Annotated in this window: 59 protein-coding genes, 1 tRNA gene and 1 pseudogene (1 of these 61 only partly in view); 46 read left to right on the top strand and 15 right to left on the bottom strand. The window is 68.9% G+C overall.

Annotated elements, in window-relative coordinates:
- The 6 genes from cbiQ to ACIBVN_RS43040 form a co-directional block, all read left to right on the top strand.
- A protein-coding gene (cbiQ, locus tag ACIBVN_RS43065; RefSeq protein WP_397146081.1) for a cobalt ECF transporter T component CbiQ crosses the window boundary here: on the top strand, nt 1-315 show its end. The gene continues 441 nt to the left of window position 1, outside the view; the window shows 315 of its 756 coding nt (coding positions 442-756); its start codon lies off the left edge, out of view; it ends in the stop codon at nt 313-315.
- Complete coding sequence (locus ACIBVN_RS43060; RefSeq protein ID WP_397146080.1) at nt 309-1,046, top strand: energy-coupling factor ABC transporter ATP-binding protein; 738 nt, start codon at nt 309-311, stop codon at nt 1,044-1,046. Before cbiQ ends, ACIBVN_RS43060 begins: the two co-directional genes overlap by 7 nt.
- A 95-nt stretch (nt 1,047-1,141) precedes the next feature.
- Complete coding sequence (locus ACIBVN_RS43055) at nt 1,142-1,480, top strand: STAS domain-containing protein (RefSeq protein ID WP_091080528.1); 339 nt, start codon at nt 1,142-1,144, stop codon at nt 1,478-1,480.
- A 49-nt stretch (nt 1,481-1,529) separates the two neighbouring features.
- A complete protein-coding gene (locus ACIBVN_RS43050) occupies nt 1,530-2,303 on the top strand; it encodes an SDR family NAD(P)-dependent oxidoreductase (RefSeq protein WP_397146079.1) in 774 nt (257 codons plus the stop codon).
- A gap of 7 nt (nt 2,304-2,310) precedes the next feature.
- Nucleotides 2,311-3,075, top strand: a complete 765-nt coding sequence (locus tag ACIBVN_RS43045) for a crotonase/enoyl-CoA hydratase family protein (RefSeq protein WP_397146078.1) — start codon at nt 2,311-2,313, stop codon at nt 3,073-3,075.
- 159 nt (nt 3,076-3,234) lie between these two features.
- Nucleotides 3,235-3,855, top strand: a complete 621-nt coding sequence (locus ACIBVN_RS43040) for a rhomboid family intramembrane serine protease (RefSeq protein WP_397146077.1) — start codon at nt 3,235-3,237, stop codon at nt 3,853-3,855.
- A 4-nt stretch (nt 3,856-3,859) separates the two neighbouring features.
- Here ACIBVN_RS43040 and ACIBVN_RS43035 read toward each other — a convergent pair whose 3' ends face one another.
- Nucleotides 3,860-4,162, bottom strand: a complete 303-nt coding sequence (locus ACIBVN_RS43035) for a trypco2 family protein (protein WP_397146076.1) — start codon at nt 4,160-4,162, stop codon at nt 3,860-3,862.
- Nucleotides 4,163-4,222: 60 nt separating this feature from the next.
- On the opposite strand from ACIBVN_RS43035, the gene ACIBVN_RS43030 reads away from it, so the two are divergent.
- Both ACIBVN_RS43030 and ACIBVN_RS43025 read left to right on the top strand, forming a co-directional pair.
- Nucleotides 4,223-7,450 (top strand): trypsin-like peptidase domain-containing protein, encoded by a 3,228-nt coding sequence (locus tag ACIBVN_RS43030; RefSeq protein ID WP_397146075.1) that lies wholly within the window; start codon nt 4,223-4,225, stop codon nt 7,448-7,450.
- Nucleotides 7,451-7,647: 197 nt separating this feature from the next.
- Complete coding sequence (locus ACIBVN_RS43025; RefSeq protein ID WP_397146074.1) at nt 7,648-8,136, top strand: hypothetical protein; 489 nt, start codon at nt 7,648-7,650, stop codon at nt 8,134-8,136.
- On the opposite strand, the gene ACIBVN_RS43020 is transcribed toward ACIBVN_RS43025, so the two are convergent.
- Nucleotides 8,133-8,717, bottom strand: coding sequence for a TIGR00645 family protein (locus tag ACIBVN_RS43020; RefSeq protein ID WP_397146073.1), 585 nt, complete (start codon nt 8,715-8,717; stop codon nt 8,133-8,135). The two genes, ACIBVN_RS43025 and ACIBVN_RS43020, sit on opposite strands and share 4 nt — an antisense overlap.
- A gap of 28 nt (nt 8,718-8,745) precedes the next feature.
- Here ACIBVN_RS43020 and ACIBVN_RS43015 point away from each other — a divergent pair, with 28 nt between their 5' ends.
- Complete coding sequence (locus ACIBVN_RS43015; RefSeq protein WP_397146072.1) at nt 8,746-8,916, top strand: hypothetical protein; 171 nt, start codon at nt 8,746-8,748, stop codon at nt 8,914-8,916.
- Here the strand turns inward: ACIBVN_RS43015 and serC are convergent.
- Nucleotides 8,892-10,004, bottom strand: coding sequence for a phosphoserine transaminase (gene serC / locus ACIBVN_RS43010; RefSeq protein ID WP_397146071.1), 1,113 nt, complete (start codon nt 10,002-10,004; stop codon nt 8,892-8,894). The genes ACIBVN_RS43015 and serC overlap by 25 nt on opposite strands.
- A gap of 136 nt (nt 10,005-10,140) precedes the next feature.
- The gene (locus ACIBVN_RS43005; protein WP_397146070.1) at nt 10,141-11,247 is read right to left on the bottom strand and encodes a citrate synthase 2; all 1,107 of its coding nucleotides are present in this window, start codon (nt 11,245-11,247) and stop codon (nt 10,141-10,143) included.
- Nucleotides 11,248-11,427: 180 nt separating this feature from the next.
- On the opposite strand from ACIBVN_RS43005, the gene pdxH reads away from it, so the two are divergent.
- Both pdxH and ACIBVN_RS42995 read left to right on the top strand, forming a co-directional pair.
- Nucleotides 11,428-12,081, top strand: a complete 654-nt coding sequence (gene pdxH, locus ACIBVN_RS43000; protein ID WP_397146069.1) for a pyridoxamine 5'-phosphate oxidase — start codon at nt 11,428-11,430, stop codon at nt 12,079-12,081.
- A 10-nt stretch (nt 12,082-12,091) separates the two neighbouring features.
- Nucleotides 12,092-13,366: an MFS transporter gene (locus ACIBVN_RS42995; protein WP_397146068.1), complete on the top strand. Its 1,275-nt coding sequence runs from the start codon at nt 12,092-12,094 to the stop codon at nt 13,364-13,366.
- Between the two features lie 55 nt (nt 13,367-13,421).
- On the opposite strand, the gene ACIBVN_RS42990 is transcribed toward ACIBVN_RS42995, so the two are convergent.
- Nucleotides 13,422-14,039: a UdgX family uracil-DNA binding protein gene (locus ACIBVN_RS42990; RefSeq protein ID WP_397146067.1), complete on the bottom strand. Its 618-nt coding sequence runs from the start codon at nt 14,037-14,039 to the stop codon at nt 13,422-13,424.
- Nucleotides 14,040-14,140: 101 nt separating this feature from the next.
- Between ACIBVN_RS42990 and ACIBVN_RS42985 the strand changes: the two genes are divergently transcribed.
- The 3 genes from ACIBVN_RS42985 (at nt 14,141) to ACIBVN_RS42975 (ending at nt 17,957) form a co-directional block, all read left to right on the top strand.
- Complete coding sequence (locus tag ACIBVN_RS42985) at nt 14,141-14,845, top strand: metal-dependent transcriptional regulator (protein ID WP_397146066.1); 705 nt, start codon at nt 14,141-14,143, stop codon at nt 14,843-14,845.
- Between the two features lie 123 nt (nt 14,846-14,968).
- Nucleotides 14,969-17,188, top strand: coding sequence for a SpoIIE family protein phosphatase (locus ACIBVN_RS42980; RefSeq protein ID WP_397146065.1), 2,220 nt, complete (start codon nt 14,969-14,971; stop codon nt 17,186-17,188).
- A 16-nt stretch (nt 17,189-17,204) separates the two neighbouring features.
- Nucleotides 17,205-17,957, top strand: coding sequence for an alpha/beta fold hydrolase (locus ACIBVN_RS42975; protein ID WP_397146064.1), 753 nt, complete (start codon nt 17,205-17,207; stop codon nt 17,955-17,957).
- On the opposite strand, the gene ACIBVN_RS42970 is transcribed toward ACIBVN_RS42975, so the two are convergent.
- On the bottom strand, nt 17,947-18,297 hold the full coding sequence (locus ACIBVN_RS42970) for a MarR family winged helix-turn-helix transcriptional regulator (RefSeq protein ID WP_397146063.1): 351 nt from the start codon (nt 18,295-18,297) through the stop codon (nt 17,947-17,949). The two genes, ACIBVN_RS42975 and ACIBVN_RS42970, sit on opposite strands and share 11 nt — an antisense overlap.
- 20 nt (nt 18,298-18,317) lie before the next feature.
- Between ACIBVN_RS42970 and ACIBVN_RS42965 the strand changes: the two genes are divergently transcribed.
- Nucleotides 18,318-18,746, top strand: a complete 429-nt coding sequence (locus tag ACIBVN_RS42965; RefSeq protein ID WP_397146062.1) for a MarR family winged helix-turn-helix transcriptional regulator — start codon at nt 18,318-18,320, stop codon at nt 18,744-18,746.
- On the opposite strand, the gene ACIBVN_RS42960 is transcribed toward ACIBVN_RS42965, so the two are convergent.
- Both ACIBVN_RS42960 and ACIBVN_RS42955 read right to left on the bottom strand, forming a co-directional pair.
- Entirely contained in the window at nt 18,743-18,904 is a 162-nt protein-coding gene (locus ACIBVN_RS42960; RefSeq protein WP_349446638.1) for a hypothetical protein, read from the bottom strand. The genes ACIBVN_RS42965 and ACIBVN_RS42960 overlap by 4 nt on opposite strands.
- 38 nt (nt 18,905-18,942) lie before the next feature.
- On the bottom strand, nt 18,943-20,088 hold the full coding sequence (locus ACIBVN_RS42955; RefSeq protein WP_397146061.1) for an acyl-CoA dehydrogenase family protein: 1,146 nt from the start codon (nt 20,086-20,088) through the stop codon (nt 18,943-18,945).
- 185 nt (nt 20,089-20,273) lie between these two features.
- Between ACIBVN_RS42955 and ACIBVN_RS42950 the strand changes: the two genes are divergently transcribed.
- The 8 genes from ACIBVN_RS42950 to ACIBVN_RS42915 all read left to right on the top strand — a co-directional run bounded on the left by ACIBVN_RS42950 (nt 20,274) and on the right by ACIBVN_RS42915 (nt 27,659).
- Nucleotides 20,274-21,665, top strand: a complete 1,392-nt coding sequence (locus ACIBVN_RS42950; RefSeq protein WP_397146060.1) for a hypothetical protein — start codon at nt 20,274-20,276, stop codon at nt 21,663-21,665.
- Entirely contained in the window at nt 21,662-22,441 is a 780-nt protein-coding gene (locus tag ACIBVN_RS42945; RefSeq protein WP_397146059.1) for a class F sortase, read from the top strand. Before ACIBVN_RS42950 ends, ACIBVN_RS42945 begins: the two co-directional genes overlap by 4 nt.
- A 140-nt stretch (nt 22,442-22,581) precedes the next feature.
- Nucleotides 22,582-23,895, top strand: coding sequence for a hypothetical protein (locus tag ACIBVN_RS42940; protein ID WP_397146058.1), 1,314 nt, complete (start codon nt 22,582-22,584; stop codon nt 23,893-23,895).
- Between the two features lie 5 nt (nt 23,896-23,900).
- Nucleotides 23,901-24,668 carry a class F sortase gene (locus ACIBVN_RS42935; protein ID WP_397146057.1) on the top strand — a complete coding sequence of 256 codons (768 nt, stop codon included), beginning with the start codon at nt 23,901-23,903 and terminating at the stop codon, nt 24,666-24,668.
- Between the two features lie 43 nt (nt 24,669-24,711).
- Nucleotides 24,712-25,380: a hypothetical protein gene (locus ACIBVN_RS42930; protein WP_397146056.1), complete on the top strand. Its 669-nt coding sequence runs from the start codon at nt 24,712-24,714 to the stop codon at nt 25,378-25,380.
- A gap of 65 nt (nt 25,381-25,445) precedes the next feature.
- Nucleotides 25,446-26,591, top strand: coding sequence for an acetyl-CoA C-acetyltransferase (locus ACIBVN_RS42925; protein WP_397146055.1), 1,146 nt, complete (start codon nt 25,446-25,448; stop codon nt 26,589-26,591).
- Between the two features lie 229 nt (nt 26,592-26,820).
- On the top strand, nt 26,821-27,237 hold the full coding sequence (locus ACIBVN_RS42920; RefSeq protein ID WP_397146054.1) for a prevent-host-death protein: 417 nt from the start codon (nt 26,821-26,823) through the stop codon (nt 27,235-27,237).
- 218 nt (nt 27,238-27,455) lie between these two features.
- A complete protein-coding gene (locus ACIBVN_RS42915; RefSeq protein WP_397146053.1) occupies nt 27,456-27,659 on the top strand; it encodes a hypothetical protein in 204 nt (67 codons plus the stop codon).
- A gap of 69 nt (nt 27,660-27,728) precedes the next feature.
- Here ACIBVN_RS42915 and ACIBVN_RS42910 read toward each other — a convergent pair whose 3' ends face one another.
- Nucleotides 27,729-28,082: a MerR family transcriptional regulator gene (locus ACIBVN_RS42910; protein ID WP_397146052.1), complete on the bottom strand. Its 354-nt coding sequence runs from the start codon at nt 28,080-28,082 to the stop codon at nt 27,729-27,731.
- A 68-nt stretch (nt 28,083-28,150) separates the two neighbouring features.
- On the opposite strand from ACIBVN_RS42910, the gene ACIBVN_RS42905 reads away from it, so the two are divergent.
- The gene (locus tag ACIBVN_RS42905; RefSeq protein ID WP_397146051.1) at nt 28,151-29,410 is read left to right on the top strand and encodes an MFS transporter; all 1,260 of its coding nucleotides are present in this window, start codon (nt 28,151-28,153) and stop codon (nt 29,408-29,410) included.
- Between the two features lie 299 nt (nt 29,411-29,709).
- Here the strand turns inward: ACIBVN_RS42905 and ACIBVN_RS42900 are convergent.
- Nucleotides 29,710-30,630: pseudogene (locus tag ACIBVN_RS42900) on the bottom strand (serine hydrolase domain-containing protein); the annotation flags it as partial.
- 129 nt (nt 30,631-30,759) lie between these two features.
- Nucleotides 30,760-31,215, bottom strand: a complete 456-nt coding sequence (locus ACIBVN_RS42895) for an Lrp/AsnC family transcriptional regulator (RefSeq protein ID WP_349446656.1) — start codon at nt 31,213-31,215, stop codon at nt 30,760-30,762.
- An 81-nt stretch (nt 31,216-31,296) separates the two neighbouring features.
- Between ACIBVN_RS42895 and ACIBVN_RS42890 the strand changes: the two genes are divergently transcribed.
- The 5 genes from ACIBVN_RS42890 (at nt 31,297) to ACIBVN_RS42870 (ending at nt 37,774) form a co-directional block, all read left to right on the top strand.
- Nucleotides 31,297-32,526 carry an APC family permease gene (locus ACIBVN_RS42890; RefSeq protein WP_397146050.1) on the top strand — a complete coding sequence of 410 codons (1,230 nt, stop codon included), beginning with the start codon at nt 31,297-31,299 and terminating at the stop codon, nt 32,524-32,526.
- A gap of 65 nt (nt 32,527-32,591) precedes the next feature.
- On the top strand, nt 32,592-34,463 hold the full coding sequence (locus ACIBVN_RS42885) for an acyl-CoA dehydrogenase family protein (RefSeq protein ID WP_397146049.1): 1,872 nt from the start codon (nt 32,592-32,594) through the stop codon (nt 34,461-34,463).
- A gap of 207 nt (nt 34,464-34,670) precedes the next feature.
- On the top strand, nt 34,671-35,939 hold the full coding sequence (locus ACIBVN_RS42880; RefSeq protein WP_397146137.1) for an extracellular solute-binding protein: 1,269 nt from the start codon (nt 34,671-34,673) through the stop codon (nt 35,937-35,939).
- Between the two features lie 66 nt (nt 35,940-36,005).
- Nucleotides 36,006-36,890 (top strand): carbohydrate ABC transporter permease, encoded by an 885-nt coding sequence (locus ACIBVN_RS42875; protein WP_397146048.1) that lies wholly within the window; start codon nt 36,006-36,008, stop codon nt 36,888-36,890.
- Complete coding sequence (locus ACIBVN_RS42870) at nt 36,890-37,774, top strand: carbohydrate ABC transporter permease (protein ID WP_397146047.1); 885 nt, start codon at nt 36,890-36,892, stop codon at nt 37,772-37,774. The genes ACIBVN_RS42875 and ACIBVN_RS42870 overlap by 1 nt, the downstream gene beginning before the upstream one ends.
- Here the strand turns inward: ACIBVN_RS42870 and ACIBVN_RS42865 are convergent.
- Entirely contained in the window at nt 37,767-38,510 is a 744-nt protein-coding gene (locus tag ACIBVN_RS42865) for a class I SAM-dependent methyltransferase (protein ID WP_397146046.1), read from the bottom strand. The genes ACIBVN_RS42870 and ACIBVN_RS42865 overlap by 8 nt on opposite strands.
- Nucleotides 38,511-38,634: 124 nt before the next feature.
- Here ACIBVN_RS42865 and ACIBVN_RS42860 point away from each other — a divergent pair, with 124 nt between their 5' ends.
- Nucleotides 38,635-39,174, top strand: coding sequence for an RNA polymerase sigma factor (locus tag ACIBVN_RS42860; protein ID WP_397146045.1), 540 nt, complete (start codon nt 38,635-38,637; stop codon nt 39,172-39,174).
- Entirely contained in the window at nt 39,161-40,114 is a 954-nt protein-coding gene (locus ACIBVN_RS42855; protein WP_397146044.1) for a hypothetical protein, read from the top strand. Before ACIBVN_RS42860 ends, ACIBVN_RS42855 begins: the two co-directional genes overlap by 14 nt.
- Here the strand turns inward: ACIBVN_RS42855 and ACIBVN_RS42850 are convergent.
- A complete protein-coding gene (locus ACIBVN_RS42850) occupies nt 40,103-41,125 on the bottom strand; it encodes an adenosine deaminase (RefSeq protein WP_397146043.1) in 1,023 nt (340 codons plus the stop codon). The two genes, ACIBVN_RS42855 and ACIBVN_RS42850, sit on opposite strands and share 12 nt — an antisense overlap.
- Before the next feature lie 115 nt (nt 41,126-41,240).
- On the opposite strand from ACIBVN_RS42850, the gene ACIBVN_RS42845 reads away from it, so the two are divergent.
- Both ACIBVN_RS42845 and ACIBVN_RS42840 read left to right on the top strand, forming a co-directional pair.
- Nucleotides 41,241-41,789: a hypothetical protein gene (locus tag ACIBVN_RS42845; RefSeq protein ID WP_397146042.1), complete on the top strand. Its 549-nt coding sequence runs from the start codon at nt 41,241-41,243 to the stop codon at nt 41,787-41,789.
- A gap of 31 nt (nt 41,790-41,820) precedes the next feature.
- Nucleotides 41,821-42,327, top strand: a complete 507-nt coding sequence (locus ACIBVN_RS42840; protein ID WP_397146041.1) for a hypothetical protein — start codon at nt 41,821-41,823, stop codon at nt 42,325-42,327.
- A gap of 12 nt (nt 42,328-42,339) precedes the next feature.
- Here the strand turns inward: ACIBVN_RS42840 and ACIBVN_RS42835 are convergent, their stop codons facing one another.
- Entirely contained in the window at nt 42,340-43,548 is a 1,209-nt protein-coding gene (locus tag ACIBVN_RS42835) for a pyridoxal phosphate-dependent aminotransferase (RefSeq protein WP_397146040.1), read from the bottom strand.
- A 171-nt stretch (nt 43,549-43,719) separates the two neighbouring features.
- Here ACIBVN_RS42835 and ACIBVN_RS42830 point away from each other — a divergent pair.
- The 9 genes from ACIBVN_RS42830 (at nt 43,720) to ACIBVN_RS42790 (ending at nt 50,720) form a co-directional block, all read left to right on the top strand.
- Nucleotides 43,720-43,792 (top strand) — tRNA-Trp (locus ACIBVN_RS42830).
- A gap of 79 nt (nt 43,793-43,871) precedes the next feature.
- The gene (secE, locus tag ACIBVN_RS42825) at nt 43,872-44,117 is read left to right on the top strand and encodes a preprotein translocase subunit SecE (protein ID WP_397146039.1); all 246 of its coding nucleotides are present in this window, start codon (nt 43,872-43,874) and stop codon (nt 44,115-44,117) included.
- Nucleotides 44,118-44,201: 84 nt separating this feature from the next.
- Nucleotides 44,202-44,987: a transcription termination/antitermination protein NusG gene (gene nusG, locus ACIBVN_RS42820; RefSeq protein WP_397146038.1), complete on the top strand. Its 786-nt coding sequence runs from the start codon at nt 44,202-44,204 to the stop codon at nt 44,985-44,987.
- 121 nt (nt 44,988-45,108) lie between these two features.
- Complete coding sequence (gene rplK / locus ACIBVN_RS42815) at nt 45,109-45,540, top strand: 50S ribosomal protein L11 (RefSeq protein ID WP_397146037.1); 432 nt, start codon at nt 45,109-45,111, stop codon at nt 45,538-45,540.
- A 57-nt stretch (nt 45,541-45,597) separates the two neighbouring features.
- A complete protein-coding gene (rplA, locus tag ACIBVN_RS42810) occupies nt 45,598-46,317 on the top strand; it encodes a 50S ribosomal protein L1 (RefSeq protein WP_397146036.1) in 720 nt (239 codons plus the stop codon).
- 249 nt (nt 46,318-46,566) lie between these two features.
- A complete protein-coding gene (locus ACIBVN_RS42805; RefSeq protein WP_397146035.1) occupies nt 46,567-47,388 on the top strand; it encodes an LppX_LprAFG lipoprotein in 822 nt (273 codons plus the stop codon).
- Nucleotides 47,389-47,625: 237 nt separating this feature from the next.
- Nucleotides 47,626-48,150, top strand: coding sequence for a 50S ribosomal protein L10 (rplJ, locus tag ACIBVN_RS42800; protein WP_397146034.1), 525 nt, complete (start codon nt 47,626-47,628; stop codon nt 48,148-48,150).
- A 71-nt stretch (nt 48,151-48,221) separates the two neighbouring features.
- Nucleotides 48,222-48,614 (top strand): 50S ribosomal protein L7/L12, encoded by a 393-nt coding sequence (rplL, locus tag ACIBVN_RS42795; RefSeq protein ID WP_397146033.1) that lies wholly within the window; start codon nt 48,222-48,224, stop codon nt 48,612-48,614.
- Nucleotides 48,615-48,770: 156 nt separating this feature from the next.
- Nucleotides 48,771-50,720, top strand: a complete 1,950-nt coding sequence (locus ACIBVN_RS42790; protein WP_397146032.1) for a glycosyltransferase family 39 protein — start codon at nt 48,771-48,773, stop codon at nt 50,718-50,720.
- 46 nt (nt 50,721-50,766) lie between these two features.
- Here ACIBVN_RS42790 and ACIBVN_RS42785 read toward each other — a convergent pair whose 3' ends face one another.
- Nucleotides 50,767-51,162 (bottom strand): nuclear transport factor 2 family protein, encoded by a 396-nt coding sequence (locus ACIBVN_RS42785; RefSeq protein ID WP_397146031.1) that lies wholly within the window; start codon nt 51,160-51,162, stop codon nt 50,767-50,769.
- Between the two features lie 90 nt (nt 51,163-51,252).
- Between ACIBVN_RS42785 and ACIBVN_RS42780 the strand changes: the two genes are divergently transcribed.
- From ACIBVN_RS42780 to ACIBVN_RS42765, 4 genes are all read left to right on the top strand, one after another.
- Complete coding sequence (locus ACIBVN_RS42780) at nt 51,253-51,819, top strand: TetR family transcriptional regulator (protein ID WP_397146030.1); 567 nt, start codon at nt 51,253-51,255, stop codon at nt 51,817-51,819.
- Between the two features lie 144 nt (nt 51,820-51,963).
- Nucleotides 51,964-52,965, top strand: a complete 1,002-nt coding sequence (locus tag ACIBVN_RS42775; protein ID WP_397146029.1) for an ABC transporter ATP-binding protein — start codon at nt 51,964-51,966, stop codon at nt 52,963-52,965.
- A 272-nt stretch (nt 52,966-53,237) separates the two neighbouring features.
- Nucleotides 53,238-53,738 carry a hypothetical protein gene (locus ACIBVN_RS42770; RefSeq protein ID WP_397146028.1) on the top strand — a complete coding sequence of 167 codons (501 nt, stop codon included), beginning with the start codon at nt 53,238-53,240 and terminating at the stop codon, nt 53,736-53,738.
- A complete protein-coding gene (locus tag ACIBVN_RS42765) occupies nt 53,735-54,232 on the top strand; it encodes a hypothetical protein (RefSeq protein ID WP_397146027.1) in 498 nt (165 codons plus the stop codon). Before ACIBVN_RS42770 ends, ACIBVN_RS42765 begins: the two co-directional genes overlap by 4 nt.
- Nucleotides 54,233-54,795 lie beyond the last annotated feature (563 nt).

The raw sequence follows: 54,795 nt of genomic DNA, 5'->3' as shown, positions 1-54,795 counted from the left end.
CTGGTGCAGATCGCCATGTTCATGCTGAGGTATATGGACGTGATCGTGGAGGAGATGCGGCGGATGCGGGTGGCTCGGGAGTCCCGGGGGTTCGAGGCGCGCAACTTCCGGCAGATCCCGGTGATCGCCCGGTCCGCCGGGGCGCTGTTCATCCGGTCGTACGAGCGGGGCGAGCGCGTTCATCTCGCGATGCTCAGCCGGGGATACTCGGGGCGGATGCCGATTATTCAAGATATTTCGGCATCGGCCCGCCAATGGGGCATTGCTCTCGCCCTCCCGGCCATGGCCCTCGCAGTATGGGGACTCTCATGGTGAACTCTCTCGAAGTCAGGCAGCTCGCCTACGCCTATCCCGACGGCACGCAGGCGTTGTTCGGCGTGGACCTGTCGATCGGTCGCGGCGAGCGCGTGGCCCTGCTCGGCCCGAACGGCGCCGGCAAGACCACCCTCGTCATGCACCTCAACGGCATTCTCACCCCCGGTCACGGAAGCGTCACCGTGGCAGGCACCCCGGTGCGCAAGGACACGCTCAAGGAGGTCAGGCAGCGCGTCGGCCTGGTCTTCCAGGATCCGGACGACCAGCTCTTCATGCCCACGGTCCGGGACGACGTCGCCTTCGGTCCGGCCAACGCGGGCGTGCGCGGCGAGGACCTCGACCGCGTCGTCAAGGACGCGCTGGAGCGGGTCGGCATGCTGGAGGCCATCGACCGGCCGCCGCACCATCTGTCGTTCGGCCAGCGGCGCAGGGTGGCGGTGGCGACGGTGCTGGCCATGTCGCCGGAGATCCTGGTGCTCGACGAGCCCTCGTCCAACCTGGACCCGGCCGCCCGCAGGGAGCTGGCCGAGATCCTGCGCTCCCTCGACGTGACGGTGCTCATGGTCACGCACGACCTGCCGTACGCGCTGGAATTGTGTGGACGCTCGCTGATCCTCTCCGGTGGCGTTATCGCCGCCGACGGCCCCACGCGTGACCTGCTCGCGGACACAGAATTGCTGGCCGAACACCGGTTGGAGCTTCCGTACGGGTTCGCGATCCCTGCGGTATGAGGCTGGTTTCTGGCATCTCGTCCGCATCTTCGTAGTTTGTGCATGCCCAGTACCCGGGGATGTCGAAGTACAGTGGCTCATCGAGGAGGGGCCAAATGAAGCTGCGGCTTGCGCGACACGCTCTTGGCGATGCCGTGGTGGTGGCCGTTGAGGGCGAGCTCGATCTGTTCACCGCACCGTTCCTGCGCGACGAGGTGCGTGACGCCATCAAGCAGGACAGCGCCAAGCTCGTGCTCGATCTGCAGCAGTTGTCGTTCATGGACTCCAGCGGGCTGTCGGTGCTGATCGAGGCCTGGCGGCTGGCGACGGGCGAGGGCGGAGGCGTGTCCCTGGCGGCTCCCCAGGCGCCCGTGGCGCGTATTCTGCGCACGACGGGTCTCGACCGGCGCATCAAGGTGTACTCCGACGTCGACAGCGCCGTGGGCGAGATTTGACCGCACCCCGAGTAGAACTTCATTCGGTCTGCGGGTTAGGGTCCGGGATATGGACGTGAACGGATCTGCAGCAATCATCTCCGGCGGTGCCAGCGGCCTCGGTGAGGCCACGTCGCGCGAGCTGGCCCGCGCGGGCGCCACCGTGGTCGTCGCCGACCTCAACGAGGAGCGCGGCAAGGCCGTCGCCGACGAGATCGGCGGGGTGTTCGTCAAGACCGACGTGTCGGACGACGACCAGGTGCAGGCGGCCGTGGACGCCGCCGTGGCCACCGGCAAGCCGCTGCGCGTGGTGGTCAACAGCGCCGGCATCGGCTGGGCCGAGCGCACGGTCAACCGCGACGGCAACCCGCACAATCCGGCCTCCTACCGCAAGGTCATCGAGATCAACCTGATCGGCACGTTCAACCTCATGCGCATCGCCGCCGCCGCGATCGCCAAGACCGAGCCGGCCGACGAGGACGGGCAGCGGGGCGTCGTGATCAACACGGCCTCCGTGGCGGCGCTGGAGGGCCAGACGGGGCAGCTCGCGTACTCGGCCTCCAAGGGCGGCATCGTGGGCATGACGGTGCCCGCGGCGCGCGACCTGGCCGCGATCGGCGTACGGGTGAACACGATCTGCCCGGGCATCATCGACACCCCGATCTACGGCTTCTCGGACAACGCGGAGGAGTTCAAGGCCAAGCTGGTGGCGCCGGTGGTGTTCCCCAAGCGCATGGGGCGGCCCGACGAGTTCGCGCACCTGGTGCGGTCGTTGATCGAGAACGACTACATGAACGCCGAGGTCGTCCGCTTCGACGGCGGCATCCGCTTCCAGCCCAAGTGAGGTCTCGTTGTCTGACGAAGTGCTCGTCGAGGAGTCCGAGAACGTCGCCGTTATCACGATAAATCGCCCAAAAGCTCGTAATGCTGTGAACGGGGCGGTGGCGCGGGGGATCGCCGAGGCGCTGGACACGCTGGACGCTCGTCCCGACATTTCCGCTTATGTCCTTACCGGGGCCGGTGGCACCTTCTCCGCGGGCATGGACCTCAAGGGGTTCCTGTCCGGCGACTTCCCGGTGGTCGAGGGGCGCGGCTTCGGCGGGCTGACCGAGTCGCCGCCGAAGAAGCCGCTGGTGGCCGCCGTGGAGGGGTACGCGCTCGCGGGCGGTTTCGAGCTGGCGCTGTCGTGCGACGTCATCGTGGCCTCGTCGGAGGCCACGTTCGGCCTGCCCGAGCCCAAGCGCGGCCTGGTGGCGGGCGCGGGCGGCATCATGCGGCTGCCGCGCCGGATCCCGTACCACGTGGCCATGGAGATCGCCCTGACCGGCGACCACTACCCGGCCTTGCGCCTGTACGAGCTGGGCCTGGTCAACCGGATCACGTCGCCGGGTGAGGCGCTCGAGGGGGCGTTGGAGCTGGCCCGCAAGATCGCCGCCAACGCGCCGCTGGCCCTCGCCGCCACGAAGAAGGTGATCATCGAGTCCGCGGACTGGTCGCTGGAGGAGATGTTCGCCAAGCAGAGCGCGATCGTCGGGCCGGTCTTCGGCTCCAAGGACGCCATGGAGGGCGCCGCGGCCTTCGCCGAGAAGCGCCCGCCCAAGTGGAAGGGCGAATAACCGGGGGAGGGCGCGCCACCCGCGCCCTCCCCGCTGCCCGTCTCTGGGGCGGCTCCCCGCACCGGTTCGCGTGCGGCGCAACAGCGGACGCCTTTAGCGCGCGCATAAGCGTTCCTGGCTACGGTAAAGAAAGAGAAAGCGACGTACCAGGAGAGGCGCATGAGCGACTATTCGGGTTCCAGGTTCGAGTCGGCCAAGCGCGGCGCCGGGGCCCTCCTCTCCGGTGCCCTGAGCGCCCTCATCGTCGTGGTCGCCATGCTCGCCGTCATGTGGGTCGTGGAGGGCGTCGACTTCTTCCTCAACGGCACGCTCGACCGGGAGTTCGGCATCATCGGGTGGGAGCCCGACGGCCTGATCGGCATCCTGTTCGCCCCGTTCCTGCACGGCGGCTTCGGCCACCTCATGGCCAACTCGTTGCCGCTGCTGATCCTGGGCTTCCTGGCCGGGCTGCGCGACCTGCGCAAGTTCCTGTGGGCCAGCGTGCTGATCATCCTCATCGGCGGCTTCGGCACCTGGCTGACCAGCCCCGGCGTCTACACGGTCGGCGCGAGCGGCCTGGTCTTCGGCTACTTCGGCTTCATCCTGGCCCGCGGCCTGTTCGACCGCAGGCTGCTCGACATCGTCATCGCCGTCGGCGTGGGGATCGCGTACTGGGGGATCCTGGCCGGCCTGCTGCCCAACCAGCAGGGCATCTCCTGGCAGGGCCACCTGTTCGGGCTCATCGGCGGCGTGGTGGCCGGCTGGGTGCTGCGACGCAAGCGCCAGATCCCCGCCTACTAGCCGACTACCAGTCGTCCTCGTCGCCGACGTCCACCGACTCCCCGGTGCTCGTCCGCGGCGTCATCTTGATCGTCACCTTGTGCGTGACGTTCTTGGCCACCGTCCCCTTGGCGCCCACGGAGACGACCCCGAAGCGCACTCCCGCGTTGCCCGACCCCTCCTTCCGGACCTCCATGCCGAACTCGACGGTCACCTCGCCGAGCGCGAACTTCAGGTCCTCGTCCGCACCCCGCTTGCGTGCCTCCTCGAGCTGCCTCCGTAACGCGGTGATCGCGTCGTCCAGCTCCACCCATTCGGAATCGCTCACGGCGACCTCCCATCGCGGCCCACGTTTCTGGGAAAGCTAGATCGTACGTGGAGGTGGGGCGTGGTCGCTGAGTCCGCGAGAGCTGTGTACGTGCGCGCCCGGGCGGGCGACGGCCGCAAGGCGTTCGGCAGCGGCTTCCTCGTCGCCCCGTCGCTGGTGCTGACCTCGGCCCACGTGGTCGAGGACGTGGGCCAAGAGGTCATCGTCGGGCGGACCGGGCAGGAGTCGGCGGGCATCGTGGTGTGGCGGCGCCGCTCCGGAGCCGTGGACGCGGCGCTGATCCGGTTACCCGGCGCGGACGAGGGGCCCGGCAGGCGTCCGGTGCGGTGGGGGCGGCTCACCGGCACCAGACCGGGCGTCCCCTGCCAGGCCACCGGCTACCCGAGGGCGCAGCGCGAGGAGAGCGGACGGTGGGAGGAGCAGCTGTCCGGTCACGTCAATCCGGGCACCGCCGCCTCCGCCGGCCGTTACGAGATCCACGTGGACGACTCGCTGCCCAGGCCAGGGGCGCCGGGCGAGTCCCCGTGGGCGGGCATGTCCGGTGCGGCCGTCTTGTCCGCCGACGGCCGGCTCGTGATCGGCGTCGTCTCACAAGATCGCATGGCCTACGGCGGCCGTCTGGCCGCCACCCGCGCTCAGGACCTCCTGGCCGACCCGGACTTTCACGTCCTGATCAGGGAAGCGACCGGCTGCGTACCGCTGCTGGAGTCGGTGGAACTGGCCGGACTGCTGGACCCGCCCCAGGTCCGGACCGATCTCCGCTCGCCCGCCTTCCTGCTGCGCGCCGACGCCGAGGTGGTCGCCTTCCGCGGCCGGCAGGAGCTGCTGGAGGAGCTGACCGCCTGGTGCGAAGGCGGCGGGGTCTCCGTGCGCCTGCTGGCCGGCCCCGGTGGGCAGGGTAAGACCAGGCTGTCGCGGCGGCTGTTGAACAACCTGTACGAGCGCGGTTTCGTCGGCGGCCACCTGCTGTCCCGGCGCGTGGACCCGGCCGCCTACGCCGCCTTCGCGCAGACGACGGTACCGCTCATCGTCGTCGTGGACTACGCCGAGAGCCGGCATGACCAGGTGGTGCACCTGCTGGAGCAGGTGCTGCACGGCGGCGACGGGCCGGCCGTACGGATCCTGCTGCTGGCCCGCACCGCCGGGGAGTGGTGGACGCAGCTCCGCACCGGCCACCCCGACCTGGAGGCGGCGCTGTCCGGGACCGTCGTGCACACCCTCCAGCCGCTCGAACCCGACGAGGGCGGCCGCCGTGCCGCCTTCGGCGACGCCTTACGCGACCTCGCCGGCCACCTCGAACGCATCCCCGGCTTCGGCGGCCACGCATGGGCCTCGGCGGCCACGGCCATCGATCCGCCCGCCTGGCTGCGCGCCGACGCCCGCGCGTCCATCCTGACCATCCAGATGGCCGCACTCGTGGAGTTGCTGCAGTCGGGCGATCATCCGGTCGAGGTGGCGGGATCGGACGCGGTCGAGGACGTCCTGCTCAACCACGAACGCCGCTATTGGCAGCGTACGGCGGCCGCGGCGGGCCTGACGTTCAACCCCAAGTCGCTCGAACGGGCGATCGCCGCGGCCGCGCTGTGCGGTGCCGACGACGCGGCGCAGGCGGGGGCCACGCTGGAGGCGGTGCCGGGCTGGGCCGACACCGACGCCGACCGGCGGGAGGCGGCGGCACGCTGGATCCACGGCCTCTACCCGGCCCCGGCGGAAGAGTATTGGGGCGCCCTCCAGCCGGACCGGATCGGCGAGCACCTGGTCGCGACCGTCACCAGGGACACCCCCGAGCTGCTGAACGTGCTCCTGCCCGCCGCGACCGTCGAGCAGCGTCAGCGGGCGCTGGAGGTGCTGGCCCGAGCCTCGGCCCGCGAACAGGAACATTTCCGCTCGATCTTCCGCTCGCTGCTCGGCATCAGGCACTGGCACCTGGTCGTGACGATGCTCGACATCACGACGCACGCCGAACGTCCGGAGGCGCTGCGTGCCGCGCTGGCGTCCTTCGTGGAGGAAGAGGAGGGCCTTGCCTACGGCGAACTGCTCGTCCTGACGATGGCGACGCCGATGTCGACATCGGTGCTGCGCGACTTCGGCGTACGGGCGGCGGAGCGGCTGGTCGCGGTCGCCAGGGAGGACGCCCGGCGGGCGACCGCGACCGGCCGCCTGTGGCCCTTCCGCGTGCCGAAGAGGCACAGAGAGGTCGTGAGCGATCTGGCCACGGCGCTGGCCTACCTCGCCGAGCGTTACCTGGTCGTGGACCGGAAGGCGGAGGCGGTGGCCGCCGCCGAGGAATCCGTGGCACTCAACCGCCGCCTCGGCCCGGACCACACCCCCGGCCTTGCCGACGCGCTGCGGGTGTTCGCCAGCGCCTGCCCGCCCTGGCGGCAGGAGGCCGCGCTGGCAGCCGCCGAGGAGGCGGTGGCGCTGCAGCGCCGCCACATGGCCGATGCCGAGCCGGGCTCTTTCGAGAGGGAGCACTGGCAGTCGGAGCTGGCGCACGCCCTCGTCACACTGTCCACCCTGTACGAGGAGGCCGGTCGCGCCGCAGAGAGCGTGGCGGCGAGCGAGGAGGCGACCGCCATCGAGCACAGGCTCGCCGAGCTCGACCCGGACAACCACGTGCCCAGGCTCGTCTCGACGCTGACGACGGCGGCATCCAGCCGCGCCGAGATGGGCCGGCACGACGACGCGGTCGAACGCGCGGAGCGAGCCGTGGCCCTGCTCCGCGACCTCGCCGCCACCAGTCCCGACCTGCATCTGAGCAGCCTCGCCACCGAGCTCAACAACCTGTCGAATGCCTACGGCGACGCCGGCCGCCCGGAGGAGGCACTGGCGGCCATACAGGAGGCGGTGGCCGCGTTCCGCCGCCTGGCCGCCGCCTCGCCCGGCACCCGGCCAGACAGCCTGGCCGCCGCCCGTGACGGGAGAGGGCTGGACCGCCTGGCCACCGCGCTGGCCAACAACGCCATCCGGTACGCCCTGCTCGACCGGCACGCCGAGGGCCTGGCCCCGATCGACGAGGCGATCGCGATCCGCGACGGCGGGATCGGGGAGCCCGAGGCGCTGGCGCACTGCCTGTCGTTGCGCGGTGGGCTGCTGGTCGAGTGCGGGCGCCCGGTGGAGGCGATCGAGCCGCTGCTGAAAAGCCTCCACCTGCTGATCGAGCTGGACGCCGAGACGCAGGCGGCGGCGATGTGGCTGCGCGCCGCCGGGGATGCGGACCCCGAGGGGGTGTCGGCCGAGTGGCGGCGGCTCACCGGCGAGGAGGCGGACTGGGTGGACGCCCCCTGACGGGATCCCGCTTGGAGCGCCGTGCCTTTGCTGGAAAGTACGCGATCAAGGGCGCTGAAATCTCGTGGACAGGACCCCGCGGATAGCGAAAACTGAAATGCGATCGAATCGGCGCGCACATACGGGATGCGGCCGGATTCGCGGTCACTTGTTGGGAGGGCGTCATGTCGACCCGAGGAGCGGCCATCGCCGCGGCCGTGATCGCCGCCGCCGCGACGATCACAGCGGCGCTGATCACATCCGGCCAGATAAAGATCGGCGGCGATCCGGCGGAGTCCGACACGAAGCGCAACACCGTTCCAAGCAGTCGGCCAGGAGGGTCGAAACGGGCGCCCAACATCGCCGTGACGCCGAAATCCCTGGAATTATGCGTCGGCGATAGCTGCGCGAGAGAAGTGCACATTCTCAGCACGGGCACCGCCACACTGAAGATCTCCGACATCGAATTCGCGGGAGAATCAGCCGGAGATTTCCGCCACGACGATGCCTGCGCGCACCAGGACCTCGAGGTCAATGACGAGTGCACACTCAAGGTGTGGTTCGAGCCGGCGGTAGCCGGGACGAGCGGCTCGGCGCTCCTGGTGATCCACCAGAACCTCCCCGGCAAACCCACCTACGTCAGGCTGAGCGGGATCGTGCAGCAGCCCACGAACGACCCGACCGAGTCCCTGCCGGATGGCGGCTAGAGATGCGAGCGCGTGTGCTCGGCCGGGGAGGTGGACAGCAGGCGGTCGATGTAGGCCAGGCCGATGGCCGAGGCCACGAAGGCGAGATGCATGACCGTCTGCCACATGATCTTGTCGTTGGGCGTCGACTGGGCCCTGATGAACGTCTGCAGCAGGTGCACCGACGAGATGCCGATGATGGCCGTGGCCAGCTTGACCTTCAGCACGTTCGCGTTGACGTGGGAGAGCCACTCCGGCTCGTCGGGATGGTCGTTGAGGTCGATGCGGGAGACGAAGGTCTCGTAGCCCCCGATGATCACCATGATCAGCAGGTTGGAGATCATCACCACGTCGATGAGCGCCAGGACGGTGAGCATGACCACGACCTCGGCTGACGGCGCGCTCTCCGTGGTCGGTGCGGCGTGCAGGAGCACCGTCTCGATCAGGTGCCAGAGCTCCAGCGCGAACTGCCACACGTACACCGCCTGAGCCACGATGAGGCCGAGGTAGAGGGGGACCTGGAGCCATCGGCTGGCGAACATGAGATAACCGAGGCTCTTCGACCGGGTGAGCGCCTGGCCGGATCTGAGCTTTTCGGGCAAGAATGTTCCTATTATTCGGGCCGGGGGGTTGGAGCGCGAGGAGCGCGTCACCGACCTCGTGCTCGAAGCGCTGTCGGCCGGCAACGACAGGTCGCCGGTGCCGGCCGGGTTCGCGCAGAGCGTCGAGTTAGAGGACGCGCTCGCCCTCCTGGAGGAGCTGTCGCGCCGGACGGGTCAGCCGAGGCGCTCGACCACGTAGTCGACGCAGGCCGTGAGCGCCTCGATGTCGGCCGGGTCGACGGCCGGGAACATCGCGATGCGCAGCTGGTTGCGGCCCAGCTTGCGGTAGGGCTCGGTGTCGACGATGCCGTTGGCGCGCAGCACCTTGGCCACGGCCGCGGCGTCGACGGCGTCGGAGAAGTCGATCGTGCCGACCACCTGCGAACGGAACTCCGGCGCGGCGAACGGCGTGGCGTAGGACGACTTCTCGGCCCACGTGTAGAGGCGCTGGCTGGACTCGGCCGTGCGGGCGGTGGTCCAGGGCAGGCCGCCGTTGGAGTTCATCCAGTCGAGCTGGTCGGCCAGCAGGAACAGCGTGGCCACGGCCGGCGTGTTGTAGGTCTGGTCCTTCGCGGAGTTGTCGATCGCGACCGGCAGGCTGAAGAACTCCGGCACGTAGCGGCCGGTCGCGGCGATCTCCTCGACCCTGGCCAGGGCGCGCGGCGACATGATCGCGATCCACAGGCCGCCGTCGGAGGCGAAGCTCTTCTGCGGGGCGAAGTAGTAGACGTCGGACTCCGTGATGTCGACGGGCAGGCCGCCGGCGCCGGAGGTGGCGTCCACGAGCACGAGCGAGTCGTCGGAGCCCACGCGCTTGATCGGCATGGCGACGCCGGTCGAGGTCTCGTTGTGGGTGAGCGCGTACGCGTCCACGCCCTCCTCGGCCACCGCGGTGGGGTGGGTGCCGACCTCGGACTTGATGACGCTGGGCTCGGCCAGCCACGGGGCCTTCTTGGTGACCGCGGCGAACTTCGAGGAGAACTCACCGAACGACAGGTGCTGTGACTTGTCGCGGATCAGCCCGAAGGCGGCGATGTCCCAGAACGCGGTGGTGCCGCCGTTGCCCAGCACGACCTGATAGCCCTCGGGGAGCGAAAAGAGGTCGGCGAGCCCGGAGCGTACGCGGCCGACCAGGTTCTTGACCGGCTTCTGGCGGTGGGAGGTGCCCATGAGGCTCGCGCCGGAGGCGGCGAGCGCGGCCAGTTGCTCGGTGCGTACCTTCGAGGGCCCGCAGCCGAATCGGCCGTCGGCGGGCTTGATGTCAGCGGGAATCACGATGTCAGCCACGTGCCCAGCGTACTGAGCCCGCAAGAATGCCCTGGACCGGGGTCCGCATCGTGAGACCTGTGTCAGGGAACTGCTGCCCGATCCTTGACCTGATGGACGGCTGCCGCGGCAGTGGCGGCAGCCGTACGGATCAGCGTCAGACGGTGCCGGCGACCTCGGCGGCGCCGGGCACGTCGCCAAGAGGACGGGAGGCCGGGCCGACGTAGTTCGCGCTGGGACGGACGAGCCGGCCCGTGAGCTTCTGCTCCAGGATGTGCGCGGCCCAGCCGGCCGTGCGGGCGCAGGTGAACATCGAGGTGAACATGTGCGACGGCACCTCGGCGAAGTCCAGCACCACAGCCGCCCAGTACTCGACGTTGGTGGCCAGCACCCGGTCGGGCTTGCGCGCGTGCAGCTCCTCCAGCGCGGCCTGCTCCAGCGCCGCGGCGACCTCGTAGCGGGGCGCGTCGAGCTCCTTGGCGGTACGGCGGAGCACGCGGGCGCGCGGGTCCTCGGCGCGGTAGACGCGGTGGCCGAAGCCCATGAGCCTGTTGCCCTTGTCGAGCTCGCTCTGGACGTACTTCTTGGCGTCGCCGAGCTGCTCGACACCCTCGATCATGTGCAGGACGCGGGCCGGGGCGCCGCCGTGCAGCGGGCCCGACATGGCGCCGACGGCGCCGGAGAGCGCGGCGGCCACGTCGGCGCCGGTGGAGGCGATGACGCGGGCGGTGAACGTCGAGGCGTTCATGCCGTGCTCGGCAGCGGAGGTCCAGTAAGCGTCGATGGCCTTGACGTGCTTGGGATCAGGCTCACCGCGCCAGCGGATCATGAAGCGTTCGACGATCGTCTTGGCCTCGTCGACCCGGCTCTGGGGCACCATGGGCAGGCCGAGCCCGCGCGCGGACTGCGCGACGAACGAGAGAGCCATGACGGAGGCGCGGGCGAGCTGGTCGCGGGCCTCCTCGTCACTGATGTCGAGCAGGGGCTTGAAGCCATAGGCCGGAGCCAGCATGGCCAGCGCGCTCTGCACGTCTACGCGGATGTCACCGGAGTGGACAGGGATGGGGTACGGCTCCGCGGGCGGCAGGCCCGGCTGGAACTTGTTGTCGACCAGCAGGCCCCAGACGGCCCCGAACGGGACACGGCCGACCAGTTCCTCAATGTCGACGCCCCGGTATCGAAGGGCGCCCCCTTCTTTGTCCGGTTCCGCGATCTCGGTCTCGAAAGCTACGACGCCTTCGAGCCCGGGTTTGAAGTCGGACATACTCGGCCGCCTCCCTTTCCCTATGCCATGTTTGGGCAATGCCTTGATGTCGAGATACCGGCGGGTCAATTTAACCCCTTCCCAGGTCGTGCTCGGTCTCCGGACCCGCTGTAAGGCCAAACCCGCTGGTGAGAGGGGGTGCATGGGATCTACCACACAAGCGCGCAAGAATACCTTCTCGTGGATGCCACCCCGCGCCCGCCCGTGCTGGCGGGGCTTCGCCGTACGTACGAGGGCGAGCCGCTGCTCGAATCCGATCTTGCGTCCGAACCGATTGAGCAATTCACCAAGTGGTTGCAGGACGCGCTGGAGACCGGCCTGCCCGAACCCAACGCCATGATCCTTGCCACCGCCTCCGCGGGCGGCCGGCCCAGCGCCAGGACGGTCCTGCTGAAGGGCTATGACGAACGCGGTTTCGTCTTCTACACCAACTACGAGTCGCGCAAGGGCCGCGATCTGGCCGAGAACGCCCGCGCGTCGCTGCTCTTCCCCTGGCACCCGATCCGCCGCCAGGTGCGTATCGAGGGCACTGTGACGCGAATCTCCCACGAGGAGTCGGCCGCGTACTACAACTCCCGCCCGTACGGCTCGCGCATCGGAGCCTGGGCGTCGCGCCAGTCGGCCGTCGTGCGCTCCAGGGAGGAGCTGGACGCCCGCTATGCGGAGCTGGCAGCGCGCTGGCCGGAAAATCCGCCGGTGCCCGACTTCTGGGGTGGTTTCCGGGTCTATCCGATCGAGGTGGAGTTCTGGCAGGGGCAGCTCGACCGGATGCACGACAGGCTCCGCTACCGGCGTACGCGACCCGGCTGGGTCCTGGAAAGGCTCGCGCCTTAATGTGCCTTGAGTGGCGATCGCGGAGCTGGTCAAGCGTCATCTGGTAGATACCCGGCCGCTTGGTGTGCCCGAGTATCGGCGGCTATGGCTTGGCCAGTCCGTTTCCCACGTAGGTGTCGCGGCGACCGTGGTCGCGGTCGGGCAGCAGGTCTGGGAGCTCACCCACTCCTCGTTCCACGTCGGGCTGCTGGGCATGGCCAACCTGATCCCGCTGGTCGTCTTCGGCCTGTGGGGAGGGGCGGTCGCCGACGCCGTGGACCGGCGCAAGCTGCTCATCGCCGGCTCGCTCATCGCCTGGGCGGCGACGCTGCTCATCCTCGCGCAGGCGCTGCTCGAGCTGGGGAACATCTATCTGATCTTCGCCGCGGTCGCCCTGAACGCCACCGGCTTCGCGATCACGAGCCCGACCAGGGGCGCGATCATCCCGAGGATCCTGGACAAGGAGCTGGTGCCCGCGGCCAACGCGCTCAACTCGCTCGTCTTCAGCATCGGCGCCGTGCTGGGGCCGATGATCGGCGCGGTCGCGCTGGGCGCCGGCGGGTTCGCGGCGGCGTACGCGCTGGACGCCCTGCTCTTCACCGGCAGCCTCTATGCGGCGCTCAGGCTGCCCTCACTGCCCCCTTTGGGCGGGGTGACACGTCCGGGGGCCAGGGCGGTGCTCGAGGGGCTCAGCTTCATCGTCAGCAGCCCGGTGCTGCTGATGTCGTTCGTGGTGGACATCATCGCGATGGTGTTCGCCCATCCTCGCGCGCTCTTCCCCGAGCTGACCGCCGAGCGGTTCGGCGGCTCCAGCCTGGCGCTCGGCCTGATGACCTCCGCCATGGCCATCGGCTCGGTCGTCGGGGCGCTGTTCTCCGGCTGGGTGAGCCGGGTCTCGCGGCAGGGCGTGGCGCTCGTCGTGGTCATCGCCGTCTGGGGCCTGGCCGTGGCCGCCGCGGGGCTCGTGCACGAGCTCTGGCTGGTGGTGGCGTTCATGGCCGTGGGAGGCGTGGCGGACGTGATCTCGTCGGTGTGGCGGCAGTCGATCCTGCAGCTGTACGCGCCCGACGAGATGCGGGGTCGGATGCAGGGGGCGTTCATGGTGGTCGTGGCGGGCGGGCCGCGCCTCGGCGACCTGCGGGCCGGGGCGACGGCGACCGCGTTCGGGCTGACCGGGGCCTGGGTGGGCGGTGGCATCGCCTGCGCCGTCACGGTGCTGGTCGTCGGCCTCTCCGTGGCCGGCTTCCGCAACTACCGGGCCCGCGGCGTCACGCCGGCCACTCTGGGGTCGGCCAAGAAGCCCTGACCACCGGGCCAGTTGGCGTCACCTCAGGTCGGGCCTGAGCATCGGCCTGTCGGCGTCACGTCAGGTCGGCCGCCACCCTCAGGTCGGCCAGGAAGCCCTTGTACGCGAGGTCCCTGTCGGGTGCGCGCAGCACGGCCGACGGGTGCACGGTGGCCACGGCGAGCGCGTCCCCGAGCGGCACCGGCTCCCCCCGCTGCTGCGTCACCCGGAACTCCCGCCCCAGCAGCGCCCTGGCCGCCGTCGCCCCGAGCACCACGATCACCTCCGGCCGCACCACGGCCAGCTCGGCGTCGAGCCACGGATGGCAGGCGGTGATCTCGGCGGCCGTCGGCTTCTGGTGGATCCGCCGCTTGCCGCGCAGCGTGAAGGAGAAATGTTTGACCGCGTTGGTGACGTACACGTCATCACGCTGGATACCCGCCTCCTCCAGCCCTTTGTCCAGCAGGCGCCCCGCCGGGCCCACGAACGGGTGCCCCTGCCGGTCCTCCTGGTCCCCGGGCACCTCGCCCACCAGCATGTACCTGGCCTCCACCGGGCCCTCGCCGAACACGGTCTGCGTGGCGTTCCGGTAGAGGTCGCAGCCCTCGCAGCAGGCCGCCGCCTGGCGCAGCGAGTCAAGATCGCGCTTGTCGGGAAGGAACTCGGCCGCTGATTTGTTGCCGTCCTTAACCATCGTCGGTCGTTCTCCCAATAGGGTTCCTGAGGCTCCTGTGCCCGATGCGGACGGGCTCAGTCCCCACCCGACCGGCGTACCATTTACTTGGGAGGACTGCCTTGACCGCACACGGCCTGATCGACACCACGGAGATGTACCTCCGCACGATTTACGAGCTCGAAGAGGAGGGCATCGTCCCCCTTCGCGCCCGCATCGCGGAGCGCTTGCAGCAGAGCGGGCCCACCGTGAGCCAGACCGTCGCCCGCATGGAGCGCGACGGCCTCGTCCGCGTGGAGGGCGACCGGCATCTGTCGATGACCGACCTGGGCCGCACGCTGGCCACGCGGGTGATGCGCAAGCACCGGCTCGCCGAGTGCCTGCTGACCCAGGTGATCGGCCTTCCGTGGGAAGAAGTGCACATCGAGGCGTGCCGCTGGGAGCACGTCATGTCGGAGTCGGTCGAGTCGCGCCTGGTGACGCTGCTCGACAACCCCACGGTCTGCCCGCACGGAAACCCCATCCCCGGGCTGGGCGAGCTGGGCGCCAAGGAGGCCGCCGAGGGCGCCGCCAACGTGCTGGCATCGATGTCGGACGTGGCAGGCCCGAGAGACACACCTGTCGTCGTGCGGCGAATTAGCGAACAAGTGCAAAGCGATCCTGCTGTGATGCTTAAACTCAAGCAAGTTGGGATACAACCCGGACGCGAGGTGACGCTCGCGGCGAGCGACGACGGTGTGCGGGTGACAGGTGACGGTGACGCAAACGACACTCCCGCGGAGCTTCCGCGTGATGTCGCCGCGCACGTTTTTGTCTCCAAGCGCTGACGCGCACGCAGCTGCTTGGTTGAATCCCTCCTGGGAGGCCCTCCACTCTCCCCTGGCCAAGACTGTTGCAGGAGCGCCCGTGGTCCGCTTTGCGTGCATGCCACCCCAAGGAGTGGTCTCCGGATGAACCGTTGGGGGGATCTGTCACAGGAAACGGCTGATCACCTTAATGCCGGATCTGTGCTTGACCACGCCGAGATGGCGGTGGTCGTCACCGACCGTTTCAGCAATCTCCTCTATTGGAACCCGTTCGCCGAGAAGCTCTTCGGCCGTAAGTCGCCCTCGCGTGACACTCCCGTCCTGTCCCTCGGGATTCTGGAGAAGGACCACCCGCTCGCCATCGACCTGGCCAAGCACGTGCTCAAGGGCGGGGTGTGGGAGGGCACGTTCGACGTCAGGCGCGGCGACGGCACCATTCTCTACGTACGCGCCCAGGCTGTGCCGCTGCGCCACGCCTCGGGCTCGGTGACGGGCATCGTCATCATGGCCCGCGAGGCGCTGCGCAGCAACGAACGGGAGAAGGACCGGTTCGGCCTGCTCGAGCGCATCGGCGAGCGGCTGGCGGGCTCCCTCTACGTCGAGGAGACGCTCAAGCGGGTCGCCGAGATGCTGGTCCCGCAGTTCGCCGACCACTGCTTCATCGAGCTGATGGAGGGCGACAGGCTCGTCCGCCGGGTCTCACAACACGTGCAGGGGTGGACGCCGCCATCGGGCACATGGAAGCCGGTGGGCGCGGAGATCCGCTACCCCACCGGCCACTACGCGGACACGGCGCTGCGCCGCCAGGAGACCATCCTGGTCGAGAGCTTCGCCTCCAGCGGCGGCTTTCCTGCCCCCAGCGAGGGCAGCGCGCGGCTGTGCGGCGAGATCGGCATGACCTCCGCCATCGTCGCTCCGCTGCTGGTGCGCGGTGAGACGCTCGGGCTGATGTACCTCGGCCTGTCCAATCTCACCGACCGGCGCAGCCCCCACTACGACGCCTTCGACCGTGACTTCGTGGGCGCCATCGCCACCAGGGTCGCGCTCGCCATCGACAACGCGCTGCTGTTCGAGGAGGAGCGCCACACGGCGGAGTCGTTCCAGAAATATCTGCTGCCCCGGGCGCTGCCGCAGCTCGACGGCCTGGAGATCGCGGTGCGCTACTACCCGGCGGCGCCGCTCGCCTCACACGGGCAGGGCATCCAGACCCAGGTCGGCGGCGACTGGTACGACGTGATCCCGCTCTCGGCCGGCCGCGTCGGCATCGTGATCGGCGACGTCGAGGGCAGGGGCGCCAAGGCGGCGGCCATCATGGGCCAGCTCAGGGCGGCGCTGCGGGCCTTCGCCCAGGACGACAAGTCGCCGGCCGACATCCTGGCCAGGCTCGACGAGTGGACCCGCATCATCGCCACGCCCGAGCATGACGACAACGGCGCCGAGGTCAGCATCCCGCCCATCGTGACCTGCCAATACCTGGTCTACGACGCCTGGTCGCGCCAGCTGTCGTTCGCCAACGCGGGCCACGCGCCGCCGCTGCTGCTGGTCGACGGCCAGTGCCTGGAGCTCGACATCGAGGAGGTCGGCCAGCCGCTCGGCGTCCGCGCCAAGGGCCTGCACGCCGACCTGGTCTACAAGGAGGAGACGCGCACTCTCCCGCCGGGCGCCGCGCTGCTGCTCTACACCGACGGGCTGGTCGACCGCCGCCCGGGCCGCGACGGGCAGATGGCGAGCGAGGAGGAGACGCTCGGCGTGCTCTGCGAAAAGCTCGCCAAGATGTCCGGCGCCGAGGTCGAGCGCATCGCCGACGCCGCCACCGTGGCCGTGCCCGGCGAGATCGACGACGACATGGCGATCCTGGTCCTCCGCTCCAGCGACGTCGACCTCGACGTCGAGGAGCGCACGTTCCCCGCCCAGCCGATCATGGTGGGGGAGGCGCGCCGCATGGCGTCGGAGGCGTTCTCCAGCTGGAACGTCCCAGAGGAGCGGGCCGAGCTGGCCTGCCTGCTCGTCTCCGAGGTCGTGACCAACGTCGTGCTCCACGCGGCCACCGCCAGCATCCCGCGCAGGGAGCTGGTCGTGGAGGGGCCGCCGCTGCCGTTCGAGGAGTCCTGGGACATGCCGGGCTTCGAGGACGAAGTGGTCGGCGACAAGGAGTTCACGCTCAGGCTGCGCAGAGGTGAGGAGTCGGTCTGGGTCGAGGTCTTCGACCAGGACCTGCGGCTGCCGCGCATCCGCAGCGCGGGGGAGAACGACGAGGGCGGGCGCGGCCTCTACCTCGTCGACCAGCTGGCCCGACGCTGGGGATCACGTCCCACCAGGGAAGGCAAAGCGGTCTGGTTCGAGATTCCCACTCGCGGCAGGTGAGTGATTAGCTGGCGGTATGGAGCTGGCGTTCGAGCGACGAGGCACCGGTGCGCCGCTGATCCTCATTCACGGCATCGGCCACCACTGGCAGGCCTGGCTGCCCGTGATGGACCGGCTCGCCGCCTCGCGCACGGTGATCGCGATCGACCTGCCCGGCTTCGGGGTCTCGCCGGGGCTGCCTGAGGGCATCCCCTATACCGCCGAGTCGCTGGCGGACGCGGTCGAGTCGTTCTGCGCGCGACTCGGCGTACGCGAGCCGCACGTGGCGGGCAACTCGCTCGGCGGCTACATCGCGCTCGAGCTGGCCTCGCGCGGCGTCGTACGTTCGGCGACGGCCCTGTCGCCCGCCGGCTTCTGGTCCCGCCCCGAGCTGCTCTACGCCCAGACGATGCTGCGTGCCTTGCGGGCGGGGGCCAGGTTCGGCAGCACCCCGCTGCTGAGCAGCGTGTCCACCGGGATCCTGGTCGCCCACCCGTCCAGGCTGGAGCCGCAGGCGCTGTCGGCGGCTGCGCAGGCGCTGAGCGAGGCGAGCGGTTTCGACGAGACGCTTGAGTCGTTCGCCGGACTGATGCCGCCCGCGCCGCCCAAGTCGCCCATCACGATCGCGTGGGGCGAGCACGACCGGCTCCTGCTGCGCCGCCAGGCCATCCGCGCGGCGCGGTGGTCGGGGCAGCGGGTCAAGCTGCTGAAGGGCTGCGGCCATGTGCCGATGAGCGACGATCCCGAGCTCGTGGCCCGCGTCGTGCTGGAAGCCAGCGCTATGTCGTGAGGTTGGCGCTCATGCGACGCAGCACATCGACGGTCGCCTGATATTCCTGCGGGCTCACGCCCTCGGTCACCTTCTGCCTGAAGCGGCCGACTTGCTCGGAGATCCGCGCGTGCGCCGCCCTGCCCTCGTCGGTGAGCTTGCCGTCCGCCAGCCAGCCCCTGGCGGCGAGCCGCTCCACGGCCTCGTCCACTCCGGTGAACGGCATGGGGTCGGTGCTGTCGTGGGCCACCGCGTTGAGCACCTGCCACTCCCGCCGGGTGGTGCCCTGGAGGGCCTCCTCCAGCGCGCTCTCCAGCAGGTTGTCGAGATGCTTCAGCCAGTGGCCGATGAGTTTCTCCATACATGTACAATAGCAACTATATGTATGAAGACAACGAAATTGCCGCGATCGAACAGGCGATGATCGCGATCAGGCGACGACAGAGCAGGCGGGCGCTGGCGAAGACGCAGGGCGCCCCCGGCCCCGAGTTCGACGTGCTCGACGTCCTCGAGAGCGCCGCCGAGCCCGTCACCGTGTCCACGGTCGCGCAGGCGCTCAGCGTCGATCAGCCGAGGGCGAGCCGGCTCGTGGCGGCGGCGGTGACGGCGGGCCTCATCAGGCGGGAGGCCGATCAGGCGGACGGACGCCGGGCGTGGCTGGTGCTGACCGAGGCGGGGCGGGCGGCGCTGGAGCAGGCGCACCGCGGCAGGCAGGCGGCGTTCGCGGCGGCCATGGAGGGGTGGTCGGGGGAGGAGCGGGCCGAGTTCGCCAGGCTCCTCACCCGCTTCGTCGAGGGCATGCCCGGTTAGAGCTTGGTCTGACCCCAGACCAGCAGCATGGCGATGATGAAGACGATCATTACGCCGGCATAGCCGACCGGCCCCAGGCGGAACGCCCGGCGCACGCGGTTGAGGCCCCAGGCGAACAGCAGCGCCAGGAAAACCAGGAGGATCAGGCCGCCGTCCATGCTGTCCAGTATGGGGTGCGGACCGCCTTGCTGCGCGGTCAGAATCCGAAGGTGCGGCCGATGATCTCCTTCATGATCTCGGTGGTGCCGCCGTAGATCGTCTGGACCCGGCTGTCGATCCACGCCTTGGCGACCGGGTACTCCATCATGTAGCCGTACCCGCCGTGGAGCTGGAGGCAGCGGTCGATGACCTTGTTCTGCAGTTCGGTGGTCCACCACTTGGCCTTGGCCGCGTCCACCGCGGTGAGCTCGCCGGCGTTGAGCGCCAGGATGCACTTGTCCACGTAGTGGCGGGCGATCTCGGTCTCGGTGGCCAGCTCCGCCAGGACGAACCGGGTGTTCTGGAACGAGCCGATGCTCCGCCCGAACGCCGTGCGGGTCCTGCAGTACTCGATGGTCTCCTCCAGCACGGCCTCCGCCGCGGCCACCGCACCCACGGCGATCGACAGGCGCTCCTGCGGCAGGTTGTTCATGAGCTGGAAGAAGCCCTCGCCGTCGCGCGGGCCGAGGCGGTTGGCGACGGGCACGCGTACGTTCTCGAGGAACAGCTCGGCCGTGTCCTGCGCCTTCATCCCGATCTTGTCGAGGTTCCGGCCTCGCTCGAAGCCCTCCATGCCGCGCTCGGCCACGACCAGGGTCGTCCCCTTCGCGCCCGCGCCAGGATCGGTCTTGGCCACCACGACGACGAGATCGGCGTTGATGCCGTTCGTGATGAACGTCTTCTGGCCGTTCATCAGGTAGTGGTCGTCCTCGCGGATGGCTGTGGTCCTGATCCCCTGCAGGTCGCTCCCGGCCTCCGGCTCGCTCATCGCGATCGCCGTGATCAGCTCACCGCTGACGAAGCCGGGCAGCCAGCGCTGCTTCTGCTCGTCGTTCGTCAGATCCACCAGGTACGGGGCCATGACGTCGTTGTGCAGCGAGAACCCGAGCCCGGATGCGCCGTGCCGGATGATCTCCTCGACGATGACCGCGTTGTACCGGAAGTCCTTGATCCCTGCCCCGCCGTACTCCTCCGGCACCGAGAACCCGAACATCCCCAGCTCTCCGGCCTTCTTCCAGACCTCGCGCGGGACGATGCCGTCCTTCTCCCACTGAGCGTGGTGCGGCACGACCTCGCGGGCCATGAACTCGCGCACGGTCTCGCGGAAGAGCAGGTGCTCCTCGTCGAAGAGGTCTCGCCGCATCGGTCGTCTCGCTTCCCGAATAGAGTTCTGTTACTGGCAGGTATACCCCTTTTCCGAGTACGGCGGGTGCCTGTGGACACGGCTTCATCACAAGTGCCGTACGTTGTCTCGTTCGGAATGTGTTGCGGCTGTTTTCGACTCTAAGATCTATCCTCGGTCTATTTGTGGCGTGATCGGAGTCTCCCGTGAATCGGTGGCGCAAGGCGTTGATCGCCGCTTCGGTCGGATCGGTGGCGGCTTTAGGGGTGGCGGTGTTGCCCGGCGTACCCGCCGCCGCGGCGCCCGCCGACCTCGTCGTGGAGTACGACTGCACGCCGTCGACTCCCAACAGCATCGTCAGGAACGGTCCCGTACGGTTGACCACCAACCTCACCTTCGCCACGGACCTCGTGGTCGGCGACCCACTGAACTTCACCTGGAAACTGCACTACGCCGACGACTCCCGGCTGCAGTCGCCCGGCTACTTCCCGGCCGGCGGACAGGTGCACGCCACCGGGAACGTGCAGCTCCTCAGCAGCTGGCAGGGCCTCTTGCAGCCCAAGGGCAGCGCCGACCCGGAGGGCCCGCTCCGCCCCGACGACCACCTCAAGCTTCCCGAGACCATGAACGACCCTGGCCTGACCAACAAGCCCGGCACCATCACGGTCACGCCCAAGGACATCGAGCTGGACTTCACCCCGCCGGACGGCAGCGTCATCGTCAACGACGGAAACGACGCCGACAATCCCAGCGACATGGGGATCGTCTATGGGCCCGGCTGGACGTCGGTGGACGACCGTCCCACCTCTGAGCACCATGTGCACGAAGACCTGCACGAGACGACCCAGATCAACGCCTACGCCGAGCTGAAGTTCATCGGGACCGGCGTGGAGTACATCGGGCCGTACGACAAGGACGCGGGCCCCGTCGACATCTACATCGACGGGAGGAAGCGGGCCACAGTGGACCCCTCCCGGGCGGGCAACGACGTGCCCCGCAACGATGACCTCAACGGAGGCCAGACCCTGTGGACGTCTGCGCCGCTGAAGTACGGCGAGCACACCATCAGGATCGAGAACGCCTCCACCAAGTCAGCCTGGTTGGACGCCTTCCGCGTGACGACCAACACGGCCAAGACCCCTACCGGCTACCACAGCGCGATCTGCAAGCTGGCCAGCTCTCCGGTGTCGGTCGTGGTGACCGTACGAGACAAGACGGGCCCCACCGACACGGGTACGCCGACGGTCACCCCGCCCACGGAAACCCCTCCGACGGACACGTCCAGCCCGTCGCCCAGCGCGACCAACACCACGCCGAACAACCACTCCACCGACATTGGCCTGGGACATGTGGTCGTGATGCCAGCCGCGACAGGCACGAGCACGAGCACCCCCAAGACCACCGGCCCGACCGCGACCAAGTACTACAAGGCGCCGCAGGTGGCCAGGACGCCCAAGGGCGGTGTGGACACCGGCGAGGCGCCGGAACGAGAGGATCGGCCGTACGGGCTGATGGCGGCGCTCGTGATGGGCGGCGCGGGCGGCGGGCTGCTGCTGCGCCGGCGCAGGGCCGCGCACGCAGGAGGAGTTCACCGATGACCGAACAGCAGAAGACACCGATGCAGCGGGCGCAGCCCGGGCTGCTGATCGCCGGCTCGCTCGGCGGCGTCGGCCTGGTCATGGTGACCCTGCTCTCGCTGGTGCCCACCGTGGACGACGGCTCGGGCTCGCTGGCGGCGGCCCAGGACACGCCGACGCAGGTGGAGATGGCGAACGCGGGCGCGTTCGTCCTCCCGCCCACCGTGGGCCCCGGCGGCAAGAACGTCCCGCTGACCCCGGCCCGCCCCGACGCGCCCCCACCCCTCGCGGCTGCCCCGGTCGTGGCCCCGATCCCCGCGGCCAAGACCAAGACCGCCCGGGCCAAGCCGACCCGCATCAAGATCCCCAAGATCAAGGTGAACTCGCCCATCGGCTCCGTCACCTTGGACACCAAGGGCAAACTGGGCACCCCACCCTTGACCAAGCCCAACCAGACGGGCTGGTACCGCTACTCGCCGGTGCCGGGCGAGGTCGGCCCCGCGATCATCAACGGCCACGTGAGCACCCGCAAGGGTCCCGCCGTTTTTGACCGCCTACGTGAGCTGGCCAAGGGCGACCAGATCTATGTGTACCGGTCGGACGGCAAGGTCACCCGGTTCACGGTGAGCGGGATCGAGCAGGCAAGCAAGACGTCGTTCCCGACATCTCGGGTGTACGGGAACACGAAGGACTCTCAGCTGAGGCTCATCACCTGCGGTGGGGTCTTCAACCAGGCGGCGCACAGTTACACGGACAACATCGTCGTGTACGCAACGTTGTCGAAGAAGAAGAGCTGAGACGATAAGGTGTGGCGGATTTGGTCGTTTACGGGAAGTTGACAGGGACAGTTCGTAAGATCTCAACCTAACCGTGACCAACGGCTGGAATTCTGGCACGACTGTTGATACTGGCTTTGATCGGAGATGGACCCGTGCTTATGTCCCAGGCGTGGCGCCGCCTCGCCCAAAAGACGTCGGCCGTGGGGCTGGTCAGCACGCTCGTCCTCTTTGTCGGCTCGGTGTTAGCCATGTCGTCCCCGGCTCAGGCCGCCGCCGTTGAGCCGCTGAAGATTACATATAAGTGCACCGGGGGCTATCTGCCGGCAGAGTCAGTCCAGGTGACGGTCACTGCGCCCGCTTCGGTCGAGCCTTCCAAGACGGCGTCGATCAAGTGGACGTTCCCCGCGATGAAGGCGGCCAAGCCGATCGCCGCCCAGGCGTCGGTCACGACCAGCGGTGGCGACCTCACGGTGACGGGAGGCACGCCGACGCCGTTGAAGGGTAACGGTAGCGGCACGGTAAACACTGCGGTTCAGGCCGACCTGACATACACGCCGCCGGAGATGACGGCGTCTGTCAACGTGACCGCCACCACGGGCGGCAACCTGGTTCTGGCTCCGGTGACGACTACCACCAGCCCCTCGCTGACCATCACGGTGGCCGGTGAGGCGACTACTTGCACCTATACGTCGGCGACGCCCACCAGCATCTCGGTCCCCGTCCAAACCGGCGGTGGCGGCGGTAGTGGTACCGACATCGCCGAGTATGAGTGCAGAGTCGGTTCGTCCACTACCGATGTGCAGGACGTCGAGATCAAGGTTGAGTTGACGATGCCGACCTCCGCCAAGGTGGGCGAGCAGTTCGCCATCAAGTGGAAGGGCACTTACACGCAAGGCCAGGAGCTGAAGGCGCCCACCACAGGCCAGACGATCAGCGCGAAGATCTTCCCCTACGCGTCGCTGACCGGCATCAGCGGCCTGACCTCGGCCACGGGTGAGGGCACTACCGGCGCGATCACCGCTGGCCAGATCATTACACTGCCAACGACGACGACGATCGACCTCAAGTCGACCGCCAACGCCGCAGGCACCGTGACGGTGAAGCCCGGGAAGATCAATTTCGGCTCGAACGCCGCTACGGGCACCCAACCGGCAATCGAGTGCACCGTCCAGAATGAGACCGCACTCAAGTCCTACACGTTCACGGTGAGTAGCTCCACCGCTAGCCCGAGCCCCTCGCCCACCCCGAGCAGCAGCTCGCCCAAGCCCACCAAGACCAGCACCCACACGGTGACCGTCACCCCCTCCAGCAAGAAGACCACCAGGTCCAAGACGCCCAAGGCCGGTGCCGACACGGGTGGGGGCGGTGAGATCGGGCCTGACGGGCGGCTGTTCATCCTGACCGGTACCGCTCTGATCGGGGCCGCCGCCGTAGGCGGGCTGATCATGCGACGTCGTTCCATCCGGGGCTGACGCACGTGTCGGGGCACTATCCGTACGGCGGCGGCGGTGGGGCACTGCCGCCGCCACAGGACAAGGGCAGCACGGCGCTCAGGACCGTGCTGATCGTGGCGGCCATCGCCGGCGTCGTCACTGTCGTGGCCGGGCTGCTGATCGTGTTCAGGTCCCCCGAAGAGTACGGCCTGGCCAGCAACCGCGACGCCCTCAAGCTGCAGGCGCAGCCGGACGGAAAGGCCAGCGGGCAGCCCGAGCAGGCGCTTTTCCAGGCCGCTCCGGACGTGCCCCCGCCGCTGCCACAGATCAACCCCGCGCCCCCCATGATGCCCTCCACGCCCGTGCGGATCGTGATCAAGAGGCTGGGGATCAACGCGCCGGTCAAGTCGGTCGGGCTGGCCAAGGACGGGACGATCGAGGTGCCCCCGGCGAACGACCCGAACCTGGTCGGGTGGTACCGGAACATGTCCACCGCCGGTGAGGCGGGTCCGGCTGTGATGCTCGGGCACAAGGACACCAGGACACGCAGCGCCGTGTTCAGCCGGTTGGCCGAGATCAAGAACGGCGACACGATCGAGGTCAAGCGCCAGGACAAGACGACCGCGCTGTTCACCGTCGGCGGCGTCGAGCAGGCGAGCAAGAAGACGTTCCCGACCCAGCGGGTCTACGGGCCCCAGGAGAACGCCCAACTTCACCTCATCACCTGCGGCGGCTCCTACGATCGGACCATCGGGCACTACAACGACAACGTCATCGTCTACGCGACGATGACGAGCTCCTATCGAAGCTGAGATAGCTGAGAAAGCTGAAGCGCGGAGGCGGGCTATGGGCTGGATGGCGAAGCGGAGACTGCGTACTGGCCCGACGGCGGCCCTGCCCGCGAAACCGGACCCGGACGAGCTGCTGCGCATCGTACGGCTCGCGGACCCGGGCGCGCGGTGGGACGGCGACGACATCGTGGCCACCGACGTGCGGGTGTGCGCGCCCGTCGAGGCAGACACCGAGCTGGCCGGCGGCGAGCTGGAGAAGGTGTGGGCGGTCCGGGTGGCCGCCGAGGGGCCGCTGCCGCTGGACTTCTTCGACCGCTACCTCGCCGAGGGCCTGGCCTTCCGGCTCAAGGGGCTCGCGGTGTGCCGGGGCGAGGTGAGCGATCCGGCCGACGACCAGCGGAGCGGCCCCGCCGTCATCCTCCCGGTACGGCCCGGCGCCGACGAGCTGGCGCCGCTGCTCGAGCAGGACGAGGACGACGAGTTCACCTTCACGGCAGGCGACATCCGAGCCGCGCTCGTACCGCAGAAGGGGCAGCCGCCGGCCGTACAGGAGCTGCTGCCCTTCGCCACCGAGCTGACCGCGATCGAGCTGCGCGGCGACGAGCCCGCCAAGCTCGGCGCGCTGGCCCTCGAGCTGGCCGAGGCGCTGAACGGGCTGGTCGTGGACCGGTGGCGGTTCAGGGTCGACGCCGCGGAGGACCTGGTGCCGCCCGCCGGGGATCCCGCCACGTGAGCAGAACGTCGTTCTGTTGTAGTCTGCCCTTAGTAACCGAATAATGCTCGGTTTCAGGAGGCACTGTGGCAGAGGCGTACATCGTCGGGGCGGTCCGCACCCCGGTCGGCAAGAAGAAGGGCGGCCTTTCCACCGTCCACCCCACTGACCTGGCAGCTCACACGCTGAAGGCGCTGATCGACCGCACCGGCGTCGACCCCGCGGCGGTGGAGGACGTCATCATGGGGTGCGTCATGCAGTTCGGCCCCCAGAGCATGGACATCGCGCGAAATGCCTGGCTGTCGGCAGGGCTGCCCGAGACCACCGCCGGTGTCACGATCGACCGGCAGTGCGGCTCCTCGCAGCAGTCGATCCACTTCGCCGCCCAGGGCGTCATGTCCGGCACCCAGGACCTGGTGGTGGCGGCCGGTGTCGAGTCGATGAGCATCGTCCCCATGGGCTCCTCGATCACGGCCGCGCTGGAGAAGGGCATGCCGTTCCCGTTCGGCGACAAGTGGGTCGAGCGGTACGGCAAGCAGGAGATCTCGCAGTTCCGCGGCGCGGAGCTGATGTGCGAGAAGTGGGGCTACACCAGGGACACGCTGGAGCAGTACGCGCTCGAGTCCCACCAGCGGGCCGCCAAGGCGATCGCGAACGGCTACTTCAAGGACCAGATCGCCCCCGTCAACGGCGTCGAGGATGACGAGGGTCCGAGGGCCGACACGACGCTGGAGAAGATGGCCTCGCTGAAGACGCTCAAGGAGGGCGGCCAGATCACCGCCGCCACCTCCTCGCAGATCTCCGACGGCTCCGGCGCGCTGCTGATCGCCTCCGAGCAGGCGGTCAGGGACCACGGCCTGACGCCGCGGGCCCGCATCCACCAGCTCGCCCTCAAGGGCGACGACCCCGTCTACATGCTGACCGCGCCGATCCCCGCCACGCGGCTGGCTCTGCAAAAGGCCGGCATGTCGATCGACGACATCGACGTCGTGGAGATCAACGAGGCGTTCGCGCCGGTGCCGCTGGCCTGGACGCAGGAGCTCGGCGCCGACCCCGCCAAGGTCAACCCGAACGGCGGCGCCATCGCGCTCGGGCACCCCCTCGGCGGCACGGGTGCCATCCTCATGACCAAGCTGCTGCACGAGCTGGAGCGCACGGGCGGCAGGTACGGGCTGCAGACGATGTGCGAGGGCGGCGGCCAGGCCAACGTCACCATCATCGAACGACTGTGAACGAATGCGAGGCCGCCTCCAGCCGCGACGCGGGAGGCGGCGCTCGCTGACTGCCCATCCTGTGTCTTGACGGGGCTCTTGGGCGAGACGCGCCCGAACTGCACGATCGTGCGCTGGGCATCTCGGACAGCTCTCGGGTCTCCTTGCGCTTCCTGTCAAGTACGTGAAGTACTTGACGTACTTGCGCGGGGATGGCAACCTAAGGGCAAGTCGCAGTGGAGGTGCTGCCATGACCGCCGTACATTTCGATAGCTATACAGAGGCTCGTGCGCATCTGAAAGCCCTCTTGGACGCGGCCGAACGGGGCCGTGTGGCAACGGTGCGTCGTGAGTCGGCCAGAACCGCCATCGTGGACGTCGAGAGACTGCGCCACTACCTCGCAGCGGTCACTCCGTCGCGTGCGCAGGCGGTTCCCGAGGACGGCGGTTGGTCCATCTTCATTCCAGGGCTGCCGATCGCTGCGGACGGCCGGACCTTCAATGAGGCTGTCACCGAAATGGTAGCTGCGCTGCGTGAGTACGCCGAGGACTGGCAGGACCACCTGCTCGATGCGCCGAACCACCGTGAAAACTGGGGACTGGTGCAGCTGATCTGCCTCAGTGATGACGCTCAGCTGCGTGAATGGCTAGTAGGGAAGGCTCGGTGACCTGGCCCCAGCCCACACGCGAGGACCACGATCGGTTCTGTGAGATCGAAGGCTGGCGTCCAGTACGGAATGCCCGTGGAGGAACGGGAATCCACCATGTCACGTATGAACTGGATCTTCCCGATGGTCGCATCCTGAGAACTCGGATCTCTCATCCTCCCGATCGAAGCACCTACGGCCGTAGCTTGTGGGGTCATATTCTTCGTGATCAGCTACAGGTGGACGAGGCGACGTTCTGGGCCTGCGTCAAGGGCGGTGCCCTGCCTGATCGCGGAACGCCCGAGCCGCCCTCGAACGCCTTGCCCGCCGACCTCGTTCACCTGCTGATCTCCAGAGTGGGTCTGGCCGATGCCGAGGTCGCGGCGATGAGCAAAGAGGACGCCGTAGCCAGACTGCAGAAGTACTGGACCGAGGGCGTGTGACGCGACGGTCACCGGCCGCTGCACATCGCCGCAGGAGGACGCCGATCACCTCAGGAGACAGCCGGGTGACTACAGCCGGGCCGCCGATATGACGAGGTCGAGGGCTTCCCTGGACTCGCGGAGGTCCTGCATCGCACGGTCGATGCGGTCCCGCTCCCTGCGGAGCTGTCCCACCACGTCCGGGCAGGTCGGAGCCAGACGTTCGCCGTCGGGTGCCAGGCAGGGCAGCACGGTGGCGATCGTCGAGGTGCGGAGCCCGGCGGCCAGCAGGCAGCGGATGCGACGCACCGTCTCCACGTGGGCCTCGGTGTATTCGCGGTAACCGCTGGGGCGCCGCTCGGGCGCGAGCAGGCCCTGCTCTTCGTAGTAACGCAGCAGCCGCTCGCTCACGCCGGTGCGCCGGACGAGATCGCCGATCCGCATATGGTCTCCCTCACAGAGGCGCGGGCGCTGTTGACTCTCACATCCATGTGAGACTTTAGCGTACGCGCATGAGAAAGAGCATCGTGGTGCCCGCCGCGCTCATGGTCAGCGTTTTCGTCGTGGGCACGTCCGAGTACCTGATCGCGGGATTGTTGCCGCAGGTGGCCGCCGACCTGGGGGTTTCCGTGTCCACGGCGGGGCACACGGTGACGGCGTACGCCCTGGGTGTGGTGATCGGCGGGCCGCTGGTGACGATCGCGACCGTGCGGCTGCCGCGGAAGGGACTGGCGCTGGGGTTGCTGCTGCTGTTCGCCGCGGGCAACGCGATCTGCGCGACGGCCGGGTCGTACGAGCTGCTGATCGCCGGCCGGGTCGTCGCGTCCCTGAGCCACGCGGCATTCCTGACGCTGGCATTGATGGTGACCGCCGGCGTGGTCTCGAAGGAGAGGGTGGGCACGGCCATCGCGGTCGTCGGGTCGGGGTTCGCGGCGGCCACCCTGCTGGGGGTGCCCGTGGGGGTGCTGCTCGGGGACAGTGCCGGATGGCGTGCGCCGTTCGCCGTGCTGGCGGTGCTCGCGCTGGCGGTCACGGTCCTGCTCGCCGTGGTCATGCCCGAACAGGACGCCCCGGCCACCGGCGTCCGGGCCGAGCTGGGCACGGTGGTCCGGCCGAGGGTGCTGATCGTGATCGCGACCACGGCGGTCGGGCTGGCGGCGACCTCGACCGTGTTCACCTACCTCGCGCCGACGCTCACCCAGATCACCGGCTTCACCCCGGCGGGCGTCTCCACGCTGCTGCTGCTCTACGGAGCGGGCAGCCTGGTGGGCGGGCTGGTGGCGGGGCGGTTGGCCGACCGGTCGCCGGGCGTCGCCGTCCGCGGCACGTTCGGGGGGCTTGCCGCCGTGCTGGCGATCTTCCCTTTCGCGGTGACGTGGCAGCCGGCCGCGGTGCCGGCCGTGCTGGGGTTCGGGCTGCTGACCTCCGCCACCACGCCTGTGCTGCAGAGCCTGGTGCTGCGGCACGCAGGCAGCGCGCCGACTCTGGCGGTGTCGGTGAATGTGTGCGCGTTCAACATCGGCATCGCGGCCGGCTCGGCACTCGGCGGCGGTCTGGTCGCGGCGGACGGGCTGCGCTGGCTCGGGTTCGCGGCCGCCGCGCTCAGCCTGGCCGCCCTTGCGATCAGCTACGCGGCCATCCCGCGACGGCCGGTCGAGCCCGCTTTGGCGCCCCGTGCGCCGAAGCGCACCGCCCGGATCCGGGCGGCCGCCACCGCCGCACCCGACAGCGCCGCCACCACCAGCATGATCGACAGGGGCGCGGCGAAGTAGGTGAGCTGGGCCCACGTCACCGTCCGCCCGTTCATGAGGAACGAGATCAGGTCCGGGTAGGCCGCCAGCACCGCCGCGGGCAGCAGTAGTGGCACCAGTCGCAGCCACGGCCACCGTGGCCGCCTGGCCGCCCAGCGCCGGGAGCGCAGCACGCCCATGACGCCCAGGCCCGCCGCGACCGTCGCGATCGCGGCCAGCACCAGCTCGAAGAGCTGCCGGTCGCCCCCGGGCGTCTCGGGGGTCCGGCCCTCGGCCAGCGCGTTCAGCCCCTGCAGGATGGTGTACGTGTCGTCGGTCAGTGCGGCGCCGTTCGCCATGACGGCGAAGCCGTAGCCGGTCTTGGGGGAGATGGCCTCGACGGCGTTGTACGTGAACAGATTCCCGGAATGTGTGAGCAGTCCGGTTTCCCGCTCCACACCCCAGCCCATGCCGTAGTCCCGGATCTTGGTGGGCGTGTGCATGACGTCGAGACTCTGGCGCTTGACCAGCGGGCGGCCGTCGCCCGTCTGCGTGATCAGCCATTTGCCCATGTCGGCGGCGGTGGTGATGACCCCGCCCGAGCCGCTCTCGTTGAGGAAGCCGGACAGCTCGGGGCGCGGGAGCCAGGCGCCGAAGATCGAGTTGTAGCCGTCAGCCGGCCTGACGACTTGATCGCTGACGGCGCTGCCTTTCATGCCGAGCGGGCCGAACACCCGCTGCCGCAGGTAGTCACCGAACCGCTGCCCCGAGGCCACCTCCACCAGCCTGGCGGCGAGGTTGTAGTTGACGTTGCAGTACTCCCAGCGGGTGCCCGGATCGGCGCGGAGCCCGGAGCCGGCCAGCCGGGAGGTGTAGTCGGCGAGCGAGGTGGCGCTATTGACCGCGGCGATGTCGACCGTGGAGTCCGCAAGGCCGGAGGTCTGGTTCAGCAGCTGCCGCACGGTGATCTTCGCCGCCCGCGGGTCCGCCATCCTGAAGCCGGGCAGCTGCGTGGCCACCGGCTCGTCGAGCGCGATCTTGCCGCGCTCCACGAGCGTCATCACGGCCATCGCGGTGAACGACTTGCTCACCGAGGCCACCCGCATCGGGGTGTTCTCGGTGACCGCGTGGCCTTCGGAGTCGTGGCCGTACCCGGCCGCGTGCACGACCTTGCCGTTGTGCGTGACGACCACGGAGAACCCGGGCAGACCGGTGGATTCCAGCGCCTGCCGCAGGAAGGCGTCGATGGAGCCGGGCGTCATCCCGGCGGGGGCGGTACCGAACGTCAAAGCGGCCGAGAGGCCGATCAGGAGGGACTTCACGGGAGAAACCTAGAAAGGCGCCGCCCCCTTCCGGATCGGCCGACCGTCCAGTACCGCCCCTGACGAAAGTCAGGTCAGCCGCTCCGGGACGGTGTTGTGCACCTGCTGGAAGATCACCGACGTGCGGAAGCCGACGATCTCCTTGCGCTTGCTCAGCCGGTCGAGCAGGAACGAGTGCAGGTGGTCCAGGTCCTGCACCGCCACGTGCAGCAGGAAGTCGTCCCCGCCCGCCAGCACGAACACGCTGAGCACCTCCGGCATGGCCGCGGCCGACGACTTGAAGGCGTTGATCACCGCCCGGCTCAGCGGCCGTACCTGGACCATGATCATGGCCTGGACGCTCCGGTTGAGCGCGGCCGGGTCGATGTCGGCGTGGTAACCGCGGATGACGCCGCGGCGGGTGAGTGCCCTGACTCGCTCGAGGCAGGTCGAGGGCGCGATGCCGAGCTGCCGTGCGAGCTCCCTGTTGGACTGCCGCGCATCCGTTTGGAGGAGCCGTACGATCTCCGAATCAAGTTCGTCCATAGGTGGATGCTCGCACGTACTTCCGGCCAGACGTTCGGTTGGGGCGCTTTATGACCGAATGACTGCACTAATTTCGGCCGTATGACGGAACATCGGATAGGCGCGGGACAAGGCACGGCGTTGCTGGTGGGGGCGGTGCTGGGGCCGGGGATGCTGGTCCTGCCGCACCTCGCCGCCTCCGCCGCGGGGCCCGCGTCCGTGCTGGCCTGGGCGGGGCTGCTCGCGCTGAGCGTGCCCGTCGCGCTCACCTTCGCCGCGCTCGGCGCCAGGTATCCCGACGGCGGCGGCGTGGCGAGCTTCGCCGGGCTGGCGTTCGGCCGGCACGCCGCCGCCGTGGTCGGCTGGTGGTTCTACGGCGCCGTCCCCGTCGGCACCGTCGCGGGCGCGCTGATCGGCGGCCAGTACGTCGAAGCCACCCTGGGCATGAACGCCACCCTGACCGCCTGCCTGATCCTGGCCGCGGCCTTCGCCGCCAACGCCGCCGGGCTGCGCACCTCGGGGCGGTTGCAGATCGGCTTCGTCGCCCTGCTCGTCGCGCTGCTGGCCACCGCCGTGATCACCGCCGCGCCGCACGCCGACCCGGCCAACTTCACCCCCTTCGCCCCGTACGGCGCCGCCGGCGTGGCCAGCGCGGCAGGCGTGCTCATGTTCGCCTTCGTCGGCTGGGAGGCGGCCAGCCACCTGTCGGCGGAGTTCGCCGGCGGCAAGAGCGGCCTGGTCAGGGCCACCGCGGTGACCCTGGTCGTGATCGCGCTCCTGTACGTGGGCGTCTCCGTCACCTCCGTCGGCGTGCTCGGCCTCCATATGCCCGGCGTGCCGCTCACCGCGATGCTGGAGACCGGCATCGGTCCCGCCGCGCGGCCGGTCACCGGGGTGGTGGCGGTGCTGTTGACGTTCGGGGCCGTCAACACGTACATCGCCGGAGCCGCCCGGCTGGGCGCGGCCCTGGCCAGGGACGGGGCGCTGCCGGGCTGGTTCGCCAGGGGAGGGTCGCCGGGCATGACGCCGTACCGGAGCCTGGGGCTGCTCGCCGTGCTGAGCGTGCCCGTGCTGGTGTGGGCGGTGGACCTGGACCTGCTCATGCGGGCCACCTCGGCGTGCCTGGCCGCAGTCACGGTCGCGGGCGTGGCGGCGGCTGTGCGGATGTTGCCCGCGGGGCGGCACAGGATCACCGCCGTCGTGGGCGCGGGGCTGTCGCTCGTGGCGCTGACGTTCTGCGGCGCCTATCTCGTGGTGCCCGCCGTGCTGGCCCTGGTTGCGCTCGCGGTCCTGAAAGCGAATGCTCGCCGTTCGTACAAATTCCGGCTATAAACAGCGCAGGGCGCCGTCAGGCGGGCAGTACTCATAGCACAGACGGCGCATCGTCGGGAGGTGCTATGACCGAGCACGCCAAGTACGCGGAGTCCAGGGAGGTCGGCGAGCAGGCCCGCGAGAAGGAGTGGACGCGGCCCAGCTTCGCCAAGCAGCTCTTCCTCGGTGACTTCCGGCTGGATCTGGTGCATCCCGTGCCGGCGCTGTCCGACGAGGCGACCAAGCGAGGCGAGGAGTTCGTCAGGGCGGTGCGGCGCTACCTCGACACGAACGTCGACCCGGCGCTCATCGAGCGGACCGCGCAGGTGCCCGACGAGGTGGTGAAGGGGCTGGCGGAGCTCGGGGCGTTCGGGATCACGATCAGCGAGCAGTACGGCGGGCTCGGCCTGTCGTACCTGTATTACTGCCGCGCTCTCATGCTCGTCGGCTCGTACTGCCCGGCGCTGGCCACGCTGCTGTCGGCGCACCAGTCGATCGGGGTGCCGCAGCCGCTCAAAATGTTCGGCACCGAGGAGCAGAAGCGGGAGTTCCTGCCGAGGTGCGCGCGGGGCGAGATATCCGCGTTCCTGCTGACCGAGCCCGACGTCGGCTCCGACCCCGCCCGCCTGTCCACCACCGCGGTGCGCGACGGCGACGACTACGTGATCGACGGCGTCAAGCTGTGGACGACGAACGGCGTGGTCGCCGAACTGCTCGTGGTCATGGCCAGGACCGGCAAGAAGATCAGCGCGTTCGTGGTCGAGGCCGACTCTCCCGGCATCACGGTCAAACGGCGCAACGGCTTCATGGGGTTGCGCGGGATCGAGAACGGGGTCACCGAGTTCTCCCAGGTCAGGGTGCCTGCCAAGAACATGATCGGGCACGAGGGGCAGGGGCTGAAGATCGCCCTCACCACGCTCAACACCGGCCGCCTGTCGCTCCCGGCCACCTGCGCGGGCAACGCCAAGTGGGCCGTCAAGATCGCCCGCGAGTGGGGCAACGAGCGCGTGCAGTGGGGGCGCAAGGTCGGCCGGCACGAGGCCGTGGCCACGAAGATCTCCTTCATCGCGGCCACCGCGTACGCCCTCGAAGCCGTCTGCGAGCTCACCAGCCGCCTGGCCGACGACCAGCGCAACGACATCAGGATCGAGGCGGCGCTGGCCAAGCTCTACGCGTCGGAGCTGTCGTACCAGGCGCTCGACGAACTGGTCCAGATGAGGGGCGGGCGCGGCTACGAGACCGCCGAGTCGCTCGTGGCGCGCGGCGAGCGCGGCGTGCCCGCCGAGCAGATGCTGCGCGACTCCCGCATCAACCGCATCTTCGAGGGCTCCTCGGAGATCATGCGCCTGATGATCACGCGCGAGGCGGTGGACGCGCACCTGTCGGCCGCGGGGGAGCTGGTCAACCCGGAGGCCTCCCGCCAGGAACGCGCGCAGGCCCTGCGCAGGGCCAGCCGCTTCTACGCCAAGTGGCTGCCCACGCTGGTGGCCGGCACCGGAAACCTGCCCACGTCGTACGGCGACTTCGGCCCGCTGGCCCAGCACCTGCGCTTCGTGGAGCGGACCAGCAGGAAGCTGGCCAGGTCCACCTTCTACGGCATGTCCCGCTGGCAGGGCAAGCTGGAGCACAAGCAGTCGTTCCTCGGCAGGATCGTGGACATCGGGGCCGAGCTGTTCGCCATGACGGCCGCCTGCGTCAAGGCGGCGGAGGACGCCGCGGACCTGGGACGCCGGCCGTACGAGCTGGCCGACACCTTCTGCCACCAGGCAAGACACCGCGTGGACTCGCTGTTCGAGCGGCTCTGGGACAACACCGACGCGGGCGACGCGCGGCTGGCCGAGTACGTGCTCGACGGCCGCTACGACTTCCTCGAGGAGGGCATACTCGACCCGTCCGTCGAGGGGCCGTGGATCGGCACGCCGCAGGGCGGGGAGAGCGTGCGGAGAAAGATCCTCTGACGCCCGGTCTAGACCGGTTGTGAGGCTTTTCCGGTCTCGATGTTTTCAAACTGATACGAGCCGGTATAGACCGGCTCCTTGAGCCAGGCTTACGCTGGCGCAAACGCGTCGGGCCTTGTGCTCGTGCGCCTCATCCCCCAGGGCGGGGTCCGTCAGCTGGTACGGACCAGCGACCCGTCCGACGAGAAGGCGGTATCTCCAGTGAACATGAAGCTTGTGGGCGGCGCCGCTCTCGGCCTTGCCGCGATGCTGGTCCTGTCCAGTTGCGGATCGGGCGGCTCCGGTGGTTCCGGTGGCGACGACAAGGCGTCGGGCGGCGGGCAGGTCACGCTCAAGATGGTCGCCGCCGACTACGGCGACGGCCCCGGCAAGCCGAACTCAGGCGAGACGTTCTGGAAGGGCGTCACCGACGAGTTCACCAAGGCCAACCCGAACATCAAGGTCGACGTCCAGGTCATCAACTGGAACGACATCGACAAGCAGGTCGCCACCATGGTCCAGAACGGCCAGGTGCCCGACATCCTGCAGACCGGCGACTACTCCGGCTTCGTCAAGGACCAGCTGCTCTACAAGGTGGACGAGGTGCTGTCGCCGAACGTCTCGGGCGACATGCTGCAGAAGTTCGCCGAGTTCGGCAAGGTCGACGGCACCGCGTACGGCATCCCGTTCGTCTCCTCCGCCCGCGCCCTGTTCTACAACAAGGACCTGTTCGAGAAGGCCGGCATCGCCGAGCCGCCGAAGACGTGGGACGAGCTCAAGGCCGACGCCGAGAAGCTGAAGAAGGCCGGCGTCACGCAGCCGTTCGGCCTGCCGCTCGGCCAGGAGGAGGCGCAGGGCGAGTCGTTCCTGTGGATGCTCGGCAACGGCGGCGGCTACAAGGACGCCTCCGGCAAGTGGGCGATCAACTCGCCGCAGAACGTCGAGACGTTCACGTACATGAAGGGCCTGGTCGACGCGGGCCTGACCACCCCCAACCCGGGCACCAAGGACCGTAAGACGGTCTGGGAGGACTTCGGCGCGGGCAAGGTCGGCATGGTCAACGGCGGCCCCATGTCCATCCCGATCTTCGACGCGGCCGGGCTGAAGAACTACGGCGTCGCGCCCATCCCCGGCAAGACCGGCCCGCTCGACACCACGCTCGGCGTCATGGACTGGATCATGGCGTTCAACAAGAACGGCCACGCCGCCGAGATCAAGAAGTTCTTCGACTTCTTCTACACCAGCGACGCCGCGCAGAAGATCTCCGACACCTACAAGCTGCTGCCCGTCACCAACGGCGGCATCAAGAAGCTGGAAGGCGACGAGAAGCTCAAGCCGTTCCTCGACGCGCTGCCGAACGCCAGCTTCTACCCGTTCCAGGACCCCAAGTGGGCCGAGGTGAACCCGGCGATCAAGCAGACGATCGGCGGGGCCGTCAAGGACGACCCGGCCAAGGTCCTCGGTGAGCTGCAGAAGACCGCCGAGTCGGCCGGCTGATCGATCGGGGGCCCGTGCGGCCGGCGCTCTCACCGGTGCCGGCCGCACCGTCTTGGAAGGTTGCTCATGAGAAGGTTGCGCGCCCTCGAGCCCCTCGCGTGGGTGGGGCCCGCCGTGGTGCTGATCGCGCTGGTCGTGCTCTGGCCCGTGATCGAGATGATCAGGTCGTCGTTCCTCAAGATCAGCCGGTTCGGCGTGGTCCAGGGGAGCAACGGGTTCGCGAACTACGAGAAGCTGTTCGGCGAGAAGGACTTCGCCGACATCATGGTCCGCAGCGTGATCTGGGTGGTCGCGGTCGTCGCGCTCACCGTGCTGATCTCGCTGGCCCTCGCCCAGCTGTTCAACCAGCGCTTCCCGCTGCGCAAGGTGGCCCGGTGGGCGCTGATCGCGCCGTGGGCCGCGTCCGTGCTGATGACGGCGATCATCTTCAAGTGGATGCTCGACCCCGAGGTCGGCGTGATCAACCAGATCCGCCTGAAGCTGGGGCTGATCGACGCGATGGGCGGGGCCGCGGCCGACCAGCTCGGCGACGCCTCCACGGCGATGCCGTGGCTGGTGTTCGTGGCCGTCTTCGTGTCGGTGCCGTTCACCACGTACGCGCTGCTGGCCGGGCTGGCGACGATCCCCGCCGACGTATATGAGGCGGCCAAGATGGACGGAGCCGGACGGTTCCGTACGTACTGGTCGATCACGCTGCCGCTGCTGCGCCCCGCGCTCACCGTGGCGGCCCTCATCAACGTCATGAACGTCTTCAACAGTTTCCCGATCATCTGGGCCATGACGCACGGCCAGCCGGGCTACTCCACCGCCACCTCGACGATCCTCATGTTCATCCTCAAGGGCTCCAACATCGGCGAATCGGCGGCCATGTCCGTCGTCAACTTCGGCATGGTGATCATCCTGACCGCGATCTTCCTCAAGGTCTCGCGCTGGAACAAGGAGGTGGCGTGATGGCCGTGAACACGATGCGCCCGCCCGCCACCAGGCCGCGCCAGCACGTCAGGCCGGTCGCGCGGCGCGGGATGCCGCGTCTCAAGACCGTGGTCGTCGCGGCCGCCGCCTACGTCATCGCGCTCATCTTCCTGTTCCCGTACGTGGTGATGCTGCTCACCTCGCTGCGCGCCCAGGACTCGCTGCGCGAGGTGACGTTCTGGCCGAAGGAGTGGGTCTGGTCCAACCTCGCCAACTTCTGGAGCAGCGGCCTGGCGGGCAACCTGTGGGTGACGCTCAAAGTCGCCGGCGGCTCGACCCTGCTGGTGCTGCTGGTGGCGCTGCCCGCCGCGTACTACTCGGCCAGGCATCAGTTCAGGGGGCGTACGGCGTTCCTGATCCTGGTGCTGATCACCCAGATGTTCCAGCCGACGGCCATGCTGGTGGGCATCTACCGCGAGTTCTACCAGTTCGGCCTGGTGGACTCGACCTGGTCGCTGATCCTGGTCAACGCCGGGTTCAACCTGGCGTTCGCGGTGTGGATCCTGAACGCGTACTTCGCCTCGATCCCGCGCGAGCTGGAGGAGGCCGCGTTCATCGACGGGAACGGGCGCTTCGGCGCGCTGTTCAGGATCACACTGCCGCTGGCCATGCCCGGTGTCATCACGGCGCTGATCTTCACGTTCATCGCCGCGTGGAACGAGTTCGTGGTCGCGCTGACCCTGACCACGACGCCGGAGAACCAGCCGCTCACGGTGGCTCTCAACTCGTTCATCGGCCAGTATCAGGTCGACTGGCAGAACCTGTTCGCCGGCTCGGTGATCGCCACCATCCCCGTGATCATCCTTTTCGCGTTGATCGAGCGGAAGGTGGTCGGCGGCCTGACGGCCGGCTCCATCAAGTGAGCGGCTGCGGGACCCGCGCCACGCAGAAGACGGTCTGGCCGAATGGTGGCCTGATGAACCGCTCGATGAAGCGGGTCGTCGGGACCACCGTGCGGTCGTAGATCTTGACCAGGCGCGGGTCGGGGTAGCCGACGCCGCCCCGGCGCACGGCCGCCCACCAGGCGATGCCGCCCAGGAAGTTGATCGGCTTGAGCACCTCGACGTCGAGGCCCGCCCTGGCGACCGTCGCGCCCAGCGTCTTGGGCGTGTAGCGCTGGACGTGGCCCACCTTGCGGTCGAAGTCGCCGTAGAGCTGCGGGTAGCCGGGCACCCAGATGATGATCCGCCCGCCCGGCAGCGTGACGCGGGCCAGCGAGCGCAGCGCCTCGGCGTCGTCCTCGATGTGCTCGAGGACGTTCATCATGACGACGGTGTCGACCTTGTCCTCGAGCGGGATGTCGGTGGGCAGCCCGAACTGCAGGACGCTGATGTCGTCGCGGTCGGCGAAGCGCTTGTCCAACTGCTCGACGCAGTAGGGGTCGAAGTCGCTCACGACGAGCCTGTCGAGGCGCGGCAGGAACTGCTCGGCGAAGTGGCCCAGCCCCGAGCCGATCTCCAGCATCGAACGGCCGACATGCGGGGCGACCATGTCGAACTCGTACTGCCGATAGTTCTTGGCCTCGTCGCCACCTAGGTGGTTCTCCAAGGCCTCGTCACCGGCCGCCGGTTGCACTACACGGTCATACCCAGAAGACATTGTCCAGTTCCTTCGAGGGAGCTCATGGATTGCCCGAGTCTAATGCCCCGATCAACGGTGGGGTCACTTGACGTATGAATGCCTCTTCCGCACGGGCCTCGGATGAGGTGGAATCTGACTCGCCATGAACGACGACGAGGCTGTCGAGCGCTCGCTCGCCGGTGACTTATCCGCCTATGAGGCGTTGGTCACCCGCTACAGCGCGCTCGCCCACCGTACCGCTTCCATGCTGGGGGCGGGGGACGAAGCCGAGGACGTCGTGCAGGAGGCGTTCGTCAAGGCGTTCCGGCACCTGGCGAGCTTCCGCAGGGACGCGCCCTTCCGCCCGTGGCTGCTGCGGATCGTGGCCAACGAGACCCACAACCTGACCCGGTCGCGGGGGCGCCGCTCCGAGCTGACCCTGCGGCTGGGCGCCACGGCCGCCGTGAGCGCGCCCGACGACCCCGAGGGCGCGGCGGTGGCCACCGACCGTCGGTCCCGGCTGCTGGAGGCGGTACGGCGGCTGCCCGAACGGGAACGCCAGGCTGTCGTCTGCCGGTACTTCTTACAGCTGACCGAGGCGGAGACGGCGCAGGTGCTCGACTGGCCCGTCGGCACCGTCAAGTCCAGCACGCATCGGGGGCTGGCCCGGCTGAGGGAGGAGGTGGGCAATGAACTCGCGTGAGCCTTTCGACGACCTGGAGGCCGAACTCCTGGCGCTCGGGGACCTCCTGGACGTCCCCGACCCACCGCCCGCCGACGTCGCCGCCACCGTCCGCGCCCGCCTCGAGGCGGAGATCCGCGACACCCCCGCCGCCACGTCCGCGGACGCCGCCCCAGGTGACACCACGCCTGCTGAAGCCGTTCCCGTAGCGCCGCCCACCGCTCACGGCGTCATTCCTGGCGACGAGCGCGCCGACGGCGGTGCCGGTGAGGGTGGTGAGCCCGGCGCAGGTCCCGATCCGGCGCATGGCCCCCTCCGACCGCGCCCCGGGGCGCCGGGCCGGCGGGAGGATGGCCGGCGGCCGCCGGCGCGACGTGGCCGGCGGGCGAAGTGGAAGATCGTCACGGCCGTCGTGCTCGTCGTCATCGCCATCACGGCCGCCACCCCTCAGGGCCGGGCGGCGGTGGTGAGGATCCTGCGGTTCGCCGGGATCGAGCTCCAGATCGGCGACACGCCGCCCAAGGCCGTCACCACTGCCGCGCCCATGCCCGGCCAGCACACCGTGACGCCGGACAAGGTCGCGGGTGAGGTGAAGTTCCAGGTCAAGACCCCGAAGGCGCTCGGTGACCCGCGCAGCGTCACGGTGGCCGACAACGGCAAGGTCGTGTCGATGTTCTGGCCGGACGGCGTCCGGCTCGACCAGTTCGACGGCGGCCTGGACCCGGTGTTCTTCAAGAAGCTCGGCCCACCGTGGCCCGACTACGTCAAGGTCGGTCCGTACAACGCCTGGTGGGTGCCGGGGTCGCACCCTCTCGGCTACATCCAGCGCCAGGACGGCACCGAGGTGCCCCTGCGCCAGGCCGGCCCCACCCTCATCTGGCAGCAGGACACGCTGAGCTACCGCTTGGAAGGCCTCAAGACCAAGGACGAGGCCGTACGCGTCGCCACGTCACTGCAGTGAGCCCGTCAGCCAGTCGTCCACGCCCTTGAGCAGCTCCTTGCGTACCGGATCGGGGGCCGCGGACGAGCGGATGGACTGGCGGGCCAGCTCGGCCAGCTCCGCGTCGCTGAAGCCGTAAACCTCCCGAGCCAGCTCGTACTGCCGCAACAGCCGCGAGCCAAAGAGCAACGGGTCATCGGACCCCAAAGCGATCGGCACCCCCGCGTCGAACAGCCGCCGCACCGGCACGTTGGCGGCCTCCTCGGCCACCCCGAGCCCGACGTTCGAGGTGGGGCAGACCTCGCAGCAGATCTGCCGGTCGGCCAGCCGCTCCATCAGCCACGCGTCCTCCGCCGCCCGCACGCCGTGCCCGACGCGATCGGCTCCCAGGTCGTCCACGCACTGCGCGACGCTGCGCGGCCCCAGCAACTCGCCCCCGTGCGGCACGGCCAGCAGCCCGCCGCGCTTGGCGATCCGGAACGCCCGCTCGAAGTCCCTGGCCTCGCCCCGGCGCTCGTCGTTGGACAGCCCGAACCCCACCACGCCCTTGCCGGCGTATTGGGTGGCGAGCCTGGCCAGCGTGTTCGCGTCGAGCGGGTGGCGGGTCCTGTTGGCCGCCACGACCACCGCGATCCCGATCCCCGCGTGCTCGGCGGCCTGGCGCGCCGCGTCCAGCGTCAGCTCAAGCGTGGCCGTCAGCCCGCCGAAGCGCTGCGCGTACCCCGACGGGTCCACCTGGATCTCCAGCCACCGCGACCCGGCCGCCGCCTCGTCCTCGGCCGTCTCGCGCAGCAGCCGGTAGACGTGCTCCGGCTGGGTCAGCACGGACCTGGCGATGTCGTACAGCCGCTGGAACCTGAACCACCCGCGCTCGTCCGTGGCGCGCAGCTTGGGCGGCCAGTCCTCCTCCAGCGCGTCCGGCAGATGCAGCCCTTGGTCCCTGGCCAGCTCGATCAGCGTGGAATGTCGCATCGATCCGGTGAAGTGCAGGTGAAGGTGGGCCTTGGGTAGCGCGATCAGGGGCCTTGCCATTGACATATCTTGCCACTACGCCATGGGGTCGACGGCCTGGCCGAGTTGAGGAAAATCGCGAAGGGCATCCGGGCGATCAAGTGATGGGCGGGGCGTAACTGGGGATCAAGAATGCATGATCCCTGAGGAGCCTGGCGGCATCGGACAGGGACGGCGTGCGGCGCTCGCGGGCCTGGCGTTCGGGGTGGCGGCTCTGATCGTCTACGGGCTCTTCTCCTCGGGCTTCGGGCGCCCGCGGCCCGTCGCCGGAGTCGCCGCCGGGGTCGCCGCCGTCCCCGTACAGACCCCGCCGGAGGCCATCCCCGCCGTGGTCTCCCACGACTTCTGGATCACTTACCTGCCCGCCGGGCTGGCGCGCAGCGGCGGGGGAGCGATCAAGCCCAGGGGGGCCTGGGCCAGGTTCAGCTCGGGCGACCGGTATGTTGAGGCCCAGGTCGAGCCCGCCGCCGACTGGGCGAGCTACCGCAGGCGGGACACCGTGCTGGACGCCCGCGCCACCCTCGTGCGCGGCAGGCCCGCCGTGGCGGGCCGGCATCCGAACGGCGGCCGGCTGATCGTCTGGCTGGAGCGCGCGGGCACGGGCGCGTGGATCCGGGTCAGCGAGTCCCTCGGCCGCGAACTGGTTGCGATTGCCGCTTCCGTCAAAGGTCCTGTAGGAGACTAGGAGCCTTTTCCGCGACTTTCTGGGGGGACCGATGCGGCGTCTGGCAGCGGCGCTCCTCATATTCGCGCTGGCCGCGTGCGGCGGCGACGACATGCCCGTGTCCGAGCCCGAGTCTCACGCCATGCCGCCGCCCACGCCCGTGCCACAGGAGGGCCGCTCGCTGGCCTGCGGGCCGACCGACGTGAAGCTGCCCGACATGCCGGAGGGGCTGACCAGGACGGGCTCGTTCGCCCGGCTGGGGTCGCTCACCCGGCGGCTCGAGGTCAACGGCCTGATCTGGCGGGAGAGCGACGAGGAGCTGTACGTCGGCGTCGTCTGCGGGGTGCGGACCGCCGAGCAGTTCGTCACCCTGGTCGCCAGGTCGACGCTGACGGTGTACAAGGGCAGGCCGGCACTGCGCTGGACCACGCGTACCGGCCTGCGTAACTTCATGTGGCTGGAGCGGCCGGGCACCGCGGTCTACATCGCCGCGACGCCCGGCCTGGCAGCCGAGATCAAGCGGATCGCCGCCGGGGTAACCCTCAGCCCCGCGCCCTGACGGCCGCGGGCCTCAGCGGGCCTCTGACAGCAGCTTGCCCATGCGGCTGACGCCCTCGACCAGGTCGTCGTCGCCCAGCGCGTACGACAGGCGGAAGTAGCCAGGCGTGCCGAACGCCTCGCCCGGCACCACCGCCACCTCGGCCTCCTCGAGGATCAGCTCGGCCAGCTCGCCGGACGACTGCGGCCGCCTGCCGCGCAGCTCCTTGCCGACCAGCTCCTTGACCGACGGGTATGCGTAGAACGCCCCCTTCGGCTCCGGGCAGAACACGCCCGGGATCTCGTTGAGCATCCTGACGATCGTCTGGCGACGCCGGTCGAACGCCGTGCGCATCTCCGCCACCGCCGACAGGTCGCCGGAAACGGCGGCCAGCGCGGCCATCTGGGAGACGTTCGAGACGTTGGAGGTGGCGTGGGACTGCAGGTTGGTGGCGGCCTTGACCACGTCGGACGGGCCGATCAGCCAGCCCACGCGCCAGCCGGTCATCGCGTACGTCTTGGCCACGCCGTTGAGGATCACGACCCGGTCGCCCAGCTCGGGGGCGGCCGTGGCGATGCTGGTGAACTCGGCGCCGCCGTACACCAGGTGCTCGTAGATCTCGTCGGTGACCACCCACAGGCCGTGCTCGGCGGCCCAGCGGCCGATCGCCGCCGTCTCCTCGGGGGAGTAGACGGCGCCCGTCGGGTTGGACGGCGAGACGAACAGCAGGACCTTCGTACGCTCGGTGCGCGCGGCCTCGAGCTGCTCGACGCTCGCCAGATAGCCGGTGGACTCGTCGGTCACGACGTCGACCTGCACGCCGCCGGCCAGTTTGATCGCCTCGGGGTAGGTCGTCCAGTACGGGGCCACGACCAGGACCTCGTCGCCCGGGTCGAGCAGGGTCGCGAACACCTCGTAGACCGCCTGCTTGCCGCCGTTGGTGACCAGCACCTGCGACGCCTCCACCGCGTAGCCGGAGTCGCGCCGCGTCTTGTCGGCGATGGCCTGCTTGAGCTCGGGCAGGCCGCCCGCCGGGGTGTACTTGTGGAAGCGCGGCTCGCGGGCCGCCTGGATCGCCGCCTCGACGATGTAGCCGGGCGTCGAGAAGTCGGGCTCGCCCGCGCCGAAGCCGATGACGGGGCGGCCCGCCGCCTTCATCGCCTTGGCCTTGGCGTCCACGGCGAGCGTGGCGGACTCGGAAATCGCGGAAATTCTGGCGGAGATGCGAGGTCGGGTGGACATGCGTCCATGCTCCCACGCGAGTCGCGCGCGGTTGTGACCTGGGCGATCGGTATCGGGTTCGACGCGCCGGGCAATCCCCCGTATGCTTTCGGCTGGTCCTTCCGCACAGCATGTCGGCGAGCGGTTCGGTCCAGGCAGTGGGTCGATCAGGGTACTCTGGTCTAACGACATAGGGCACTGGCGCAATTGGTAGCGCACCGGTCTCCAAAACCGGCGGTTGGGGGTTCGAGTCCCTCGTGCCCTGCGAGTGCGGTCCGCGCAATAATGGGCGTGTAAGCGCGCCGCAAAACTGCGTTGGATACGACAGATTTCAGGTGAGGACTGTGGCGATCGACACGCGCGGCGAGACCGCAGGCAAGCCGAGTGGCGAGAAGAAGACACGCACTTCACCTGCCCTTTTCTATCGGCAGGTCGTCGGCGAGCTCCGCAAGGTCATCTGGCCGACACGCAAGGACCTCATCACCTATACCACGGTCGTCCTGGTATTCGTTCTGATCATGGTCGGGATCGTGTACGGGCTCGACAGTGCCCTGGGATGGGCGGTCCTCAAGGTCTTCGGCGGCAGCTGATCCAGCCGCCCGCCGGTGTGGCCTGACGGATACGCCATTCGTTACGAGCTGAATCAGCGAAAAGACGAAAGAGGAAGAGTCACCGTGTCCGAATCTTCAGTTCCGGCCGACGAGTCCCGCGAGGAGTGGGGCGACTCCCGCGAGGAGTGGGGCGACGAGCTGGAAGAGGCCACTGAGGAGGCCGCCGAGGCGGCGCTCCAGGAGGCCGAGGTCGCGGAGAGCGACGAGGCGGCCGATGTCGAGGCTTCCGCCGTCGAAGACGGTGAGGTTCTTCCCGACGTCGACCCCGTCGAGGAGTTCAAGAGCTCGCTGCGCGGCCTTCCCGGCGAGTGGTACGTCATTCACTCCTACGCCGGTTACGAAAACCGCGTGAAGTCCAACATCGAGAGCCGCAACGTCTCGCTCAACATGGAGGACTACATCTACCAGGTCGAGGTGCCGACGCACACCGTCCAGGAGTTCAAGAGCGGCAAGAAGGTGCCGGTCAAGGAGCGCGTGCTGCCCGGCTACGTGCTGGTGCGCATGGAGCTCACCGACGAGTCCTGGGCCGCCGTGCGCAACACGCCCGGCGTGACCGGCTTCGTCGGCCTGTCCAACAAGCCGAGCCCGCTCAGCCTCGACGAGGTCGCCAAGCTGCTGGCGCCCGAGCCGACCGAGGAGACCAAGAAGGCCGCGGCCAAGACGGCCACGGGCCCGACGGTCGAGTTCGAGATCGGCGAGTCCGTCACGGTCATGGACGGCCCGTTCGCGACGCTGCCCGCCTCGGTGAGCGAGATCAGCCCCGAGTCGCAGAAGCTCAAGGTGCTCGTCTCGATCTTCGGTCGCGAGACTCCGGTCGAGCTCTCGTTCAACCAGGTCTCGAAGATCTAGGACGATCACATACACTGAGACGTTCGGTCGGCCGCCTGTTCGTGAGGGCGGCCTCCGACGTGTCAGGGCTGCAATCCGCCGGCCCTGACAGGCATCGCAATCAGGACCCGGAGAAGGACAAATGCCTCCGAAGAAGAAAATCGCCGCTCTGGTGAAGGTCCAGCTCCCCGCTGGACAGGCCACCCCGGCGCCGCCGGTGGGTACCGCGCTCGGTCCCCACGGCGTCAACATCATGGACTTCGTCAAGCAGTACAACGCTGCCACGGAGGCCCAGCGGGGCAACATCATCCCCGTTGAGATCACCATTTTCGAAGACCGCAGCTTCACCTTCGTCACGAAGACGCCCCCGGCGCCCGAGCTGATCAAGAAGGCCCTCGGTCTCGACAAGGGCAGCGCGGTCCCGCACCGCGACAAGGTGGGCAAGCTCACTCGCGAGCAGCTGCGCAGCATCGCCGAGACGAAGATGCCCGACCTCAACGCCAACGACATCGAGGCGGCCGAGAAGATCATCGCCGGCACCGCCCGGTCGATGGGCATCACCCTCGCCGAGTAACACTTTCCCGAACATCGTGGGAGGGCCCTCGGGCCCGCGGACCACTAGGAGTCAGCAATGAAGCGCAGCAAGGCGCACAAAGACGCGGCCGCCAAGGTCGACCGCGACAAGCTCTACTCGCCCGTCGAGGCAGCGAAGCTCGCCAAGGAGACGTCGACCACCAAGTTCGACGCCACCGTCGAGGTCGCGCTGCGGCTGGGCGTCGACCCTCGCAAGGCCGACCAGATCGTGCGCGGCACGGTCAACCTTCCGCACGGCACCGGCAAGACCGCCCGGGTCCTGGTCTTCGCGACCGGTGACCGTGCCGAGGCGGCCCGCGAGGCGGGCGCCGACATCGTCGGCGCCGACGAGCTGATCGACGACATCTCCAAGGGCAACCGGCTCAACGAGTTCGACGCCGTGGTGGCCACGCCCGACCTGATGGGCAAGGTGGGTCGCCTGGGTCGCGTGCTCGGCCCGCGCGGTCTCATGCCCAACCCGAAGACCGGCACGGTGACGCCCGACGTCGCCAAGGCCGTGACGGAGATCAAGGGCGGCAAGATCGAGTTCCGCACCGACCGCCAGGCCAACCTCCACTTCATCATCGGCAAGACGTCGTTCGAGGAGCGCCAGCTCATCGAGAACTACGCCGCCGCCCTTGACGAGGTGCTGCGTCTCAAGCCGTCGGCGGCCAAGGGGCGTTACCTGAAGAAGGTCACGTTCTCCACGACGATGGGTCCGGGCGTCCCGGTCGACCCCAACGTCACCCGCGGTCTCACCGCCGAGCTCGAGGCCTGACCTCTCTTCTCGATTGAGCCCCGCCCGGTTTCCGGGCGGGGCTCTTTCTTTGTTCCGGGCGCGCCTTTCGCCCGGGTAGCTTGGGCCCGTTCATCCGTCGCCTGCCTCACGAGCACCCGCATCGTGGCTCGCCGGAGTCGGTCGGGTTGTGAAGGGAATGTGTGGAGTGTGTGGGGGAGAACCCTGGGTTTTCCCCTAATTGTGAGGGGAAGTCGCTACGGCGGGGAAACTTAAACGTAGGGTCAAAACATGCTGAAGCGCACGATGAGTCTCACCGCGGCCGGTGCCGCGCTCGTAGTGGCGGCGGTCGCCGGTTGTGGATCGAACGCACAGCCCATCCAGGTCAACCTGGCCGCCTCAGAGGTGCTCGCGCAGGCCGCGCAGAAGACCGCAGAGGTCACCAGCTACACCGTCGACGCCGTGGTCAACGTCACGCACACCCAGGAGGGCGCCGGCAAGGTGCAGGGGCGCATGCTCTACCAGAGCAAGCCCCAGCTCGCCGTGGACCTCACCCTGGACAGCGTGGACATGGGCGGCAGGAGCCTGCCGGGCGGCGTGCGCGCCGTGCTGCAGGGCGACACCGTCTACGTCAAGGTCGAGGCGCTCAAGGACCTCGTCGGGGCCACCAAGCCGTGGATCAAGGTCCCGCTCAGCGAAATGGGCGACTCCGGCCAGGTGAACCAGTACCTGGCTCAGATCCAGCAGTTCGACCTGGGCAACGTGACCAAGCTCGTCACCGCCTCCAAGGACGTCAAGTCGGCCGGCAACGAGAGCGTCAACGGCGAGGACACCACGCACTACAGCGGCACGTTCCCCGTCGACGCGGCCGTGCAGCTGCTGCCCGCCGACAAGCAGGAGCAGGCCCGTACGAACCTGGCCGAGCTCAAGGACGTCAAGTTCGACATCTGGGTGGCCGGCGACGGCCTGCCGCGCAAGCTCGTGCTGAACGGCTCCAGGGACGGCGCCACGCTCGACGCCACGCTGCTTTTCAAGGGCTTCAACGAGCCGGTCACCATCGAGGCCCCGCCCGCCGACCAGATCGGAGAGCTGCCCAAGGGCACGACCAACTGAGAACGATTTGGAAACTCGGCGGCCAGCACGTACTCTGGTCGTTGCCAAAGACCGCCGGTCGTCGTCGGGTGCCTCAAAGCCCGGCGACCGAAGGATCCACATCATGTGGACGGCCCGCGCAGGTGTGATGCGAGTTTCCCATATGGTGTGATCCATATGCGTGAGCCCCGTGCGCCCTGCGTCCGGGGCTGTTCTCATTTCTGGGCCTTCGCCGGTGGCACATCTGGAAGGAGGCCCATGGCGAGGGCGGATAAGGCGACAGCGGTTGCCGAGCTCAAGAGCGAGTTCGAAGGCAGCGCCGCCGCCGTTCTGACCGAGTACCGCGGTCTCACCGTCGCGCAGCTCAAGGAGCTGCGTAAGTCTCTCGGTGAGAATGCGAAGTTCGCCGTGGCGAAGAACACCCTGACCAAGATCGCGGCCACCGAGGCCGGTCTCGCGGGTCTCGGCGACCTGCTCGCCGGTCCGACCGCGATCGCGTTCGTCAACGGCGACGTTGTCGAAGCTGCCAAGGGTCTGCGTGACTTCGCCAAGGCCAATCCCCTTCTGGTGATCAAGGGCGGCGTCCTCGACGGCAAGACGCTCGACGCCACCGAGATCACCAAGCTCGCCGACCTCGAGTCCCGTGAGGTTCTCCTCGCGAAGCTTGCTGGCGCGCTCAAGGCGAAGCAGAGCGCTGCTGCCGCTGTGTTCGCCGCGCTGCCCACGCAGATGGCTCAGCTGGCCGAAGCCCTCCGCGCGAAGCGCGAAGAGGCGGGCGAGTAACACGGGGGTTGCCGCAACAACCGCGGTCCCGTTCCTAGTTTTCTGCAAGTCCTATACGTAAGGAAATCATCATGGCGAAGCTCAGCACCGACGAGCTGCTCGACGCGTTCAAGGAGATGACCCTCCTCGAGCTGTCCGAGTTCGTGAAGCAGTTCGAAGAGGTCTTCGACGTCAAGGCCGCCGCCCCCGTCGCGGTCGCCGCCGCCCCCGCCGCCGCCGGTGGTGGCGAGGCCGCCGCCGTTGAGGAGCAGGACGAGTTCGACGTCATCCTCGAGGCCGCCGGCGACAAGAAGATCCAGGTCATCAAGGAGATCCGCGCCCTCACGTCCCTGGGCCTCAAGGAGGCCAAGGACCTGGTGGACGGCGCTCCGAAGCCCGTCTTCGAGAACAAGGTCAACAAGGAGCAGGCGGAGAAGGCCAAGGCTGCCCTCGAGGGCGCCGGCGCCACCGTGACCGTGAAGTAACTTTCCCCTTCACGCGAGCTCTTCGGGAAGAGGCGGATACACCCTGGTGCCGGGTGTGCCGCCTCTTTTCGCGTTCTCAGGGCCCCTGCGCGTGGGCTCAGAAGATTCTCATGTTCGTCTCATCGCCCCGCCAACCGGCCTGCCTAGCGTGCGGGTGTGGTTACCGAAGCCAAGTCTCGATGGGCGCTGACCGCCCTCCTCATAGGCACTGGTGTGCTCTACATCTGGGGCCTGGGCGCCTCCGGATGGGCCAATTCCTTCTACGCGGCGGCCGTGCAGGCGGGCAGCCAGAGCTGGAAGGCGTTCTTCTTCGGGTCCTCCGACGCCGCCAACGCGATAACCGTCGACAAGACCCCGGCTTCCCTGTGGCCGATGGTGCTCAGCGTGCGGCTGTTCGGGCTCAACTCCTGGGCCATGCTCGTTCCCCAGGCGCTCATGGGCGTCGGCGCGGTGGCGTTGGTGTACGCGTCCGTGCGCAGGTTGTTCAGCGCCTGGGCAGGGCTGCTCGCCGGGGCCGTGATGGCGCTCACTCCTGTGGCCGTGTTGATGTTCAGGTTCAACAATCCGGACGCGATGCTGGTCCTGCTGCTGACGGCCGCCGGATATTTCGTGGTTCGGGCGCAGGAGCGTGGGGCCACGCGGTGGCTGGTGCTGGCGGGGACCGCGATCGGGTTCGCGTTCCTTGCGAAGATGCTGCAGGCGTTCCTGGTGTTGCCCGGTTTCGCGCTGGTCTATCTGATCACCGCGCCGGTGGCGTTCTGGCGGCGGGTGTGGCAGCTGCTGCTGGCCGGCGGGGCCATGGTGGTCTCGGCCGGGTGGTGGCTGCTCGCGGTGTCGCTGGTGCCCGCGTCGGAGCGGCCGTACATCGGGGGTTCGCAGAGCAACAGCGTGCTGGAGCTGGCGCTCGGCTACAACGGGATCGGCCGGCTCAACGGCGCCGACTACGGCGGGCTCGGCAATCTCAACCAGCAGGCCGGATGGCTGCGGATGTTCGACACGGAGGCGGGCGGCCAGATCTCCTGGCTGCTTCCGGCGGCGCTGGCGCTCCTGATCGCCGCCACCTGGCTCACCCGGCGGGCGCCGCGGGTCGATCCGGTCCGTGCGGCCTTCTGGGTGTGGGGGAGCTGGCTGATCACGACCGGGCTGGTCTTCAGCCTGATGCAGGGCATTTTCCACGCGTACTACACCGTGGCCCTGGCCCCGGCGATCGCCGTGCTGGTGGGCATGGGGGTGGCCGTGCTGTGGGAGCGGCGCTCGTTCCGGCTGCTGGCCATGGTCACGGCGGGGACGGCGGTGTGGTCGTACGTGCTGCTGTCGCGCAGCGCGGACTGGAACTCGTGGCTGGGCATGGCCGTGCTGGTGGCCGGGCTGGGGGCGGCGCTGGCGATGTTGTTCACGCGCCGGGCCCTGGCCGTGGCGGGCGTCGCCCTGGTGGCGTGCCTGGCGTCGTTGGCGGGTCCGGCGGCCTATGCCGTCGACACGGCTGCTTCCCCGCACACCGGGGCGATCCCGACTGCCGGGCCCTCCACCGGTGGCTTCGGGAGGGGTTTCGGCGGCGGGTTCGCACGTGCGGGCGGGGGAGGCGGCCAGCAGTTCCGCCAGCCGCCGGGAAACGGCTGGGCGCCCGGTCGGCAACCTGGGAACGGCCAGGCGCTGGGGCAACCGCCGGGCGGTGGTCAGGGGCAGACCGGTGACGGGTCCGGCAGCCGTGGGATGGGGCGCGGCGGAATGGGCATGGGCGGGCTGCTCAACGCGGGCACCCCGGCAGCCGAGCTGACCGCGCTGCTGAAGACCGACGCCTCCGCCTACACATGGGTGGCGGCGACGGTGGGCTCCAACAACGCGGCCGGATACCAGCTGGCCGCCGGCCAGCCGGTGATGGCGGTGGGCGGGTTCAACGGCACCGATCCCGCGCCGACGCTCGAGCAGTTCAAGCAGTACGTCGCCGAGAAGAAGATCCACTATTTCATCGGCACCGGAATGGGAGGGGGCCGTCGCAGCACGGGCGGCAGCGATGACGCGGCGCAGATCGCGGCCTGGGTGCAGGAGACCTTCACCGGCACCACCGTCGGCGGCACGACCATCTTCGACCTCACCCAGACCTGACCCGCCTCGCTCCTCGGCCACTCCTTGAGCGCGGGCGTGGCGGAGGTCAGGAGGCGGCGGCGGCTCTTACCCGGGCTACGGCGCCGGTGTCCATGTAGTCCCTGGTGTGGATGATCTGGCCGTTTCTGATCCGGAGCACGAGGAGGCCAGGGACGGTGATCGACTGCCCGGCGACCGTGATGAACGTGTCCTGCTCCACCACCACGACCTCCGGGTCCGTCGCCTGGTGGAGCGACACGCGCCGTACCTCGTCGGGCTTGAACGGGAGCGCGCCCCACATCGCCCGGTATCCGGCGCGGATCTCCTCCCTCCCCTTGAACGGCGCCAGCCCCCCGAACGGGAACTCGTGCAGCGCGTCCTCCGCGTAGAGGTCGGCCAGTTCGTCGGCGGACTTGTGGAGCATGGCCGCGTGGTAGGCGGTGACGATCTCTTCGATGGACATGAGGGACCTCTCTCGATTCACTCAACAGGCGTTGATTCAACGAGCGTAGAGCGAAAAAGCGAGCTCGGTCAACGCATGTAGAGTCGGGGCGTGGGCGAGAAGGGGCTTCCGCGGGCCGAACGGCGGCGCAGGACCGAGGAGAGGATCCTGGGGTCCGCCAGGGCGCTGTTCGCCGAGGTGGGGTTCGAGCGGGCCACCATCAGGGCCATCGCCAAGCGGGCCGAAGTCGATCCCGCCCTCGTGATGCAGTACTTCGGCAGCAAGCAGGAGCTCTTCCAGCGGGCCGTGCAGGCGGCGCCGGTCGCGCACGGCGAGCCGGCCGCCGACGAGGTGGTCGAGCAGGTGCTCGGCACTCTCGGCGTGAAGATGGGCGAGCTGCCGCAGAGCTCGCTGGCCATGATGCGGTCCATGCTCACGCACCCCGAGGCGGCCGTGTCGGCGCGCAAGGTGCTCGGCGAGCAGATCGACCGGCTGGCCCGGGCCGTAGCGGGAGAAGACGCGAGGCTGCGGGCGGCGCTGATGATGATGACCATGCTCGGCGTGACCGTCGGGCACCAGCTGCTCGACCTCGACGAGCTGCGCGGGGTGCCGCAGGAGGAGATCGCGCGGCTGCTGCGGCCCAGCCTGCGGGCGCTTGCCGGCGGTACGCAGGACTGATCCGGGGGCAGGCGCAGTGGGCCGTACCGGTTGCATAACCGGGAAGTAACAAGTTATTGGAACTGGTTCCAATTCGACGGAACCTCACTACGGTGAGGACGTCACGTTATCCGGCGAGTACTCACTGCGATCGGAAGGTGTCCAGTGGGAGTCGAAGTCGTGGTCGACGGGTTGACCAAGTCGTTCGGCCGGCAGGTCATCTGGGAGGACGTCTCCCTCACGCTGCCCGCGGGCGAGATCTCCGTCCTGCTCGGCCCCTCGGGCACCGGGAAGTCGGTCTTCCTCAAGACGCTGGTCGGCCTGCTGCGGCCCGATCGCGGCCACATCTGGATCGACGGCTACGACCTCGCCAACTGCAACGAGAACAAGTTGTACGAGTTGCGCCGGCTGTTCGGCGTGCTGTTCCAGGACGGCGCGCTGTTCGGCTCGCTCAACCTCTACGACAACATCGCCTTCCCGCTGCGCGAGCACACCAAGAAGACCGAGGCGCAGATCCGCCAGATCGTGATGGAGAAGGTCGAGCTGGTCGGCCTGCTCGGCTCGGAGTCCAAGCTGCCCGGGGAGATCTCCGGCGGCATGCGCAAGCGTGCGGGGCTGGCCAGAGCGCTGGTGCTGGATCCGGAGATCATCCTGTTCGACGAGCCCGATTCCGGCCTCGACCCGGTCCGCACCGCGCTGCTCAACCAGACCATCGTCGATCTCAACGCCGAGATCGAGGCGACGTTCCTGATCGTGACGCACGACATCAACACCGCCCGTACGGTTCCCGACAGCATCGGGATGTTGTTCAGGCGCGAGCTGGTCATGTTCGGCCCGCGCGAGATGCTGCTGTCGAGCGAGGAGCCGGTGGTGCGGCAGTTCCTGAACGCCAGGAGGCACGGCCCGATCGGCATGTCGGAGGAGAAGGATCTCTCCGAGCTGGAGGCCGAGGCTCAGATGGGGCTCGATCCCGGCGCGCTGCCGCCGATCCCGCCGCAGCTGATGCCGAGCGACAACAGGATCCGCCGTTCACAGCAGCCGCCGGGCACGTGGCTGGCGGCCAACGGGGTGATCCCGCCGCCGGGGTCGTTCGTGGACGAACGGGGTCGTAACTGGCTGGAGGAGTATCCCCGGCTGGTCAACGCCCACCTCCACGGCATGCGCTGACTCCTGCGCTCGGCAGGGGTGCGCCTGCTGCCCGCGTTTGTCGCCGTCGCGGTCCCCAGGGGCGGCCTGGGCGCTCTATGCCCCCTTCGGGTCCCGGAAACGTGTGCGGCCGCTCAGCGGGCATCTGAGAGCCGCCTGAAGGGCATTTGTGGGGATCTAGGCACCTTGACCCGATTCGCACCGAGTTCCCAACCGCCTCGGTTGATTCGGGGACTCCAGGAGCGGACGGCGCGTTATGATCCGCGGACCGGCCGAGGGAGGGGTGAGCAGACGTGGCAGTACTTGCCGCCCGGCCCGCCCGCATCCTGATCGCGGCGCTCAGCGGAGTGCTCGCGGTGCTGGTCGGCACGGGAGTGTGGATCGCCGCGCAGGCGCGCGAGGAGCAGGGCAGGGCAGGCGACAAGCAGGCGGCGCTCCTGGCCGCGGGGACCCACGCGAAGAACCTGATCTCGCTCGACTACAAGACCGTCGACGACGACGTGAAACGCATCATCGACACCTCGACGGGGACCGCCAGGGCGGAGTACGAGGCCAACGCGGCCAAGCTCAAGTCCACCACGGTCGAGAACAAGGTCGTCCAGCACGGGGTGCTGCGCGCGACGGGCCTGGTCTCCATGGCGGGCGCCACGGCGAAGGTGCTGGTCGTGGCCGATGTGGAGATCCGCTGGGACGGCTCCAAGAGCCCGCCCCAGGAGCGGTACTACCGGTGGTCGATGGAGATGGCCAAGGTCGGCGGCGTCTGGCTGGTGTCGAAGGCGGTGCAGGTCAAGTGAGGACGTTCGCGATCGTGCTGCTGGGCGTCCTCGTGGTCGTGGCGGGCGTGCTGGTGCCGACGATGTGGTTCAACCTGCGCGACCTGCGCGCGGCGGACGCGGCAGGGGCGGAGGCGATGGCGGCGGCCAAGGAGGTGGCGCCCGACCTGCTCTCGTACGACTACCGGACGGTGGAGGCCGACCTGGCGCGGGCCGGCACGCATACGACCGGCGAGCTGACGAAGCAGTACAAGGAGCTGACCACGTCCCTGGTGTCCAGGGCCAAGGCGCAGAAGATCGTGCAGAGCGTGGCCGTGGCAGGGGCCGGGATCGAGCGGGCCGAACGTGATCGAGTAGAGGTTCTGCTCTTCGTGAACACGGGTACGGTCAAGGAGGGCACGGGCAAGATCGGGCTCCAGCAACAGTTCACCCAGAACAGGGCCAGGTTCGTCATGGTCCGGCAAGATTCGCGCTGGCTGGTGGCCGACATGTCGACCCTCCTGGGTACCGCCTGACGCCTCAGCGCGCCGCTTCTTTCAATTGTTACCAAAAATCAGGTTTAGCGAAGCATTTGGAACGGGTACCTCAGTCACAGATACACCGGTTGTCGGCATGGGTTCGACCCCCGGTGTGACGGAGCGTTAACCGCCCCCGTTCGCGGGTATCGTCTTGGGCCTGGCGGTAGGCGACCGGTCACACAGGGGAGAAAACCCAGCGTCCGGCCCCCTAGTCGGCTAAAAGTCGGGGTTGTGGGCTTGACGTTTCCGCCTGAACGGGCGATGCTGCGACCAACGTGGAGCATGCAGCGAGAGCGAAGTGGACAGGCGTGTGCCGTTCGGCTACACTGCCCCTTTGCGCTGCCCTTTGACGACCCGCGATGCTTGCTCACGTTGCGAGGTTGTCTGGCGTGCGTGTAGTCAGTCCGCCGCGAGCCCTCGGAAGGACATCTGTTGGCAGCCTCGCGCAACGCCTCCGCCGTACCCGCTGGTCCCCGTCGCGTGTCTTTTGCGCGCATCCAGGAGCCCCTCGAAGTTCCTGACCTTCTGGCCCTGCAGACCGAGTCTTTCGACTGGCTGCT

Origin of the sequence: Nonomuraea sp. NPDC049400 (genome assembly GCF_044466425.1) — a bacterium.
GTDB lineage: Bacteria > Actinomycetota > Actinomycetes > Streptosporangiales > Streptosporangiaceae > Nonomuraea.
The sequence above is the reverse complement of the archived record's forward strand: the minus strand, read 5'-3'. Positions and strand labels throughout refer to the sequence as shown.

What these genes read in the sequence shown, in the direction of transcription:
- ACIBVN_RS43060 (WP_397146080.1), top strand. Translation starts at nt 309, where the DNA reads ATGGTGAACTCTCTCGAAGTCAGGCAGCTCGCCTACGCCTATCCCGAC.
- ACIBVN_RS43055 (WP_091080528.1), top strand. Translation starts at nt 1,142, where the DNA reads ATGAAGCTGCGGCTTGCGCGACACGCTCTTGGCGATGCCGTGGTGGTG.
- ACIBVN_RS43050 (WP_397146079.1), top strand. Translation starts at nt 1,530, where the DNA reads ATGGACGTGAACGGATCTGCAGCAATCATCTCCGGCGGTGCCAGCGGC.
- ACIBVN_RS43040 (WP_397146077.1), top strand. Translation starts at nt 3,235, where the DNA reads ATGAGCGACTATTCGGGTTCCAGGTTCGAGTCGGCCAAGCGCGGCGCC.
- ACIBVN_RS43005 (WP_397146070.1), bottom strand. Translation starts at nt 11,247, where the DNA reads ATGTCCGACTTCAAACCCGGGCTCGAAGGCGTCGTAGCTTTCGAGACC.
- ACIBVN_RS42990 (WP_397146067.1), bottom strand. Translation starts at nt 14,039, where the DNA reads ATGGTTAAGGACGGCAACAAATCAGCGGCCGAGTTCCTTCCCGACAAG.
- ACIBVN_RS42980 (WP_397146065.1), top strand. Translation starts at nt 14,969, where the DNA reads ATGAACCGTTGGGGGGATCTGTCACAGGAAACGGCTGATCACCTTAAT.
- ACIBVN_RS42975 (WP_397146064.1), top strand. Translation starts at nt 17,205, where the DNA reads ATGGAGCTGGCGTTCGAGCGACGAGGCACCGGTGCGCCGCTGATCCTC.
- ACIBVN_RS42970 (WP_397146063.1), bottom strand. Translation starts at nt 18,297, where the DNA reads ATGGAGAAACTCATCGGCCACTGGCTGAAGCATCTCGACAACCTGCTG.
- ACIBVN_RS42965 (WP_397146062.1), top strand. Translation starts at nt 18,318, where the DNA reads ATGTATGAAGACAACGAAATTGCCGCGATCGAACAGGCGATGATCGCG.
- ACIBVN_RS42960 (WP_349446638.1), bottom strand. Translation starts at nt 18,904, where the DNA reads ATGGACGGCGGCCTGATCCTCCTGGTTTTCCTGGCGCTGCTGTTCGCC.
- ACIBVN_RS42955 (WP_397146061.1), bottom strand. Translation starts at nt 20,088, where the DNA reads ATGCGGCGAGACCTCTTCGACGAGGAGCACCTGCTCTTCCGCGAGACC.
- ACIBVN_RS42945 (WP_397146059.1), top strand. Translation starts at nt 21,662, where the DNA reads ATGACCGAACAGCAGAAGACACCGATGCAGCGGGCGCAGCCCGGGCTG.
- ACIBVN_RS42940 (WP_397146058.1), top strand. Translation starts at nt 22,582, where the DNA reads ATGTCCCAGGCGTGGCGCCGCCTCGCCCAAAAGACGTCGGCCGTGGGG.
- ACIBVN_RS42930 (WP_397146056.1), top strand. Translation starts at nt 24,712, where the DNA reads ATGGCGAAGCGGAGACTGCGTACTGGCCCGACGGCGGCCCTGCCCGCG.
- ACIBVN_RS42920 (WP_397146054.1), top strand. Translation starts at nt 26,821, where the DNA reads ATGACCGCCGTACATTTCGATAGCTATACAGAGGCTCGTGCGCATCTG.
- ACIBVN_RS42910 (WP_397146052.1), bottom strand. Translation starts at nt 28,082, where the DNA reads ATGCGGATCGGCGATCTCGTCCGGCGCACCGGCGTGAGCGAGCGGCTG.
- ACIBVN_RS42905 (WP_397146051.1), top strand. Translation starts at nt 28,151, where the DNA reads ATGAGAAAGAGCATCGTGGTGCCCGCCGCGCTCATGGTCAGCGTTTTC.
- ACIBVN_RS42895 (WP_349446656.1), bottom strand. Translation starts at nt 31,215, where the DNA reads ATGGACGAACTTGATTCGGAGATCGTACGGCTCCTCCAAACGGATGCG.
- ACIBVN_RS42890 (WP_397146050.1), top strand. Translation starts at nt 31,297, where the DNA reads ATGACGGAACATCGGATAGGCGCGGGACAAGGCACGGCGTTGCTGGTG.
- ACIBVN_RS42885 (WP_397146049.1), top strand. Translation starts at nt 32,592, where the DNA reads ATGACCGAGCACGCCAAGTACGCGGAGTCCAGGGAGGTCGGCGAGCAG.
- ACIBVN_RS42880 (WP_397146137.1), top strand. Translation starts at nt 34,671, where the DNA reads ATGAAGCTTGTGGGCGGCGCCGCTCTCGGCCTTGCCGCGATGCTGGTC.
- ACIBVN_RS42875 (WP_397146048.1), top strand. Translation starts at nt 36,006, where the DNA reads ATGAGAAGGTTGCGCGCCCTCGAGCCCCTCGCGTGGGTGGGGCCCGCC.
- ACIBVN_RS42870 (WP_397146047.1), top strand. Translation starts at nt 36,890, where the DNA reads ATGGCCGTGAACACGATGCGCCCGCCCGCCACCAGGCCGCGCCAGCAC.
- ACIBVN_RS42865 (WP_397146046.1), bottom strand. Translation starts at nt 38,510, where the DNA reads ATGTCTTCTGGGTATGACCGTGTAGTGCAACCGGCGGCCGGTGACGAG.
- ACIBVN_RS42860 (WP_397146045.1), top strand. Translation starts at nt 38,635, where the DNA reads ATGAACGACGACGAGGCTGTCGAGCGCTCGCTCGCCGGTGACTTATCC.
- ACIBVN_RS42855 (WP_397146044.1), top strand. Translation starts at nt 39,161, where the DNA reads ATGAACTCGCGTGAGCCTTTCGACGACCTGGAGGCCGAACTCCTGGCG.
- ACIBVN_RS42850 (WP_397146043.1), bottom strand. Translation starts at nt 41,125, where the DNA reads ATGGCAAGGCCCCTGATCGCGCTACCCAAGGCCCACCTTCACCTGCAC.
- ACIBVN_RS42845 (WP_397146042.1), top strand. Translation starts at nt 41,241, where the DNA reads ATGATCCCTGAGGAGCCTGGCGGCATCGGACAGGGACGGCGTGCGGCG.
- ACIBVN_RS42840 (WP_397146041.1), top strand. Translation starts at nt 41,821, where the DNA reads ATGCGGCGTCTGGCAGCGGCGCTCCTCATATTCGCGCTGGCCGCGTGC.
- ACIBVN_RS42835 (WP_397146040.1), bottom strand. Translation starts at nt 43,548, where the DNA reads ATGTCCACCCGACCTCGCATCTCCGCCAGAATTTCCGCGATTTCCGAG.
- rplK (WP_397146037.1), top strand. Translation starts at nt 45,109, where the DNA reads ATGCCTCCGAAGAAGAAAATCGCCGCTCTGGTGAAGGTCCAGCTCCCC.
- rplA (WP_397146036.1), top strand. Translation starts at nt 45,598, where the DNA reads ATGAAGCGCAGCAAGGCGCACAAAGACGCGGCCGCCAAGGTCGACCGC.
- ACIBVN_RS42805 (WP_397146035.1), top strand. Translation starts at nt 46,567, where the DNA reads ATGCTGAAGCGCACGATGAGTCTCACCGCGGCCGGTGCCGCGCTCGTA.
- rplJ (WP_397146034.1), top strand. Translation starts at nt 47,626, where the DNA reads ATGGCGAGGGCGGATAAGGCGACAGCGGTTGCCGAGCTCAAGAGCGAG.
- rplL (WP_397146033.1), top strand. Translation starts at nt 48,222, where the DNA reads ATGGCGAAGCTCAGCACCGACGAGCTGCTCGACGCGTTCAAGGAGATG.
- ACIBVN_RS42785 (WP_397146031.1), bottom strand. Translation starts at nt 51,162, where the DNA reads ATGTCCATCGAAGAGATCGTCACCGCCTACCACGCGGCCATGCTCCAC.